At 60.0% G+C, this 57671-nt stretch carries 47 protein-coding genes and 1 tRNA gene; 10 read left to right on the top strand and 38 right to left on the bottom strand.

The features are described from left to right. Positions 1-96 precede the first annotated feature (96 nt). Both ABSE61_RS26170 and ABSE61_RS26165 read left to right on the top strand, forming a co-directional pair. Positions 97-963: a peptidyl-alpha-hydroxyglycine alpha-amidating lyase family protein gene (locus ABSE61_RS26170; RefSeq protein WP_423874044.1), complete on the top strand. Its 867-nt coding sequence runs from the start codon at positions 97-99 to the stop codon at positions 961-963. Between the two features lie 292 nt (positions 964-1255). Beyond that, a complete protein-coding gene (locus ABSE61_RS26165; RefSeq protein ID WP_423874043.1) occupies positions 1256-2260 on the top strand; it encodes a hypothetical protein in 1005 nt (334 codons plus the stop codon). 6 nt (positions 2261-2266) lie between these two features. Here the strand turns inward: ABSE61_RS26165 and ABSE61_RS26160 are convergent, their stop codons facing one another. Both ABSE61_RS26160 and ABSE61_RS26155 read right to left on the bottom strand, forming a co-directional pair. Further along, complete coding sequence (locus tag ABSE61_RS26160) at positions 2267-2863, bottom strand: hypothetical protein (protein WP_423874042.1); 597 nt, start codon at positions 2861-2863, stop codon at positions 2267-2269. A 239-nt stretch (positions 2864-3102) separates the two neighbouring features. Beyond that, positions 3103-3900, bottom strand: coding sequence for a transglycosylase SLT domain-containing protein (locus tag ABSE61_RS26155; RefSeq protein WP_423874041.1), 798 nt, complete (start codon positions 3898-3900; stop codon positions 3103-3105). Between the two features lie 252 nt (positions 3901-4152). Between ABSE61_RS26155 and ABSE61_RS26150 the strand changes: the two genes are divergently transcribed. Beyond that, a complete protein-coding gene (locus tag ABSE61_RS26150) occupies positions 4153-4449 on the top strand; it encodes a transposase (RefSeq protein ID WP_423874040.1) in 297 nt (98 codons plus the stop codon). 759 nt (positions 4450-5208) lie between these two features. Next, positions 5209-5284: transfer RNA gene (locus tag ABSE61_RS26145), tRNA-Ile, on the top strand. Between the two features lie 297 nt (positions 5285-5581). On the opposite strand, the gene ABSE61_RS26140 is transcribed toward ABSE61_RS26145, so the two are convergent. Continuing rightward, positions 5582-6823, bottom strand: a complete 1242-nt coding sequence (locus ABSE61_RS26140) for an MFS transporter (protein ID WP_423874100.1) — start codon at positions 6821-6823, stop codon at positions 5582-5584. A gap of 666 nt (positions 6824-7489) precedes the next feature. Here ABSE61_RS26140 and ABSE61_RS26135 point away from each other — a divergent pair. Further along, complete coding sequence (locus tag ABSE61_RS26135; RefSeq protein WP_423874039.1) at positions 7490-8191, top strand: class II aldolase/adducin family protein; 702 nt, start codon at positions 7490-7492, stop codon at positions 8189-8191. Positions 8192-8241: 50 nt separating this feature from the next. On the opposite strand, the gene ABSE61_RS26130 is transcribed toward ABSE61_RS26135, so the two are convergent. Further along, entirely contained in the window at positions 8242-9858 is a 1617-nt protein-coding gene (locus ABSE61_RS26130; RefSeq protein WP_423874038.1) for an FAD-dependent monooxygenase, read from the bottom strand. A gap of 339 nt (positions 9859-10197) precedes the next feature. Continuing rightward, positions 10198-11328, bottom strand: coding sequence for a transporter (locus tag ABSE61_RS26125; protein WP_423874037.1), 1131 nt, complete (start codon positions 11326-11328; stop codon positions 10198-10200). A gap of 405 nt (positions 11329-11733) precedes the next feature. Between ABSE61_RS26125 and ABSE61_RS26120 the strand changes: the two genes are divergently transcribed. Beyond that, positions 11734-12369, top strand: coding sequence for a helix-turn-helix domain-containing protein (locus ABSE61_RS26120; RefSeq protein ID WP_423874036.1), 636 nt, complete (start codon positions 11734-11736; stop codon positions 12367-12369). 25 nt (positions 12370-12394) lie between these two features. On the opposite strand, the gene ABSE61_RS26115 is transcribed toward ABSE61_RS26120, so the two are convergent. After that, positions 12395-12889: a helix-turn-helix domain-containing protein gene (locus ABSE61_RS26115; protein WP_423874035.1), complete on the bottom strand. Its 495-nt coding sequence runs from the start codon at positions 12887-12889 to the stop codon at positions 12395-12397. A gap of 741 nt (positions 12890-13630) precedes the next feature. Here ABSE61_RS26115 and ABSE61_RS26110 point away from each other — a divergent pair. Continuing rightward, positions 13631-14602 carry an amidohydrolase family protein gene (locus ABSE61_RS26110; protein WP_423874034.1) on the top strand — a complete coding sequence of 324 codons (972 nt, stop codon included), beginning with the start codon at positions 13631-13633 and terminating at the stop codon, positions 14600-14602. A 59-nt stretch (positions 14603-14661) separates the two neighbouring features. Here ABSE61_RS26110 and ABSE61_RS26105 read toward each other — a convergent pair whose 3' ends face one another. The 13 genes from ABSE61_RS26105 to ABSE61_RS26045 all read right to left on the bottom strand — a co-directional run bounded on the left by ABSE61_RS26105 (position 14662) and on the right by ABSE61_RS26045 (position 30930). After that, positions 14662-15342 (bottom strand): TetR/AcrR family transcriptional regulator, encoded by a 681-nt coding sequence (locus ABSE61_RS26105; protein WP_423874033.1) that lies wholly within the window; start codon positions 15340-15342, stop codon positions 14662-14664. 105 nt (positions 15343-15447) lie between these two features. Beyond that, on the bottom strand, positions 15448-16359 hold the full coding sequence (locus ABSE61_RS26100; RefSeq protein ID WP_423874032.1) for a dioxygenase family protein: 912 nt from the start codon (positions 16357-16359) through the stop codon (positions 15448-15450). A gap of 13 nt (positions 16360-16372) precedes the next feature. Then, a complete protein-coding gene (locus ABSE61_RS26095) occupies positions 16373-17455 on the bottom strand; it encodes a maleylacetate reductase (protein ID WP_423874031.1) in 1083 nt (360 codons plus the stop codon). Continuing rightward, entirely contained in the window at positions 17452-19134 is a 1683-nt protein-coding gene (locus ABSE61_RS26090) for an AMP-binding protein (protein ID WP_423874030.1), read from the bottom strand. Before ABSE61_RS26090 ends, ABSE61_RS26095 begins: the two co-directional genes overlap by 4 nt. Before the next feature lie 67 nt (positions 19135-19201). Then, on the bottom strand, positions 19202-19990 hold the full coding sequence (locus ABSE61_RS26085) for an enoyl-CoA hydratase/isomerase family protein (RefSeq protein WP_423874029.1): 789 nt from the start codon (positions 19988-19990) through the stop codon (positions 19202-19204). Between the two features lie 25 nt (positions 19991-20015). Further along, the gene (locus tag ABSE61_RS26080; RefSeq protein WP_423874028.1) at positions 20016-21761 is read right to left on the bottom strand and encodes a CocE/NonD family hydrolase; all 1746 of its coding nucleotides are present in this window, start codon (positions 21759-21761) and stop codon (positions 20016-20018) included. A 265-nt stretch (positions 21762-22026) separates the two neighbouring features. Beyond that, a complete protein-coding gene (locus ABSE61_RS26075; RefSeq protein WP_423874027.1) occupies positions 22027-24258 on the bottom strand; it encodes a xanthine dehydrogenase family protein molybdopterin-binding subunit in 2232 nt (743 codons plus the stop codon). Then, positions 24255-24719 carry a (2Fe-2S)-binding protein gene (locus tag ABSE61_RS26070; protein WP_423874026.1) on the bottom strand — a complete coding sequence of 155 codons (465 nt, stop codon included), beginning with the start codon at positions 24717-24719 and terminating at the stop codon, positions 24255-24257. The genes ABSE61_RS26075 and ABSE61_RS26070 overlap by 4 nt, the downstream gene beginning before the upstream one ends. A 187-nt stretch (positions 24720-24906) precedes the next feature. Continuing rightward, positions 24907-25815 carry a hydroxymethylglutaryl-CoA lyase gene (locus ABSE61_RS26065; RefSeq protein ID WP_423874025.1) on the bottom strand — a complete coding sequence of 303 codons (909 nt, stop codon included), beginning with the start codon at positions 25813-25815 and terminating at the stop codon, positions 24907-24909. A 6-nt stretch (positions 25816-25821) separates the two neighbouring features. After that, positions 25822-27828 (bottom strand): acetyl/propionyl/methylcrotonyl-CoA carboxylase subunit alpha, encoded by a 2007-nt coding sequence (locus tag ABSE61_RS26060; RefSeq protein WP_423874024.1) that lies wholly within the window; start codon positions 27826-27828, stop codon positions 25822-25824. 2 nt (positions 27829-27830) lie between these two features. Beyond that, positions 27831-29435: a carboxyl transferase domain-containing protein gene (locus ABSE61_RS26055; RefSeq protein WP_423874023.1), complete on the bottom strand. Its 1605-nt coding sequence runs from the start codon at positions 29433-29435 to the stop codon at positions 27831-27833. Positions 29436-29463: 28 nt separating this feature from the next. Beyond that, complete coding sequence (locus ABSE61_RS26050; RefSeq protein ID WP_423874022.1) at positions 29464-29883, bottom strand: DoxX family protein; 420 nt, start codon at positions 29881-29883, stop codon at positions 29464-29466. 84 nt (positions 29884-29967) lie between these two features. Continuing rightward, on the bottom strand, positions 29968-30930 hold the full coding sequence (locus ABSE61_RS26045; protein WP_423874021.1) for a LysR family transcriptional regulator: 963 nt from the start codon (positions 30928-30930) through the stop codon (positions 29968-29970). 954 nt (positions 30931-31884) lie between these two features. On the opposite strand from ABSE61_RS26045, the gene ABSE61_RS26040 reads away from it, so the two are divergent. Continuing rightward, the gene (locus ABSE61_RS26040; protein ID WP_423874099.1) at positions 31885-33144 is read left to right on the top strand and encodes an NAD(P)/FAD-dependent oxidoreductase; all 1260 of its coding nucleotides are present in this window, start codon (positions 31885-31887) and stop codon (positions 33142-33144) included. Positions 33145-33220: 76 nt separating this feature from the next. On the opposite strand, the gene ABSE61_RS26035 is transcribed toward ABSE61_RS26040, so the two are convergent. The 12 genes from ABSE61_RS26035 to ABSE61_RS25980 form a co-directional block, all read right to left on the bottom strand. Continuing rightward, complete coding sequence (locus ABSE61_RS26035; RefSeq protein ID WP_423874020.1) at positions 33221-34990, bottom strand: adenylate/guanylate cyclase domain-containing protein; 1770 nt, start codon at positions 34988-34990, stop codon at positions 33221-33223. Positions 34991-35199: 209 nt separating this feature from the next. Continuing rightward, positions 35200-36426, bottom strand: a complete 1227-nt coding sequence (locus tag ABSE61_RS26030; RefSeq protein ID WP_423874019.1) for a CaiB/BaiF CoA transferase family protein — start codon at positions 36424-36426, stop codon at positions 35200-35202. A 36-nt stretch (positions 36427-36462) separates the two neighbouring features. Then, positions 36463-37314, bottom strand: coding sequence for an enoyl-CoA hydratase-related protein (locus ABSE61_RS26025; protein WP_423874018.1), 852 nt, complete (start codon positions 37312-37314; stop codon positions 36463-36465). Positions 37315-37366: 52 nt separating this feature from the next. Next, on the bottom strand, positions 37367-38587 hold the full coding sequence (locus tag ABSE61_RS26020; protein ID WP_423874017.1) for an acyl-CoA dehydrogenase family protein: 1221 nt from the start codon (positions 38585-38587) through the stop codon (positions 37367-37369). 80 nt (positions 38588-38667) lie between these two features. After that, complete coding sequence (locus ABSE61_RS26015) at positions 38668-39606, bottom strand: 3-hydroxyacyl-CoA dehydrogenase NAD-binding domain-containing protein (RefSeq protein WP_423874016.1); 939 nt, start codon at positions 39604-39606, stop codon at positions 38668-38670. 34 nt (positions 39607-39640) lie between these two features. Continuing rightward, complete coding sequence (locus ABSE61_RS26010; protein WP_423874015.1) at positions 39641-40555, bottom strand: 3-hydroxyacyl-CoA dehydrogenase; 915 nt, start codon at positions 40553-40555, stop codon at positions 39641-39643. Between the two features lie 241 nt (positions 40556-40796). Continuing rightward, positions 40797-41441 (bottom strand): Rossmann-fold NAD(P)-binding domain-containing protein, encoded by a 645-nt coding sequence (locus ABSE61_RS26005; protein WP_423874014.1) that lies wholly within the window; start codon positions 41439-41441, stop codon positions 40797-40799. Positions 41442-41725: 284 nt separating this feature from the next. Beyond that, a complete protein-coding gene (locus ABSE61_RS26000) occupies positions 41726-42157 on the bottom strand; it encodes a hypothetical protein (RefSeq protein WP_423874013.1) in 432 nt (143 codons plus the stop codon). A 22-nt stretch (positions 42158-42179) separates the two neighbouring features. Further along, positions 42180-45362 (bottom strand): efflux RND transporter permease subunit, encoded by a 3183-nt coding sequence (locus ABSE61_RS25995; RefSeq protein ID WP_423874012.1) that lies wholly within the window; start codon positions 45360-45362, stop codon positions 42180-42182. Between the two features lie 4 nt (positions 45363-45366). Continuing rightward, positions 45367-46509 carry an efflux RND transporter periplasmic adaptor subunit gene (locus ABSE61_RS25990; RefSeq protein ID WP_423874011.1) on the bottom strand — a complete coding sequence of 381 codons (1143 nt, stop codon included), beginning with the start codon at positions 46507-46509 and terminating at the stop codon, positions 45367-45369. Between the two features lie 14 nt (positions 46510-46523). Further along, the gene (locus ABSE61_RS25985; protein WP_423874010.1) at positions 46524-47000 is read right to left on the bottom strand and encodes a nuclear transport factor 2 family protein; all 477 of its coding nucleotides are present in this window, start codon (positions 46998-47000) and stop codon (positions 46524-46526) included. Positions 47001-47010: 10 nt separating this feature from the next. Next, positions 47011-48435, bottom strand: a complete 1425-nt coding sequence (locus tag ABSE61_RS25980; protein ID WP_423874009.1) for an aldehyde dehydrogenase family protein — start codon at positions 48433-48435, stop codon at positions 47011-47013. Positions 48436-49266: 831 nt separating this feature from the next. On the opposite strand from ABSE61_RS25980, the gene ABSE61_RS25975 reads away from it, so the two are divergent. Further along, the gene (locus tag ABSE61_RS25975; RefSeq protein ID WP_423874008.1) at positions 49267-49884 is read left to right on the top strand and encodes a helix-turn-helix transcriptional regulator; all 618 of its coding nucleotides are present in this window, start codon (positions 49267-49269) and stop codon (positions 49882-49884) included. Positions 49885-50610: 726 nt separating this feature from the next. Here the strand turns inward: ABSE61_RS25975 and ABSE61_RS25970 are convergent. From ABSE61_RS25970 to ABSE61_RS25940, 7 genes are all read right to left on the bottom strand, one after another. Beyond that, on the bottom strand, positions 50611-51567 hold the full coding sequence (locus tag ABSE61_RS25970; RefSeq protein WP_423874007.1) for a substrate-binding domain-containing protein: 957 nt from the start codon (positions 51565-51567) through the stop codon (positions 50611-50613). 275 nt (positions 51568-51842) lie between these two features. Then, positions 51843-52787 carry a metallophosphoesterase family protein gene (locus ABSE61_RS25965; protein ID WP_423874006.1) on the bottom strand — a complete coding sequence of 315 codons (945 nt, stop codon included), beginning with the start codon at positions 52785-52787 and terminating at the stop codon, positions 51843-51845. Positions 52788-52906: 119 nt separating this feature from the next. Further along, positions 52907-53377: a hypothetical protein gene (locus ABSE61_RS25960; RefSeq protein ID WP_423874005.1), complete on the bottom strand. Its 471-nt coding sequence runs from the start codon at positions 53375-53377 to the stop codon at positions 52907-52909. A gap of 563 nt (positions 53378-53940) precedes the next feature. After that, positions 53941-54717, bottom strand: coding sequence for an anti-sigma factor family protein (locus tag ABSE61_RS25955; protein ID WP_423874004.1), 777 nt, complete (start codon positions 54715-54717; stop codon positions 53941-53943). Positions 54718-54719: 2 nt separating this feature from the next. Beyond that, the gene (locus ABSE61_RS25950; RefSeq protein WP_423874003.1) at positions 54720-55388 is read right to left on the bottom strand and encodes a sigma-70 family RNA polymerase sigma factor; all 669 of its coding nucleotides are present in this window, start codon (positions 55386-55388) and stop codon (positions 54720-54722) included. Positions 55389-55419: 31 nt separating this feature from the next. Further along, entirely contained in the window at positions 55420-55764 is a 345-nt protein-coding gene (locus tag ABSE61_RS25945; RefSeq protein ID WP_423874002.1) for a cupredoxin domain-containing protein, read from the bottom strand. Between the two features lie 29 nt (positions 55765-55793). Then, on the bottom strand, positions 55794-56741 hold the full coding sequence (locus ABSE61_RS25940; RefSeq protein ID WP_423874001.1) for a metallophosphoesterase family protein: 948 nt from the start codon (positions 56739-56741) through the stop codon (positions 55794-55796). A gap of 727 nt (positions 56742-57468) precedes the next feature. On the opposite strand from ABSE61_RS25940, the gene ABSE61_RS25935 reads away from it, so the two are divergent. Then, positions 57469-57671 (top strand): hypothetical protein (locus tag ABSE61_RS25935; RefSeq protein WP_423874000.1); only part of this gene is annotated, 203 nt, incomplete at its 3' end.

Raw genomic sequence — 57671 nt, 5'->3', positions numbered from 1 at the left:
AGCCCGGCCACGACGAGTCATTCAACGTCTGCTTTGTGCGACCAGCCGAATTCCGGTATGGAGGAGGGCGCACGAACAAGAAAAAGGCTTTAAGGAATGGAATTTCCGCCGCTGCCCTACGTCGCGGTTCCCGAATCCTTCAAGCTTCCGCCAGGTGCGAATTTCGGCGGCACCTCGGGCGTCGCGTTCAACTCCAAAGGCAACATCTTCGTTCTTCATCGCGGGCCGATGCCGCTGATGGAATTCGATGCCGACGGCAATTTCATCCGCGGCTTCGGCGACGGGCTGTTCGACCGCCCGCATGGGCTGCGGATCGACCAACACGACAACATCTGGACGACCGACGTCGCCATGAACCTGGTCTACAAGTTCAATCCCACGGGGCGGATGGAGGTGGTGCTGGGCGTCAAGGGCCGCACCGGCGAATGGCATCCGGGCGGACACCTGCGTCTGTTCGCCGAACCGAACGAGGCGGTGGTAGGTCCCAACGGCGATCTCTACGTGCTGGAAGGGCACGGCAAAGCCGAGTCGCGCGTGGTGAAGTTCGATGGCGACGGCAACTTCATCAAGACGCTCGGCGGCAAGGGCACAGGGGCCGGCGAGTTCGATCTGCCGCATTCGCTGGTGTTCGACCAACAAGGCCTGCTCTACATCGCCGACCGGAACAACGCCCGTATCCAGGTGTTCGACGCGGACTTCAACTATATCCGCGAGTCCAAGCATCCGGGCACGCCGTGCGGGCTGTTCATGGGCGCCGACCACATCTGGCTGGCGCACGGCCACACCGGCCAGATCATGAAGCTCGATCTCGACGGCAACGTGATCGGCGTGATGGCAGGCGCCGGGCCGGGCAAGACAACAGGTAAATACGGCGAGGCGCATTACATCGCGGTCAGCCCACGCGACGAGATTTTTGTTGCCGACACGCTGAACTGGCGCGTGCAGAAATATGTGAGGAAATAAGCTGCCGCGCGTCCGCTTTGCCACTTGGTGCGCGCACAATCGGTTGTGTGCGTGATCTCCGTCGGTATAAAATCCCCAACGGAATTGAGATCGCCAGCTCAAGCCGCGGCCACAGATGCACGAACTCAGTCGCCACGAGCTCCTCATCACGCTCGTCCATGGAACGTGGGGCCGTGGGTTCTTCCCCGGGCGACGGCGCGAAGGCCAGCCGCCATGGTGGTTCGAGGATGGAAGCCCTTTTCTCGCACGCCTCTCCGCCGGGATCGCTGACATTCCGCACCGGATCAAGCCAATGCTTTGGTCCGGCGCGAACTCGATCTTTGAGCGGGACAGGACGGCTCAGCTTCTCGCCGAATATCTTGCGGCCGAACACGCCGAACACCCGCTGGCCAGCCAACTCATCATCGCCCACAGCCACGGCGGCAACATCGCGCTCCGCGCGCTTCACCATCTGCAAATGCGCGATGGCTCCGGGTCAGAGGTGCCGGATGGCGCGCATCCGCTTGTTGCAACGCTGGCCACGCCGTTTGTCGAGATTCATCGGGCTGATTTCGGCAGCAGGCCGTTTTACATAAGGGTTGCGCTGACGATGGCCATGTTGTTCGTCTCGCTGATATTGGCGATGGGGTTGTTGTTTTTGGTGATGTGGTTGGTTCCCGCTCTTACCGCTCGGATGCCTTCGGATGGCGCGCTGGTGATCGGGGTGTATGAAATTATCGTCTGTCTTGCCGTGGGTGGCGTGGGTTGGCGGTGGATCGTCCGGGACCGGCAGAAACAGGTTGCCGCGTTGGAGAACGTCACGCGATTGGGCGAGCTGGCATCGGCCAAACGATTGCTGGTGATCAGGGCGATCGACGACGAAGCGTCCCTGGCATTGGCGCTCGGTACCATTCTGAATTACGCGACCGAAAGGCTGATATCGGGCTCAATTTCCCTGTTCGCCGTGCTGACGGTCATCGCACTTTTTGGCAATAAATGGTGGCCGGCTACGATTTCTCCTTGGGCCTATCCAGTCACGCTTGCCGGCTTCATAGTGCTTACGTTCATGTTGTTCGGTGCGCTCATGGTATCGCGAATGGTCCACGGCCGCGAGCTCGCCAGAAGCCCGATGGAGTGTCAGGTCAACACGCAGTCCGCGCCCGACGCCGCCGATTTGTCGCAGATCGTCACACTGGTCTCCCGGAAATACGTCAAATCACTCCGGCACGGAATTTACGAACACGAGAACTGCGCGAGCGCGATCTCGGATTGGGTGCGCGCGCAGCTTGGCGCCGCGCCATCGGTTCAGAGCCATTAACGGCAGTCAGTTCGTGGGATGGGTGGCGGTGACGCCACGCCCGCGCGGCCAATAGAGCACCAGCACCAGCGCGCTGCTCATCGCCACCAGATAGGCATTGAAGGCATACGCAGCGAACGTCGGCTCCTTGATCGAGAGGATGCCCAGGATCATGCCGGCGAACGAGATCAGATAGGTCGAGCGGTTCTCGGTCGCGGGCGCGAGCCACGCCTTGCGCAGGGTGGGAAGCGCGGCGGCGAAATCGCCCAAAATCGAAAGCACGATGGCGATGACGGGATCGCCGGTGACGGCCCATAGCGCAAGTGCTGCGAGCGCGCAGGCGCCGCAGACATAATCGAACGGGCCGAGGCTCCATGAGCCTCTGTGCCGGACGAACGAGGCCAGCACCACGAGGGCCGGACCGGCCCCGACCGACAGCACCACCAGCGTCGAAATCCCGACGCCGGCACGCAACTGCGCCGCACCCGCAATCAGCGGCACCAGCGCCCAGAGGAACCAGGTGACGCGGTTCGGCGATGCCTCGCCCTTGAGGATGGCGCGGACGTAACCGAGGCAGGCGACGAAATTGACGACGGAGCCGGCGATGGCGAACAGGGTGTGCATGTGCGCTCATTGCCACCGATCGCGGCGGACGACAACCCGCGATGGCTTATCTCGCGCGAGACGGTATTCAGCCTCTTTCGTCATTCCGGGATGGTCCGAAGGACCAGACCCGGAATCCATCGAGCCGCTTGAATATCTGGAGGAATGGATTCCGGGCTCGCATCTTGATGCGCCCCGGAATGACGAAAGTTGATATCTTGCTTCGCAAGCGCAATTCGACTCGTCCGAAGCTGCGCTTTCTAGTTCCCGCCATCGGCCGCAAGGCTTAAAAACTGCCGCTTCAGCGCATTGACGCGGGCGACATAGGCCGCGACGAGATGATCGCCGCAGCGCTCCCCGGCCATCATCTGAAAATGACGGCGTGCGAAAGCCGCCGCAGGCCCCGCGCCGCAGAGATGGATGAAGGCCGCGAGATCCTGCTTTTGGCTGGCCGTGGCCTTCGCCTCGCCGGTGCGGGCGAGAACCTCAGTGACATGGCGGTCCAGATAGATGGACGCGAGCTCGATCGAATGGCTCGGGATCGCGCGGATGTAGAGGCTCGTCAAACTGCAGCCGTCATCCACCACCGCATGATCCCGGATGCAGGACCGCGCGGCCTCGGCGAAAGCGCCATCGGTCATCTGAAACAGGCCGACCGCGCTCGACGCAGGCTGGTAGATCGCAAGCGGGTTGAAACTCCATCGCCAGCGCCAATAGGTGCGGTCCACCGGATTGCCCGAACTCTCGACCTGCGCCAGCGCGGCCAGCAATTCCGGCGGGATCGTGCTGGTGGACAGTTTACGAAACAGCGGCCCGTATTGCCGCCACGTCTCAGGCGGCTCCTTGTCGAGCCGGTGACCGATGAAGGCGAACAGCTCGGTTGGCTTGTGCATCACGTGATAGGAGAGGTTCACGATCGCTAACACCGCAAGCAGCATCGCCACGCTGCCGGCGATGTGAACGATCAGCGGCACCCTTGCGAGCTTTTCCCGCGCCCAACGTGCGTGCCGCCGCCAGCGGCGAAGGCGAGTGCGGAGGCGGTTGGTTTTTGCTGGCATGTGGCTGGCGAGGGGGCAATGCGCGGAGGCACGTTGGATGGGTCGAATCCATCGAGGTTCGTTATAGCCGGGGTTCACTTGTCAAACAGCAACGCAGGCATGAAGGCGCGTTCTCGCGGCTGATGTGCCCGAGTTTTGGAAGGAGCACTCGCCCAGGATAGAGGGAGCAGGGAACGTCGGGTGCGTCAGCGCACCCGCAGATGGGGTAACGGGCCTCTTGGCCCAGCGGGCGGTCGTCCCTCACATGATGGTGTGACGGAGTCGAGGATTGACCTCGCTCCAAGCATCAAGGAGACGACGACCGACCGCTCCGGGCGGATCAGCAAAATCGGCGATGCCTCGGTTCGGGCTGCGCTCTATGAGGCGGCCCACATCATGCTAACCAAATCAATCAAGGGATGCTCGCGGCTCAAGAGCTGGGCGATGCGGATCGCCAGGCGCGCCGGCATGAAGAAGGCGAAGGTTGCACTGGCGCGCAAACTCGCGGTCATCCTACATCGCATGCTCGTCACCGCAACACCATTCAACGACGCTGCCGCGGCAGCCTGACCAGGAGGCGCAACACAGTTTCAGCCTGACCAGGAGGCGCAACACAGTTTTCGAGCGGGCCACCACACCAGGCCTTCCCGAAGCGAAGTCCCCTTGCCGGGACGATGGATCAGGTCAGGCCGCCACGCGAGTCGTCGACGCCATCTCAAGATGCGATCACGCCCACCGCAGATTGGCCGGCCTATCCTCCACGAACCCCATCAGGCGACGGCCCTTGTGCCGATCCCGGACAGAAGCAAGTCCCCGGCAAGTGGATCAGCAAATAGGGATTGAATCTTCGAGGCCCGTTACAGAAGCCTTGCGTGCAAAGTAGAAAGCACACGAGTAAGTCACCACAGGTTCGCCGATCACGCCGGCATTCCCTGCGCAATGGTTTGAACGACTTATTCCACGCTCTTCCCGGCGATCGGCTTTTTGTCACCGTACCCGGCGTGACGCGCTAGCTTCATCGCCAGGTGAACGTCAGCATCGAGACGTCAGAACCACATGGCTTCGTCGTACGCCTCGCTTGCGCTCGTCCGTCGCATGTGAGGCGTCCACCGCATCCCGCGCCCAACGTCCGTGACGATCGCGAAACGCCCCTCAAGAGAAGCACGGGATGCGAATCGGGATATTCCTGTTTCTACCGGGACGTCAAGTAGGTTTCGGAAAATCCGAAGTTGGTGGCGAGGGGCAAACCCGGCATTGCCGGATCGGCTGGCGCATTGTAAGGGGTCAGTCGCACCGTGGCCCGCCCGCGCTTTGCGGCGGTTTCCGGCGGGGCCTGTAGCTCAATGGTTAGAGCCGGCCGCTCATAACGGTCTGGTTGCAGGTTCGAGTCCTGCCGGGCCCACCAATCAAATCAGTCGTGTGCGGACACTTTGAAAACGACTCGATTTGACCTTTAAGAACGACTCGATTTCGTTTTAAGAACGACTCGATTCCAGATCCCGCTGACACAACTGACGAATTTCGCCCGGATTTTTTTTGCCCATTTTTGAGCGCGAAAAACCGAGGGGGGTCTTTTCCGTGTCGGGAGGACCGTGTTGAGCAGCGATCGAGGTTCTCAGGCCGCTTTAGAATCGGATATTCGCGCTGCAGGTGCCGGTGCCAACCGCGAGGTGCCAGTCGCTCGGATGAAACCCTTGTTCATTCAACCTTCAGGGTTCGCAAGCGTCCTGTTTCGGACGACGCGCGCCAGCGCCAGGATTGTAAAGCAGGACAGCAAGGCAGGGACGCCGGCTGCCAAAAATAAGGCCTGGCTCGACCAGTTCAAACCAATAAGCTGGGCGGCAACGACTGGCCCAACGATGGCGCCGGCCCGTCCAATGCCGAGACTCCAACCAACCCCTGTCGCGCGTATCTCCGTCGGATAGAGCGTCGAAGCAAGGGCATTCAGCGCCGGTTGAGCGCCGACGACGCAAATCCCTGCAGTAAAGATGACGAGGTACAACACATAAATCGGCAAAGCCGACTGTCCGATGGCGGCAACCACGAAGCCCGCAATGAAAAACAGAGGGATAAGCACCCGGTAGAACCCAAAGCGGTCAAGCAGCGGCCCCATTACGAGCGCACCGATTAGGCCGCCGGCCTGGAGCGTCGAGCCCATCAGAACCGCCGTTGAGGAACCGAACCCCATACGAGTCGCCAGTAACGGTAGCCAGTTGGCGAGGAAGAACAGGTTCAGAAGGTTCGCGAAACTGACGACCCAAAGCAACAACGTCATCGGGCTTCGGCCGTCACGGAAGAGCATCGCGGGCGAGCCCCGTTTACGGACCTGATCAGCTTGAGCCAGATGTTGGCCGCGAATGAGATCGACGTCCGGCGCAATTTTGCGGAGCAGTTGAACGAGCTTCTCCGGATCCCGGCGCTGCAATGCCAGGAACTGAAGCGACTCTGGCAGGCGCCAGTACATCACCAAGGCAATGAAGAGCGGTATGATGCCGCCGACGACGAAGACGGACTGCCAGCCGCCCCAAGGGATCATCACGGCCGAGATCAAGCCGCCTGCGATGGCGCCGCCGGTGAACCCGCACGAGACGCACATCAATAGCGACGCTCGTTGCCGCTGCGGGCTGTACTCGCTCGCGAGCGCAACGGCGTTCCCCATGACGCCCCCAATGCCAAACCCGGTCGCAAACCGAAGAAGGGCCAATTGAGAGAGGGAGTGAGCTTCCGCGGTAGCCAGCATGCAGATGCTAAAGAGCCCCGTCGCCGCGATCAAGACTGGCCGTCGACCGAGGCGATCCGCGAGCATGGTCAGCAGCATCGAGCCGACAAGCATGCCAAACAGTCCCGCGCCGAAGACAGGGCCGAGCGCCGAGGCCTCGATCTTCCAGTCAACTATCAAGGCCGGCGCGACAAACCCTATTGCCTGGACGTCGAATCCGTCCATCACGACAACGCAGCCGATCAGGACCAGGATCCACTTCTGGAACGAGCTGAGCGGATGCGCGTCGATCAACGCGGCGATGTCTCCGGTCGACGAGTGATCGACCTCAATCGAACGAGAGACAGCGACGATCATATGATCCTCTAATCATGAAGCCCGGCGAGCCTTCGCTGATAGCCTTCACGGATCAGGGAAGTTGCAGCCACAGGCGCATCGTTCCACAGACTCTTGCCCGAGACCGTAACATACGCTTGCCAAGCAAGGCGATCTTGACGCGAATACGCGCGTTTGGGATCGAAAAATCACGCTTAGTTAGTCCGCCAGAGCCGCCGTCGGCAAATCGCAAGCAGAACTTGTATTTCTGCCCCATATCTTCGACAGGAACCGCAGCTCGTTCAAATCGCGCCGATCGCCGTCAATCCAGCGCGATGGTTTTTGTCGAAACTGCGCCTGCCACAATCGGTGGCGACATTGCACCAGTCGAGAACACGCTCAATGGGCAACAGTGGAGTTGGCAAAATCACAGGGACGAACAGCCGGGCATATTCGCTCGATGATCCAGACTGTCAGGATTTTCCCTCTGCCATGCCGAATCGCCGCCAATTCCTCTGGGGCGCGTCAGCATTTGGCGTTCTCAGCTTCTCTACAAGGTCGCTTGCGAATGACGTAATGGCGACAACGATCTCGGATCTAGTCGCTTCAAACCACATCCTGTCATCGCAAGGCGTCCTCGATAACTATGGCCACGTTAGCGCGCGCTCTCCGGCTCGTTCAGATCGCTTTCTACTGTCCCGATCGCTTGCGCCCGGATCCGTCACGTCCGAGGATATCCTTGAGTTCGACCTAGACGGAACGGTTGTCGGCGGTGCCGCGAAACGAGTCTACCTGGAGCGCTTCATTCATTCGGCAATCTATCGGGCTCGCCCGGACGTGATGGCTATCGTGCACAGCCATTCTCCTACTTCGATTACGTTCAGCATCTCAAAAGTTCCGTTGCGAGCGGTCACCCACTTCGGTGCTTTCATTGGCGACCGCGCGGCCGTCTTCGAGGGGGACCCCGAGGGAAAGAACCCGACGCTTCTGATCGCAAATAATGAACTTGGGACGCGGCTCGCTGCTGCGCTCGGCGATAACCAGATGATACTGATTCGAGGTCACGGTGACGTCATCGTTGGACCAAGCGTCAGCATTGCGACCACCCGCGCGTTGAACGCCGCGAAGAATGCCAAGGTTCTACTCGACGGCTATCGGTTGGGTGGAGAAATCACTTCGCTGACCAAAGATGAGGACAACGCACTCACTAAGTTGGAAGCTTCTGACCAGGAACAGCGTGAGTGGACGACGCTCAAGAAATCGGTCGGTGGCCGGTAATCTTGAGAACCGTGGCGACAAGATTCCGGACGTTGTAGGGATAAGGTGGTTCAGGGAGCATGGCCGGTCGCCAAGGCGGCCAGTTCAGCCGCGTTCTCGGGAGCCTGGTTTCCACGCCAAACGACATGCATGTCCGGCCGCAGCAACAGCAAATCCCGATCGTAAACTGCCCGAACGGACTCGTCAGCGATATCCAATACTGTCAAACTCACGCCCCGATCAAAAAATGCCTTCTTCAAGTTATCGGTCTTGTGCGAATTCCTGAGACGCAACAGAGTGTAGCCCACCGTCGGGATGTGATCCTGGACCGGTGTGCCATCAGCCAGCCACGTATGGGGCAGCCGCGCGCCAGGCCAGGTCGTCGGTCGGTAATCGCGGAAGAGGTGTTCTGGACCGCCTGGCATGTTGTCGATAACGGGCGAGTCGACGTAGCGATAACCAAGCTCAGCGCCGATCATCTCATTGACCTTGCGCTGTTCGACATCCGCGACTTTGCCGAGATCGTCGCGAATCGCCTGGCCTACCGCGGTCGCATCGGTGATTTCCGGGCGCCATTGGGAACGCCATTTGCGGTAGCCGAGCGTCGCGTAGCGCGAAGCGCCGATGTTGCGTTCACCGATCTGGCGTCGTTCGATTTCATACGATTCGAGTAGTCCGGGACCACCCCAGCCTTCGAGCGTCGCGGCCAGCTTCCATGAGAGGTCGATGGCGTCGCCGACGCCGGTGTTCATGCCAAGGCCCCCTGCGGGAATGACCAGGTGGACAGCATCGCCGGCAAGGAATACCCGCCCGTCGCGGTAGCGATCGGCAAGCAGCAGGTTCTGACGCCACTCGCCGCAATAGACCATCTCATACCGCACCGGCACACCGACGACCTGTTCGAACCGATGCTTCATCTCTTCGTCCGACTCGACGGCGGCATGCATCGTCCAGTAGCGCTTCGAATCCTGCATGATCAGAAAGGACGACCACTGGTCTGCAACAAGGTAGTGCCGACCGCGACCAGGCCCTTGACCCAGTGGGAGACGATCGAAGAGCTCGTCGCAACGATAAAGTCCCTGACGAAATTTAGCCAAGTTGGCTTCGCCTCTGAGTCGTATGCCAAGTTGTTTCCTCACCAAGCTTGAGCCGCCGTCGCAGCCGACCAGGTAGGCCGCGTTGATCTTCTCGGACCTTCCGCCCGCCGCCCGGACGGTCGCCACCACCCCGGCTTCCTGTTGTTCGAATTCCACGAGCTCGACGGCGTAGCGGACGGTAACGCACGGTATCTTCTCTGCGACGCTTTTGAGCAAAGGCTCCAGCGTGTATTGCGAAATCAGTTGGTAGGGCTCAAGCGGGGCTGAGCCATCATCGATCTCGCGGGCTTGCTCACGCGCCGCATCGACGGAAGGGTATTTCAGATGCAGCAACGGCGCCTGCGTCATGGACAGGATGATGTACACATCCATGGCGGAATCGGTGGTCAATCCGGCTGCACGAATCTGATCCGCAAGACCTATACGCCGAAAGATCTCCATGGTACGCGCGTTGCAGCGTTCCATCTTCGGCAGGAATTGAGGCTCGGCCTTTTGCTCGACGAGCGTGCAGCGCACGCCGCGACGCCCGAGATCGATGGCTAGAGTCAGGCCGACAGGGCCGGCGCCGACAATAACAACCTGTGTATCCATACAAACCTGTCCACGCCTGGGGGACCGCCAGCCAGAATTACAGCGGCCGACCGAACTTCGAAGAACTATGCTTCGACGAGGGCTATCAGCACCCCAAGGCTGAAGTCTTGATGCCAATGCGCATCTTTGGGACGGCGACCGAGCCCACCAGAATATGAAATGTCCCGACAATTCCTCGGAGACCGCGTCAATTCGGCCTACCCGCCTCAGTTTCGTTGGCACGGATACCGGGAGTCGGTCTGATCTTAAAAAAACGCCGGCGCATTCGCCGGCGGGGGACAGTAGGGGGAGAAGCCAGGCTCGCCTCGATCGGCCACGGGTTCTATGCCGCCAGACCGACTAGTTCTTGGTGTATAGTGGTTTCTTCGCCGGCGGATCGTCGGGTGACCACAATTTGAATGACGTCTTGATCCAGAAGCTGGAGCCGGTGTTCGAGCCGACCGTGTCCTTTGAATAGAACGCGTTTGTGTAAATGAATTTCATGTCGACCGGTCCGAAGTTATAGCCTACCAGCAACCCAGCTCCCACGTTGACGTCTTTGCCGCAGGTCGGAAGCTTAGCAGCGGTCAGCTGATTGCAGGTCCAAGCCGCACCCGTCGCGGGGTTGATGCCACCTGGCGTATCGTCCGTCGTTTGAAACTTGAAGAACCCGACAGGTCCAAGTTCCCATTTGTCGAACTTTTTGGTCGCGGTCCAATCGATATAGAGGTAGTTGCCCGTCGTATAACCGTTGCCGGGATTGGCGGGACCTGTGAGCAGCGTCGACACCGGGACTGGTGTTGCGGGATTCAGCGCAATGATTTGATATAGACCCGTCTTACCTTGCGAGGCTGTGTTGATGTCGTAGGTGAAATTCGCCGTCAGGTTCCAACCTTGGCCAAGATAGCTTACGGCCCAATGGGGCCGGACCGTCCAGTAGTCGGGAACCGTTGATCCCGGATAATTCGTGCCCACAGGAGCAACGAAGCCCAATCCTGCGTTGACGAACAGGGGAATGCCACCAATCCTCCACGAGAAGTTAATCGGGTTCACGTACAGATTACGAATTTCCTCTACGAGCACGTTGCCGTAAACCGGAGAGGCGCCGATTCCCCCAGCGGGCGGATACGGCGTATTTGTTTCAGTAAGTTCATCGCCAACAATATTGATGGTCGGAAACCACACGCCCCCCAGGAACGTCATACCGGTGCCCCACGACACTGTGGCCGAATCGACGCCACCCGTGTACCGCGATTTACATCCGACGCCGCAACCAGCGTTGCCGTCTCCCGCCAACACCGGGGCATAGTAAAAGGTGTTGTTGAAGAACACGCCTTCGGGCGGCGCGGCCGCAATAGGCGCTCCCATCGTTGCGCCGGCCAGCAGGTTGCCAATATTCCCCGGTTCAGTCGCGAAGCTGCTTCCCGCCGTTGCCGTCAGCAATACGGCACCAAATAGACCACGTAATGTCGTTTGCCTAAGCCCACTCATTCATTCCCCCGTTGCGTCGTCTGAACCCCAGGTTTTCGAAAATGGACCAAAGCGGGCAACAAAGATTGATTAGAAACCGCGCGATTTGGATGCGGTTCGGCGCCGACGACAGGGGATTTACGGAACCGCGACGACCGGACTAAGCTTTCGATGTGCATCGGATCCGGGTCGCGGGTTATGATTCTAAAGGAACACGGTGTCCGGATATCCGGTCAGAACCATCAGGAATGGCCCGGCGTCGCGTGCACAATTCTGGATCTGCGATGGGAGACAGAGCCCGGATGGATCTCGTTGACTTTCGACAGGCCGTTATTGTGCATCGTTCTTAGCGAGACCGGGGGACACTGTCAGACGCGGGTCCAGCCAGATCAGCCCGCACAAGGCGACTACTTCGGAATGGGGCACTTGAGCTTCGTCGCTGCGGCGCAATCGTTCGTAATTCATGCCTCCGAGATGAGGCAAGCGTGCATCGCGTGCTACCAATTCGATCTGGGCAATGCCGACCGTCTTACATCGCGCGAGACGATGAAGATCGGCAGCCTCGAGACCCGCCACATGTTCAAGGATGACCGTCTATACGAATGCGCCCGCCTTCTCAGCGAGCACGACGTCACGAGCGGCCAGGAAATGTACGCCATCTCGTTGGCCCGCGCTCTACAGGCTGCATTTCTTGACTTGGCGAACCGTCCAGTCGACTCGAAGCCATCCGTCAAGCTGACAGGCGAGCCTCTGATCCGCGTGCTCGACTATATCAACGATCACCTCGATCAAAGCGTTACGGCGGAAGAGCTCTCGCAGGCGGCCAACTTGTCTTCCGCGCAATTCAATCGAAGTTTTCGCGAGGCGACCGGTCTGTCGCTTCAGCGTTGGCAAATGGACGCTCGCATCAGGAGCGCCCAGCGACTTATGCTGGACGACCCCGGCGAAACACTGACCGCAATCGCATCGCTCGTCGGCTTTTCGGACTCAAGCCACTTCTCAAGGGCGTTTCTCGAGATCGTCGGAACGACACCGAGTGCGTGGCTGCGCCAACACACTTGAGGTCCTAGACATCGACAGGACGTGGTCAGTCCAATCTGCTCCGCCGCCATGCGTTCGGCGAAATACCGTTCGCCGAGGTAAAGGCGCGCGTAAAGTGACTCTGCTCGGAAAAGCCTGCCTCCAGCGCGATCTCCACCAGACTCTTTTCCCGATCCTCGAGCATGCGCTTGGCATACTCGATGCGGGCAGCAAGGTGCCAGTGATGTGGAGTTATTCCGGTAGAAACCTTGAAGGCTCTACCGAATTGAGACGCGGAAAGTCCCGCCAACGACGCCAATTCCGACAAGCGAACGCATCTGGAAAGATTGTCCTGCATGAACTCGCTCACCTGCGTCAGTTGCCGCTTGGTCAGACCCAGACGCCGCGAGAGCATCGGCTGGTTTGCTGCACTGAGGTATGAAAGCCGAGCAATGATGGCCGCGACTACGCTGTCCCCAAACAAATGGAAACTCGACATTTCGTCCTGGCCGGAAGCGAGAAGACGCCCCAACACCTGAAGCTTCTCGTCAAAAAACGTCAAACGCGGTTCGGCGAGCCTCGCAGCCGGGAATTCGCCATCCATGACCTCGAAAACCCGCTCGACATCGAGCATCAGGCGAACCGCATCGACCCTGGCGATCTGATCGGAGTAACACCAAATCGGCAACCCAGCGGGAATAAGGCTTGTATGGCCGTTATGCCGGTGCCGTCGAACGTTCGACCTATCGGAGGCGCTATGTAAGGAAGGACGAGCCTCGCATCGGCCGCCCGTTTCGTTCACAACGACCGCGAGCATCGGGTGCTGATTGCTAAGCTGATGCCAAGCACACCCCGGCAAAGCGTCCTGTTGGACGCAGTGCACTTCGATGCCGCATAGGGTATGGCTCCGTACCCGAACGGCTCCCAAATTATGCGGACGGCTGCTGCCGTGATCCACGGATACGATCCTCCTCCCCGGAGAGGCGCCTACAAAAGCAGCGGCTTGACACCAATCTCTGCCGTCTAAATCCGTTGATCGGACATATTATTTCTGCCTTTCATGATACTGACATCAACAGGTCTGGTCAATCTTTTGGCACTGCGATGAGTGGTTTGAACCAGAGCTTTCCTGTTCCCGGGACCGAGTCCAAACGCGCCGATTGCGATCAAGCCGGATCTCTCCGCTCACGACTATCCTGACCTCGCTCACCCCTGCGGGAGCCGTTCACGCGCGCCAAACCCGGCGACCGCGAACGAATTTGTATTGCCGCGTCCCGGGTCCCCTTCGCTGCGGAGTAGCAAGTTGAAGAACAAGATTGCACTGGAAGAGCATTTCGCCATCGATCTGACCATCGATCAGTCGAAAATCTATTCGCTGCCCGAGGTTTGGGCGCGGCTGAAGGCCAACCTCCTCGATATCGAACAGCAGCGGCTAGAACGAATGGACGCCGGCGGCACCGCCTTCTCGATCCTCTCGCTCAATTCCCCGGGCACCCAAGGCATTCCAAACGTCAAGGAAGCCGTAGATGTTGCGCGGCGGGCGAACGACGTCCTTGCCGAACATGTCACGCGCCACCCGACGAAATTGGGCGGCTTTGCCGCGTTGCCGATGCAGGATCCGGAGGCGGCAGCGCGCGAGCTTGAACGCTGCATCAAGAAGCTCGGCTTTCACGGCTTTATGGTGAACGGCTTCTCGCAGGTCGGCAATGCGGAGACGGTCGTCTACTACGATGCGCCGCAGTTCAACGACTTCTGGAGCACGGCGAATGCGCTCGGTAAGCCGTTCTACATGCATCCGCGCGACCCGCTGCCGTCCCGAGAACCGATCTACGACGGTTTTCCATGGCTAACGGCGGCCACCTGGGCCTTCACGATGGAAACTAGCATCCACGCGCTGCGTCTGATGTCCACAGGGTTGTTCGATCGCAATCCCAAACTTCAGATGATCCTTGGTCACCTCGGCGAATGCATTCCATTCAACATCTGGCGGATCGACAACATCATGCAGAAAGCGCCGCGCGGTTACCCCGGCAAACGTACCATGGGGGAGTATTTCCGCGAGAACGTCTACGTCACGACCAGCGGAAATTTCCGCACGCCTTCCCTGCTTTCGACCATGCTTGAATTAAGCAGCGATCGCATTCTGTATGCGGTGGACTATCCGTTCGAAAGCTTCGAGGAGGCGGCGCAATGGTTCGACCATTGCGAGATCAGTGAGAATGATCGCAAGAAGATCGGCCGCGAGAACGCTCAGCAGCTGTTCAGTCTGTCGTAAATGGCACATCGCACACAGGTGGCAGCGCAACTCAAAGCGCATGCCGCCAAGCGTGACATTCAGCGCTTGGCGACCTTTTGGGCGCTATCGGCGTCCGCTTCGCGTGCTGAGAAGACGGTTTCATCGACTAGCCGCCAGTAAGCCGCCGCCACCTTCGGATCCTCCGAAGATAGGCCGCCGGTGATCTGCATCTCAGGCCCGAACTCCGACAACGTGGCGGTCAGACTGACCATCATATAGTGGAACAGGATCGGGTCGACCGCGGGAAGCAGTGCGCGCTTTTGTGCCTCGATGATCTGAGGAAGCAACCGTCCCAGCAGTGGCGCCAGAACCTCTTTCGCCACCCACTTCAAACGTGGATTGTTCGTCAATGTTTCCTGGCGCATGAAGCGATGGAATTCTGGAAAGGCGACCGTGTAGCGAAACAGGGTCGTGTACTCCTCGCGCAACCGCTCCAGCGGCGACAAATCCCCACCTTCGGCAGAATTATCCCATTCGCTGCGAATTTGTGCGAAGGCGTGTTCGGCCGCGGCACGCCAGAGGATGTCCTTGCTGCGATAATGGTAGGTGATCAGCGGATGTTGCAATCCGACCCGATCGGCAATCGCACGAATACTTGCCCCCTCGAAACCCGACGCGGCAAATTCAGCGATCGCGGCGTTGAGGATCGACACCCGCGTCTCGATGGAGCGTTGCTGTTCGGCTCGCTTGCGCGGACGACCGGACCGAACGGCTATCATCTTGGTTTTCTTTACCATTTGGTTGTCGATTAGCATAGGTTCCAACCGATCGCCAAGAAATGCTTCGGATAGCCTCCGTCGCCGGGAGCCGTTTGAGGTCGCGAGTTAAACACTTTCACGTCCGCCGCGAAGCGCCTCGACCTGAAGGCGCACCGCACCCTCCTCCCCGGCAAGCCCGAAGTCATATTCGACGATGCTGAGCCCATCGATCTCCTTGGGGCGAAGGATGAGCGATGGCTTGACTCCGAAAACCGCATCGCTGTCGAGATAGTCGTCGCCATCCATGAAGAGATGCGTCACTAGCGTGCGGTATCCGGGCGCACTGATCATGAAATGAATATGGGCCGGCCGAAACGGATGGCGCCCCATCGCGGCCAGCAACTGGCCGGCCGGACCGTCGTTCGGGATCGGATAGCTTACGGGCTGGATGGTGCGAAATCGATAAGCACCCGCTGCGTCCGTACGGAAGCTGGCGCGAAGATGACCGCTGGGCTGGTCCTCGTCCTGAACGTCATACATTTGATTGGGCGCGGTCTGCCAGACCTCGACGAGCGCGCCGACAATCGGACGCCCACGCGCGTCGGAGACATGGCCGCGCATCTCGAGCGCGTCACCTTCTTCTTCGCGCAGCAGAATGCTCTCCCCGGCTGCGAGTTCGCGCTGTCTTCCCGCATAGAACGGTCCCAGAACCGTTGATTCACTGAGCCCTGGTCCGCTGGCGTTATCGATGGCGTCGACCAGCATCGAGACCCCCAGAATATCCGACAAAAGAATGAACTCCTGACGGCTGTCCGAGCACATCTTGCCGGCTCGCGTCAGGAAGTCGATCGCCTGCCACCACTCGTCATGCGTAATACCCGCTTCCCGTACGACCGTATGAAGGTGACTGACGATAAGTGACAAGATCGCCCGCAGCCTTGGGTTCGCGGCACCCTTCATGCGGTCGATGACATCGCGTGTCAGTTCGGGAAAAATCTCACCGTCGTGACGTTCATCAGCCGTGATGATCGATGTCATTGGCATCCTCCTTTCAGACGGGCCGGCGTCCGTTAAAGGCATCGTCCAGGAGCTTGCGGATCGCGTGCCGTTCGACGGCGCGCGGATTCCAATAAGGCGATTGGACCGCGGCGTCCGCCGCCGCATCGAGATCGCCGGACGACATGCCGAGTTCTCGGAGAGATGTGGGAGCCCCGTTGGCCGCAGCGAGATCGAACAAGGCTTGCGCGGCAGCGTCGGCGCCAAGCGCACGGGCCGCACGGTAGATGGCGACCGGCGCAGCGGCCGCGTTGTACGCGACCGCGTGCGGCAGGATCACCGTATGGGTCTCGGCATGAGGAAGACCAAAGGTTCCGCCCAAAACGTGGCATAGCTTGTGATGCAGCGACATCCCGACCGTGCCGAGGCACGCTCCGCAAAGCCAGGCGCCGAACAAAGCATTGGCGCGCGCATTGCGGTCGGCCGGATTCGAAACGATCAGCGGCAGCGCAAGCCCCAGCGCCGCAATGCCTTGTTCGGCAAGGCTGGAGGTGACGGGGTTCGCATCTTTGGCGTAAAGCGCTTCCACGGCGTGCGCGATGGCATTTATTCCAGATACCAAGGAGATCGCCGGCGGAAGACCACACGTAAGCTCCACATCATAGATGATGACTTCCGGCAGCACCTTCATCGAGCGAACCGTGGACTTTTGCCCATCGCGGGTCTCGCCGAGCACCGGCGTTGCCTCCGAACCCGCATAAGTGGTCGGCAACACAATCTGCGGGAGGTCCGTCCTCAGCGCCAGAGCTTTCGCAAGGCCCGTTGTCGAGCCGCCGCCTAGTCCCACGATACAATCGGCATCGCACGCCTTCAACTTCGCCAGCACGCGCTCGGTCACGTCCGCCGGCGTATGCATTACGGCATCGGTCGAGAGATGGACCCCGGCTTCGCCCAGGACTTCCATAACGCGCGCCGCGGCGCCTGTAGCATGGTGCGGATCGGATACGACGAACGCCCGCTTACGCCCGATCGAGGCGAGTTCGTCGCCGACTTTCGCAAGCGTGCCAAATCCGAACACGACGCGCCCCGGCAACGCCGTGTACTGAAAGGCTCCCAAGTCGTTTTGGGCGAAGCTCACGCGCCGACTTTCGGCGCACGCGCCAATTCGTCGATCATCGATTCGCGCATCGCGAATTTCTGAATCTTGCCGGTCACCGTCGTTGGAAAGCTTTCCACAAAGCGGATGTAACGCGGAACCTTGTAATGCGCGATCCGATTCTGACAGAAGGTGCGGACATTTTCCTCGTCGATCCCAGCGCCACCCTTGGCGATAATCCAGGCGCAGAGCTCTTCGCCGTACTTCGTGTCAGGCACGCCGAAGACCTGGACATCCTGGATTTCCGGGTGCTGGTACAGATACTCTTCGACCTCACGGGGGTAGATGTTCTCGCCACCCCGGATCACCATGTCCTTGATTCTGCCGACAATCCGGCAATAGCCGTCTTCATCGATGGTCGCTAGGTCGCCGGTGTGCATCCAACCCGCAAAGTCGATCGCCTCCTTGGTCCGCGCGTCGTCGTTCCAATAGCCGAGCATCACGGAATATCCACGCGTGCATAGCTCCCCCGCCTCTCCCCGCGGCACCATCCGACCCTCTCGGTCGACGATCTTGACCTCGAGATGCGGTTGGATCCGCCCCACCGTGGAGACGCGGAGTTCCAGTGGATCGTCGCGGCTGCTCTGAAAGCTGACGGGGCTGGTCTCGGTCATGCCGTAGGCGATGGTGATCTCGCCCATATGCATGGTCGACGCCACCTCTTTCATCACTTCGATCGGACACGGCGCACCGGCCATGATTCCTCGGCGAAGCGACCGCAAGTCGAACTGTGAAAAATCCGGATGGTTCAACTGGGCAATGAACATTGTCGGCACGCCGTAGAGCACATCGCAACGCTCGGCTTCGATCGTCTGCAGGGTCTTGAGAGGATCGAAGGACTCGGACGGATAGACCATGGTCGCAGCATGGGTGACGCAACCGAGATTACCCATCACCATTCCGAAGCAGTGGTAGAGCGGCACGGGAATACAGACGCGCGAGCCTGCTTCGATCCCGGTCGCTTCACCGACGAAGAACGCATTGTTGATCAAGTTGTGGTGCGACAGGGTCGCGCCTTTAGGCAAGCCCGTGGTGCCGCTGGTGAATTGGATGTTGACGGCATCATCCATCTGTACGGCTGCCGCCACCGATTCCAGGCGTTTGCCATCCGCCTGCCTGCCACTCTGCAATATCGCGTCGAAGGCCAAACAGCCGTCATGATTTCCTGAAATCGAGATGACGTGTCGCAGCTGCGGCAGGCGCTTGCTGTGCAGTTCGTCGCTTGCGCCTGCCAGTTCGGGGACCAACTCGCGGATCATCGCGATATAGTCGCTGGACTTGAAGCGGGTAGCGGTGATCAACGCGCGACACCCCACTGCCCGCAAGACGTGTTCCAGTTCGCTCAAGCGATAGGCTGGATTGATGTTGACCAGTATCAGCCCGGCCTTCGCCGTCGCAAACTGCGCAATCGTCCACTCGGCGCAGTTCGGCGACCAAATCCCGACGCGATCGCCAGGCTGGAGGCCGAGCGCCAGAAGGCCCGACGCGAATGTATCGGAGCGTGATTTGAGCTCGGCGTAGGTCCAACGGACGTTCTGATGCGCGACCACCAGCGCCTCACGAGAGCCATCGGTTACGCTCACCTCGTCGAGAAGAGCGCCGATGGTCTTTCCGATCAAAGGCCGCCCACTATTGCCATGCACGTAGCTCTCGCGCGGCACGAGACCCTCCCGTCGAAACAGCAAATCCTGAACACTTGACGTCGCTTGGCGACGCCGGGCTATCTGCTCATTTTCCTTCGAAGACCATCGTCGGCGGCTCGATGTCCTTGTTGAAGGCATCTGCTGTGCTGACAAAGCCGCGCTGGGCATCTGCGCCGTTGTAGAGCTCCATCGCGACATCGAGCATCACAAGGTCAGCGGCAGCGACGCCTCCGCTCGACCATGCCTTAAGCAACGTGCGGGTTGCGGCGTACGACCGGGTGGGCCCGGCGGCGAGCTGCTTGACCAACGCGGTGGCGGTCGCCGACAGTTCCTTCTCGGGCACAGCATGGGTCGCGATGCCAAGAACGCCGGCCTCGTGCCCGGAGATCGGCTCACCCAGCATGGCAAATCGTGACGCCCGCGCACGGCCCGCACGTTCGGCGATCCGTTGCAGGGCGCCGGCGATCGGAAGCATCGCCGTGGTCACTTCGACGCAGCGAAGGATTGAATTATCCGCCGTAACCAGGAAATCGCACGCCAAGGCGAGTTCGAAGCCGCCGCCGAAGGCAATGCCCTGCACCACCGCCACCGTCGGAATCTTCAGCATCTCTATGGCGCGATAGGATACGTTCACCTCGGCGACGAAGGTACGGAACCAGTTGACGTCCTTGCCAGGCCATTCGCGGACCTCGCCGCCGAAACTGAAGTGCGGCCCTTCCGCACGGATGACCAGGACGCGAATGTCGCTTTCGCTGGCCTGGTGCACCGCGACCCGCAAAGCTTCGGTGAACTTCAGGTCCAGACGGTTGAAGGGCGGATTGGCAAGTACGATATTTCCAACGGCGCCATCGCGTTCGAATCGGATCGTCGACATTGTCACTTTCCTTTCGTTGATCGAATCAGGCTGCGCGCCGATCGTTGCGTTCAGGGATGATCGGCAACAGAAGATGAGAGGGCCGCTCCGCGTCCCGGTAGATCTTGTGGGTCACGGTCTTGCTGCTACAAATGTGATACGGAATGTATTCAACGTTCGTCATGGCGCCGGTGCCGGTCGGAACGTCCATCGAGGTGATGTCGAGGCAGATACGGTGCCCTGCCTTGAACTGGTTGGCGGTCGCAAGAATCTGGATCTGGTACTCGACGACCTCTCCCGGCTTCACCGGAGCGATCGCGTCGCGTGTCAGCTTGTGGAATGGAGCCCACGGTTTCGAGCGCTTTTCATCGAGCGACCGATACGACGCCTTGAGCCAACCACGCGTCAATTCGCGCTCCGGTAACGAGGCCGGAACATCGCGCTCTCCTTCGCGCGCAGTACGGACCGAGACGTCAGGCCCAACGTCCTTGAGCACGATGATCCAGTTGGTGTCGTCCTGGTCGATCGAGGCGTAAAGCGTCAAGGTGATCGGGCCAGCGACGGTTACGTCATGCGGCAAAGGATCGGTCATATAGCGCAGGCGCTCGACCTTGGTCGTGCGCGTCAACGGCATCTGCGTGAACGCGTCCGGCTCGCGCACGGCAGCGCCAAGCTCGCCCGCAGGCCGCGGGGGTTCCGTCGATAAGCCGTCCCAATGGGAGAGATAATATTTCGTCCACTGGGTCTCAGGGAGCGGCCAATCGGCCCCGGTCCGCCATTCGTTGGCGCCCATCAGCCAGTAACGTACCGGCGGCTCTTTCATCATGCCGGTGTCTTTGCCCTTCAGCCAGTGGTCGTACCAGCGGATGATCTCGTCGTGGTACTGATGGAACGGACGCTCGAGGTGAGCCGGGCCGGTGAAGAGCAACTTCTTCGGAGCGTCGACGTTTTGGAAATAATTCTGCGCACCAAGCCAATGGAGCTTGTAGGTGTAAGCGTAAGCTCCTGAACCTGTATAGAATGGGATTTTTATCTTCTTGAAGACCTGCTCCGAGCGCTCGACGGTGCCGTCAAACTCCCAGGGGTGCGTCATCATCAAATACATGATGAAGGTACGCTGCCCCTTCTGGGTCAGGATGTTGTAGAGGTTGATGTACTGCTTGTAGTCCGGGTTCTGCATCGCCCGGCGCCAAAGCTCTTCCTCGGCAGCGGGAAGCTCCGCAGGCCGGTCTCGTGATTCGTGCACCGTGCTGAAGACGTCGAGCAAATAAGGAAAGGCGTGGACGACGCCGCCGGGATTGAAGTCGCGGAAGCCGAACATTCCGCCATATGCGCTGCACGCATCATAAGGAAAGATCGCCTTCAGCGCCGGGTGCCCCTGAGCGGCGGCACGCCACTGCTCGCCCGCATAGCCGGAGATGCCGACCATCCCGACCTTGCCGTTGGACCATGGCTGCTGAGTGATCCATTCGATCGTGTCGTAGTGGTCGGTATCCTCGTGGCCGTAATGCCCTTCCGATTTGGCGGAGCCACGCGGCTGCGTGATCACGTGGACATAGCCGTTGGCTGTGAAACGGCGCGTATCGCCCGCTTCGATGGGCCCGAACCAGAGCGGAGCGTGGGCGGGTTGCGGCGGCAAGATGTCCGCGATGTCGGGTCCCTGGATATCCTTGTTGTGCAGGGCCGATGCATACAGCACAGGATATTTGCCTGGCGCATCCGGACGGTAGACATCGACGGCAAGCCGTGTCCCATCCCTCATGACGACGCTGATGTCCCGTTCCTCGATCATGGTTCCACCCGGTCGGTTCGCGACGCTTTCGGTCGGCGTTGTGTCGAGAGGGGATCAAGCATCCCGTCCCACAGACACGACGATGCCATTTAACTTTACGTTCGTAAAGTATAATAAGCGATTTTTTCGGGCTGCCTGCGGAACGGCCCGTTCCACAAACAGGACAATCGGCTACCGGCCGCGGCGATATGCGGTGTCCCCGCCTGGCAAACGCACAACTCCCCCGCCGGCCGGCGTTGAGCCCCTAGAAAGCAGTCACAGCGATTTAGGAGAGCGAGGCTTTCACGCGTTCTGCGGTCATCGGCAGCGCGCGCAATCGGCGCCCCGTTGCATTCGCGAATGCATTGGCGAGCGCTGCCGATGCCGGAGGAAGAGAACCTTCGCCGGCCCCGAGTGGGGGATCGCTACGATCCATCAGGCTAATTTCGATTCGCGGGATATCAGGAAAGGTCAGGATTGGATAAGCGGACCAATCCCGGCTCGTGATCTCGCTTCGGTCGAACGCTACCTGCTCGTTCAAGGTCAGGCTGACGGCCTGAACGATACCGCCCTCGAGCTGGTTTCTGGCGCCATCCGGATTGACGACGAGCCCGAGATCTGCCGCCATCACGACGCGGGGCACCCTGATAAGGCCGGTCTTGCGATCCACGTCGACATCAACAACCGCAGCGGCGTACATGCCGATGCTCTTGTAGCGGCAAAAAGCCAGCCCGCGCCCTGACCGCCCATCACCATGCTTTCCTGGAATCCAACCCGCCTTATCTGCGACCGCTTCAAGAACGGCGCGGGCGCGGGGATCCTTCAGGTGAGCGAGGCGGAACGCCAAGGGATCGGTATCAGCGGCAGCGGCGAGCTCGTCCATAAAGCATTCGATCGCGAATATGTTGCCGTGCGAACCGAGCGTGCGGAACGAGCCATTTCGTAGCGGCGCATCGAGCAGCAAATGATTGCGGATCTGCTTGCGTGGCAATTCATAGTACGGAACCGCATTGCGATCGCCGTCGCCAAACGGTTGCGGAATATGCGGTGGCGGAGATTTACTAAACGGGACGCTCAACCCCCAGCTGGCGAGAAGGTTGACGCCACCTGGTTGTCCGGGCCGCATCGCGTGGCTATTGCTCCAAAGATCGTAAGACCAATCGACAATCTTGCCATCGGAAGCGAGCGCCGCCTCGAGTTTCATCGCCATTCCCGGACCAAACGGCGACCACGCGAATTCATCATCCCGCATCCATTGAAGCTTGACCGGCACGCCGGGGACGGCCCGGGCCACCAAAGCCGCATCCAGGGCAGCGTCGTCGGCGCCGTTATGGCCATAACATCCGGCGCCGGCGACATGGATGACCTCAACCTGATCGTTATTCAGGGCCAAAACCGTGGCGAGATTACCCCGCAATGGGAACGCGCCTTGCGTGTGAGACCAAACCGTCATGCGGCCATCTTTGAGCCAGGCCGCTGCGCAAGAAGGACCGATCGATGCGTGCGACAAATAAGAGCGCGTATATTCACTGCTTACGCGTTTAACCTGGTCCGGCACGGGCTCAGACTGACCGGCTGTGCTCACAATGATGGTCTCGGCACGCAGCTTCTTCAGCTCGGTGTGCAGATCGGCTATATCGGGCAGCAGCACCGTATCGTCGCTCCATCGCGCGGTCGATAAGAGGGCAGTGCGCGCGGCGATCGCTTGCTCTTCGCGCTTGGCCGCAACCGCAAGGAAATTGCCGTCGCGAACGACTGCGATCACGCCCGGCAGCGAGCGAACCCCAGCCTCGTCATACGCGACGAGATTGGCGCCATAGCGTGGCGGACGCACGACGCGCGCAAAGACCATGCCGGGCAGCCTCATATCCTGCAGGTAGGAAGGCGCTCCGGTCAACTTTCCCGGCAAATCGATCCGGTTGATCGATTTGCCGACGATCGAATAGTTGCCCGGCTTCTTGGGCGCAGCTGTCGCTATGACTTCACCCTTCAGCAGTTCCGGATCAGCGTTGGCAATTTCCCAGAGGGTCGCGCGCTTGCCTGCTTGCGGCGAAGCAATGACGCCAAGCTCGATCTGAAGATCTTCCACCCGTGTGCCAAACTGTCGCGCCGCCGCCGCAAGCAGACCAGCGCGCGCCTGCGCACCCGCCGCGCGTATCGCGCTTCCGCTCTGCTCGATCGACTGACTGCCAAAGGTATACTGCTCGTCAGGTCCGCGGGATGTATCGGCGGAAACCATTCGGACCTTGTCGAGGCCGACGTCGAGTTCTTCCGCTGCGATCTGCGCCAAAGCCGTGAGAACGCCTTGGCCAAGTTCGGCCTTGCCCGTGAAAACGGTTACCGTTTCATCCGCTTCCAAGCGAATCCAGCCCTCCAGCCGTCGGTTATTTCGCAGACTAAACGGAAGATTCGGCGGCGGAGCCTGACCCAGCACGGCAGGCGGGAAACTGAAAGACGCCACGACGATCGCCAATGAGTGCGTGAATTTCCTGCGCGAGAGGTTGGTGGCGTTCGTCATCGAGTGCGTTCCCCGGCGACACGACGAACGGCACGCACCACCCGATTGTGGACGCCACAGCGGCAAAGCTGGTCAGCCAAGGCGCTTTTGATTTCGTCTTCACTCGGCTGGGGGTTACGGTCCAGCAAAGCTTTTGCGGCCATAATCATGCCGTTCGAGCAGTACCCGCATTGTGCGGCTTGCTCATCCATGAACGCCTTCTGCAAAGGATGCGGTTTCTCGACACTGCCTAATCCCTCGAGTGTTGTAACCTTGTCGCGACCGACATCGCCCAGGGCGATCGAGCAAGTTCTCGTCAATCGGCCGCCGACGATGGCGGCGCAGGCACCGCATTGGCCGAGACCACAACCGAACTTGGGTCCATTTAACCCAAGATCATTACGCAGAACGTAGAGCAAAGGCGTTTCAGGTGCAGCGTCCACCAAGTGCAGTTCGCCATTCACCGCAATTCGATGTGACATGCCTGATCCATAAGGCGAAAAAAACGATCGCGCGGGCCCTGGCGCCAGTCCGCAGAGTAAGCCTTATTCGCAAGGCGGCTAGAGCATGAAATTAGGACAATGTGTTTCACTGTCAGAACGCGTGAAGATATCGTCCGCCATTCGATAGCACTTGAACCGGCCGCAATCGTCGCACTGAGCGAACCACTCAAATTGCTTTCTTCTTCTTCGCATTCAGCGCAGCCGCAACCCGGCTCGCCGGCAGCCGCCCGATCAGCTTGCTGATCTCGTTGGTGGCGTCGACGAGCTTGGCCATATCGACGCCGGTCGTGATGCCCATGCCTTCCAGCATGTAGACGACGTCCTCGGTCGCGACGTTGCCGGTGGCGCCCGGCGCATAGGGACAGCCGCCGAGACCGCCGGCAGCTGAATCGATCACGCGCGCGCCCTCCTCCATCCCGGTATAGAGATTGGCAAGCGCCTGGCCGTAGGTGTCGTGAAAGTGCATCGCGAGATTTGCCATCGGCACGTGGCCGGCCACGGCGCGCAGCAGTTCACGCGCCTTCTTCGGCGTCCCGACGCCAATGGTGTCGCCGAGCGAGACCTCATAGCAGCCGAGATCCCAGAGCACTTTTGCGACGTCGATCACCGCCTGCGGCTTGATCTCCCCGTCATAGGGACAGCCAAGAACGCAGGAAATATAGCCGCGCACCTTGATGCCATCGGACTTCGCGCGTGCAACGACGGGCTTGAAGCGCTCGATCGATTCGGCAACCGAACAGGTGATATTGGCGCGCGAAAAGCCCTCCGAGGCCGAAGCGAACACCGCGATGACCTTGGCGCCGGCGAGGCGTGCCGCCTCATAGCCCTTCTCGTTGGGCACCAGCACATGGAATTCGCCATCGGTGCGCGAACTGAAGCGGCGCAGCACCTCGTCCGAGCCGACCATCTGCGGAATCGCCTTCGGCGAGACGAAGGCGCCGATCTCGACTGTGTGAAGTCCCGCCGCAAGCAGCGCCTCAATGAACGTGCCCCGCTCTTCCACGCTGACCGGCGTCTTCTCGTTCTGAAGCCCGTCGCGCGGGCCGACTTCGACAATGCGCACTCGATCGCTCATGGCCGCTCACCCGTCCGCCGGTTCGATCTCGGCGAGTTCGACGCCCTCGCCGACGATATCGCCGACCTTGCATTTGATCGCCTTCAGGACGCCGGCAAACGGCGCGCGCAGCGTCTGCTCCATCTTCATGACTTCCAACGTCAGGATCGGTGCGCCCTTCTCCAGCTTGGTGCCGACTTCCGCCAGCAGTGCCACAACCGTTCCCGGCAACGGCGCGACGATCCGGTCCTCGCCGACCTGCTCCTCGTCGTCGCCGCCAAACGGGTCGACCCAATGCAGGTCAAACCGGCCGTTGCGCGTTCGAACATAGAGTTCGTGGCCTTCCATGATCGCCACCACATGGGATTTGATCCCATCGAGCGTGAGATCGATCCCCTGGGCAACGCCGGGCACCGCAGCAAAGCCGATCTCGCGACCGCCCAGCACGAGCGTCGCGGGCCCCTTGCCGTAGTGCAAACCGATCCTTTGCTCGCTTCCCTGACCTTGCCGGAACGTAAACACCCGCTGACGCCGGCCAACCGGCATCCAGCCCGCTGTTCCCCAGGGAGATTTTGCAACGTCGGTGTCCGCCTCGGCTTCGCTTTGAAGAATAGCGGCAACGGCGGCCGCAAATTCGAGAGCGCCCGGCGGTTTCGGGGCGGCGGTGAGATGATCGAGTTCACGTTCGATAAAGCCGGTATCGATCGCGTTGGCGCGCACCGCCGGATGGCCGACCAACGCCGCCAGGAAAGGGATATTGGTCACTACGCCGCGCACGTCGGATTCCGAAAGCGCATGTGTCAGCCGGTCGATCGCATTATCGCGTGTCGGCGCCCAGGCGATCACCTTCGCCAGCATCGCGTCATAATGCGGCGAGACCGTATCGCCTGCGCGATAGCCGGCGTCGATCCGCAAGCCGGCCGCCTGTTCGGGAACGTTCCAGCTCCGTATCTTGCCGACCGACGGCATGAAATTCTTGCCTGGATTTTCCGCATAAACCCGGGCTTCGATGGCGTGGCCCCGAAGCGTGATCTGGTCCTGCGTCATCGGCAGCTTTTCACCCGCGGCGATCAGCAACTGCCATTCGACCAGGTCCACGCCCGTAATCAGTTCGGTGACGGGATGTTCGACTTGCAGCCGGGTGTTCATTTCGATGAAGAACACGTCCTTGCCGTCAGAGACGAACTCGATCGTACCGGCACCGACATAACCGACAGCGCCAGCCGCCTTGCGCGCTGCCGCGCAGACCGCATCGCGTTGGGCGGCATTCAAGGTCGGCGACGGCGCTTCCTCGATCACCTTCTGGTGCCGGCGTTGTAGCGTACATTCACGCTCGAACAGCGACAGCAGATGGCCGTGGCTGTCGCCAATCACCTGCACCTCGATATGGCGCGGGTTCTGGACCAGTTTTTCGATCAGGACGCGGTCGTCGCCGAAGGCCGCCTTGGCCTCCCGCTTGGCGCTTTCGATCGAAGCCAGGAGCTCATCGGCCTTGCGCACGATGCGCATGCCGCGCCCGCCACCGCCGGCGGACGCCTTTACCAGAACCGGGAAGCCGATTTTCGCCGACGCCTTGGCGAGCGTCGCATCGTCCTGCGCCTCGCCGTGATAGCCGGGCACCAGCGGCACGCCTGCCTTTTCCATCAGAAGCTTCGAGCCAGACTTGGAGCCCATCGCCCTCATCATCGCGCCCGTCGGGCCGACAAAGACAATGCCGGCTTTCGCGCAGGCGTCCGCGAACTCAGCGTTCTCCGACAGGAAGCCGTAGCCGGGATGGATGGCTTCCGCTCCGCTTCGGCGGGCCGCCTCGATCACCCGTTCGATGTTGAGATAGCTGTCGCGCGCCCGCGACGGCCCCAGCAGCACCGCTTCGTCCGCCACCGCAATATGGAGCGCATCACGGTCGGCTTCCGAATAGACGGCGACAGTGCGCAGGCCCATCGCGCGTGCCGTGCGGATCACGCGCACTGCGATCTCGCCGCGATTGGCGATCAGAAGCGTATGAAATCGCCGGTAGAGCTTCGACCGATCCATCGTCACATCCTGAACAGGCCGAACTTTGTCGGCTCGATGGGCGCGTTGGTAGCGGCCGAAAGACCGAGCCCCAGCACGAGCCTCGTATCGGCGGGATCGATCACGCCGTCGTCCCAGAGCCGCGCGGTCGCGTAGTAGGGACTGCCCTGCTTCTCATACTGCGCGCGGATCGGCGCCTGGAATTTCGCTTCTTCTTCCGCCGACCAGCTCTCGCCCTTGGCTTCGATATTGTCGCGCCGGACCTGGCTCAACACCATGGACGCCTGCTCCCCGCCCATCACCGAGATGCGCGCATTGGGCCACATCCAGAGGAAGCGCGGACTATAGGCGCGACCGCACATGCCGTAATTGCCCGCGCCATAGGAGCCGCCAATGACAATGGTAAATTTCGGAACGCTGGCGGTGGCAACCGCCGTCACCAGCTTGGCGCCGTCGCGCGCGATGCCGCCAGCCTCGTATTTCTTGCCGACCATGAATCCTGTGATGTTCTGCAGGAACACCAGCGGAATGTTTCGCTGGCAACACAGTTCGATGAAGTGCGCGCCCTTCAGCGAACTCTCACTGAACAGGATGCCGTTGTTGGCGATGATGCCGACCGGATAACCCCAGATATGCGCAAAGCCGCAGACCAGCGTCTGGCCATAGAGCTTCTTGAACTCGTCGAATTCCGAACCATCGACCAGCCTGGCAATGATATCTCGCACATCGAATGGCTTGCGACCATCGGCGGAGACGACGCCGTAAATTTCCTCCGCCGCAAATAGCGGCTCGCGGGCCTCACGCATGTTGAGTTGTGCTCTGACAGGCGGCTTCAACGTGGCCACGATCCGCCGCGCAATCCCGATCGCATGTGAATCGTTTTGCGCGTAGTGATCGGTCACACCCGATTGGCGCGAGTGCACGTCCGCGCCGCCGAGTTCTTCCGCTGTGACCACCTCTCCGGTGGCGGCCTTTACGAGCGGCGGGCCGCCCAGGAAAATCGTGCCTTGGTTGCGCACGATGATGCTCTCGTCCGACATCGCCGGAACATAGGCGCCACCGGCCGTGCACGAACCCATCACGATCGCGATCTGGGGAATGCCGAGCGACGACATCTGCGCCTGATTATAGAAGATGCGGCCGAAATGCCGCTCATCGGGAAAGATCTCGTCCTGCTGGGGCAGAAACGCGCCGCCGGAATCGACCATATAGACGCAGGGAAGATTGTTCTGCCGGGCGACATCCTGCGCCCGCAGATGCTTCTTCACGGTCATCGGGTAGTAGGTGCCGCCTTTGATGGTGGCATCGTTGGCGACGACAACACATTCCCGTCCCGAAATCCGCCCGACGCCCGTGACGATGCTCGCCGAATGCACGTCACCGCCGTAGAGATCATTGGCCGCGAGCGGCGATAGCTCGAGAAAGGCAGTACCGGGATCAATCAGCAGATCAACGCGGTCGCGCGCCAGCATCTTGCCCCGAGCCGTGTGACGCTTCCGTGAAGTTTCACCGCCGCCACCGGCCACCTGGGTGAGCTTGCTTCGGAGTTCGGCGACCAGCGTTCGCATCGCTTCCGCATTGCGAGCAAAGTCGGATGAAGAAACATCGAGGCGCGATTGAACGTTCATTTTACCAAATACCTAGGCAACAACTCTGTCAGCGAGCGGGGTCCGCCAAAAGTCCCCGATCCCCGCGAAGCCAGCGATCGAGACTCAACGCTCCGCCACCGAACGCCGCGATCTGAAGTAAGCCGCCCGCGATCATCACATTCTTGAGAAAATGGATCATCTGATTCTGGTCGGCGAAATTATGGTGAAACGATATCGCTGCGACAATGGAGAACACGGCGAGCGCGAGCGCCATAACGCGCGCTTGATAACCCACGACCAGCAGGAGGCCGCCTCCCAATTCAATCGCAACGGCCACTACATAGGCGAGCGGCGGCAGCGGTAAACCAACTGCGGCAATCGCCTCCGTGGTTTTTCCGTAAGTGACAAGTTTAGCGAAGCCGCTCACGGCGAACGGAAGGCCGATCATCAGACGGCCCAGGATGGGAAGATAACGGGTAGCATCCATAATGGTTGATCCTTTGTTCACAATCGATCAGTGCCGGACAGCCGACGCCGTGAGGTTCGTTATGTCATCATTCCATCGGCCTGATTAGCTGGCAGATTGAAGACGCATCGATCTATCCCGTGAACGATCATCCGGCACTACGCACTGCGGCACCGCTGACGCCCTTAAGGCCGCGGCCGCGAAATCGATGACCGCGCGAACGCCCGGCAACATGCCCGGTCGCGGTGCGAAGATGAGATGGAGAATTCCATCGGCGGCACTCCACTCGGGCAGCACACGGACGAGTGCACCGCTTGCGAGCGCGTCCTGGCAATATCGAACTGGAAGGAGAGCGATCCCCGTACCTTGACGCGCGGCTGCCATCAAGATTTCAAAACTCCCGCTGGCAAGACGAGGTTCAATCGACACGCTGCTCGTTTCACCGGTTTCTGTCGTTAGCTGCCAAGTGCTGTCGTTTTGCTCTTCCTGTTGCAGGAGAGGGAAATTAGCCAGATCCGCCGGCACTCTTGGGCTGCCAATCGTCGCCAAGAGCTTCGGACTGGCAACGAGAACGCGCTGGCTGAAACCAATGCGTTTCATTTGCAAATCCGCATCAGTATCAAGGCGTTCCCGAACACGGATAGCAACATCTATTCTCTCGTGAATAAGATCGACCCGGCGATTGGTTGCGATGCATTGAACCCGCAATTGGGGATGTGCGGCAAGGAAGCCTGGCAAATGCTCAGCGATCGAAGTCACCAATCCCAGCGGGCAACTCAACCGAACCAGTCCGCGAGGCTCAGTTTGCATCCGCAATGCGATTTCCTCCGCGGCCTCTGCTTCAACGACGGCAGCGCGGGCACGCTCAAAGACCTGCCGCCCGACCTGCGTCAGCCCCAAACCCCGCGTCGTGCGATCAAGCAGCCGAACGCCGAGTCGCTTTTCAAGCAGGGCGACACGCCGGCTAACGCGCGATTTGGGAATGCCGAGCGCCCGCGCCGCGGCCGAAAACCCACTGTGGGCCACCACTGCAGCAAAGAAATGAAGGTCGTTGAAATCGTGCAGCATCTAGGTCGTCTCCTCACACGCCCTGGACAAACATCTTTTAATTTTTACGATTGTATAGTATAAGGAGGTAGCTTATGGCAATCCCCATCAGTCCATCAGAAGGCTGTTTCTGCTTCCGCCGCCTGGACCGCTTGGGTGTTTCGGAGCGGACGCGAATGCAAACGCCAGTCAGCTGGAGACGGCCTCGTTTGCATCGCAGGGCGCGGACCCGCCAACACGCAAATAAATGCGAAACGGTGCAAGCTTGACGACTGCTAGACGGTTGGTCGCAAGTTCGCCTGCGCCCAAAAGAGACATCGCAGAAAGACAGGCGCCGCGTAGACGAATGCACACTATCAGAGATTACGGAAGCTCGGAGGGCGAGCGAATTTGGACGGCTCGGAGCGAGGCCAAGTCCGACGAGCGCGGTAGAGATCGCAAGCATCATCACACGTGGCTTTGTCAGGGCGACAAAGTCCGACAAGCCCCAATGAGAGGCCGGCAAGCGAACGGATCGAGGACGTAATGCCAGCCGTGCTCGTCCTCCACCAAGCCCGCCAGCAATGGATTTGACGTTCATCCCGCTGCTCCGCGTTCTGGACAGACCCGGCTGCCGTATTCAGTTCGCACAGCCCTTCGCCTCAGGATGCGTCTCGATTTTTTCCCTCTATTAAACGCCGCCGCTGAATTAGGACCAATCTTGCTCTTTTCGGAAGGGTTCGTCGGCTTTGACGAAAAACCTGGCAGCGAGGATACCTTTCGGGGGCGACGCCGCCGCTGTCGTGCACTCGATGCACTTCCTCACTTGAAGGTGCGATCGTTCAACGGACGGCAGCGCTGTTCAAGAATCGGCCTAAGGCCTCGCTGTAACCGATATGATCGGCCGGTTCTTGAGACTGCCGGGCCGCAATCACCGAAGCGCTCACAGAAAGAAAGCTGCCAGCGACGATGATCCAGATACCAGACAAAAAGCGCGTGTTGATCGTCGGCGGCGGCTTTGCCGGCATTGCCGTGGCGCAGGCGCTAAGGCGAAGCGACGTCGAAATCACGCTCATCGATCGGCGCAATCACCATATTTTTCAGCCGCTTCTGTACCAGGTCGCCACCGCTGTCTTGTCGCCGGCCGAGATAGCGGCGCCAATCCGTCAACTGGAGGCGAAACAGAAGAACCTCCGAGTGCTGCTGGCTGAGGTCAACGCTATCGATACGGGGAAACGCGCTGTCGAGCTGATTTGTCCTGGACTGCGTTGTCAGACATTCGAATATGATTTCCTCGTTGTCGCCGCCGGAATGATCCCGAGCTATTTCGGTCATGATGAGTATGCGTCCTTTGCGCCCGGCCTCAAAAGTCTTACCGACGCCGAAGCGATTCGGACCAAGATCCTGAGTGCATTCGAACTGGCGGAATCAACCGACAACGAGCAGGAGCGTGCCCGCCAGCTGACCTTCATTTTGGTCGGCGCCGGTCCGAGCGGTGTCGAGCTCGCCGCTTCAATCGCCCATCTGACTTCGGTCACCCTTCGCAAGAACTTCCACAGAATCGATCCCGCCAAAAGCCGGATCGTGCTGCTGGACGGAGGAACTCGCATTCTTCCGACCTTTGCGGAATCATTATCGCGAAAGGCGACCAAACGGCTGACCAAGTTGGGGATTGAAGTCTTGACCGGCGTGAAGGTCGAGAGGGTCGACGACCAGGGCGTCATTGCAGGCGGAGAACGAATTCCGAGCGCCACCGTGCTGTGGACGGCGGGCGTCGCCGCTTCGCCCGTCGTAAAGATGCTTGGCACGAAAATGGACCGGGCGGGACGAGCGCTTGTTGGCCCCTTCATGGATATTCCGGATGCAGCCAATGCCTTCGTCGTGGGGGATGCCAGCGCCACAACGCAGGAAGGACGGCCTGTGCCGGGCGTTGCGCAAGCAGCGATCCAGCAGGGACGCTTTGTAGGCCGTTTGATCGCAAATCGCATTCGTGGTCGCGAAGACGCCCGTCCGTTCCGATACCGCAGCAGAGGCAATATGGCCGTTGTGGGCAAAAACTTTGCCATCATCGAGGCTGGCTCCATCCGCATGAGCGGCTTCTTAACCTGGCTCGTCTGGGCGATTCTGCACGTCATGGCACTGCCGCAGCTTCAAAACCGGTTCCGAGTTCAGACTCAATGGTTCTGGTCATATCTGAGCGGGCAACGCAGCTCGCGATTGATCACCGAGCCGCCTCGGTCAATGGAGCCCCGGTAAACATTCCTTGGTGCAGAACGACGGCGTCGCGACCTTCATCAGCCCCGCCGAACAAGCCGATTGTGTCTGGGAACGCTCATTCGGGAATTCCGGCCAGACGTAATCCGTGGGCGGCCTTCTCCAACATCCAATCATGTTTAGACGACGAAATGCCGCGGTACTGTTTCAAAGAGAATGACGGCGACAGTACCCGTATATGACCGGCCGCCGCCCTCGCCTCCTCGATATGACCGATATAAGCCGAAGAAACCGTCAAATGAATCCAACCGAATATCCAATTTGGCATATTGTTGGTCGTAAGCCGGGCATACTCGACGGCCTGCTCGTACTCTTCCTTGTGATTATGGACAAACGCCAGTCCGCAATACGCATATCCCAGAAGAGGATCGATCGGGTTCAATCGTACGGAACGCTTGAAATGCTCGACGGCAAGGTCGAAGTCGGCCGTCCATGCGTACACCCAGCCACTTCGTATCAGAACGTCGAACGAATTGGGGTTGGAATGTCGCGCCTTTCCTATCGCAGCCAACGCAATGTCGTGTTCTCCGGCGAGCCAGGCAATGGCATGCGCGGCAAACGCGATTGTCTTGGGCTCGTCACTGCCGGATACGAGGGCCTCGCGAGCAAGACGCGTCGCTTCTTCCCGGTCCCCTGGAGCATCCCAGCCCTGACCTATCCTTAAACAATGGATGTAGGCAGCGAATGCCTTGACCCACGCGTAGGAGGCGTCAAGTCGAGCCGCATCGTCCAACAATGAGAGCGCCTTGTCGATATCGGCGCGTGTATGCGAATAATGAGCCGCGAGTGCTCTGAGGCAAAGATCATAGGCGTCGAGGTTGGAAGTCGATTTCACTTGCGCGCGGCTGATTTCGGCCCGCGTAATGGAGGGCTCAATCGCACCCACTACTCTGGTTGTCACTTCGTCCTGCAGATCGAACACATCTGCCAAGGCGCCATCGATTTTATCGGCCCAGAGATGCGCACCTGTGGTCGCGTCGATGAGCTGGCCCGTGATGCGCATCCGACCGCCGGCCTTGCGCACACTCCCCTCGAGCACATAACGAACACCTAGTTCGCGGCCGACTTGCTTGATGTCAACCGCCCTGCCTTTGTAAGTGAAGCTCGAATTGCGCGCGATTACAAATAGTGACTTGAAGCACGACAGCGCAGTGATGATGTCTTCGACCATGCCGTCGGCAAAATATTCCTGTTCCGGATCACCGCTCATGTTGGAAAACGGCAGCACGGCGACGGAGGGCCTGTCGGGAAGCGAAAGGAGTTTCTTTGGTTCAATTGACGTCCGGACGCCAGCGGCTGTCGAAATCATGGCGGCACTTACGGAATAGATCCTCACAGGCCGATCGATATTTTTCAGCGAGCGCTCACCACGATCGTCAAACGCAAAGGTTGTTTTACCGCGCACCTGGCGATAAGCGTCGTCGGATATCCATACACCTCCCGGCTCGCATTCATTTTCGACCCGCGCTGCGATATTGACGCCGTCGCCGAAGATATCACCATTTTCGACTATGATATCGCCGACGTTGATTCCGATACGAAATGAGATTTGCTGCGCCCCATCCTTGCGATCCGCCATCAGACCTTGCACAACCATTGCGCAGGTAACCGCATCGACTGCGCTGGCGAATTCGACCAATATTCCGTCTCCAGTTGTCTTAACGATCCGACCGTTATGGGCGGCGATGGCTGGATCCACCAGGTCGCGCAAAACGTTTTTCAGGGCGGCAAGCGTTCCAACTTCATCGGATCCCATCAGGCGCGAATAGCCCGCGACATCGGCGGCCACTACCGCCGCCAATCGACGTTCCACACGCTCAGTGCTCATTTGACGCCCTGGTTTGCTCCAGATTCGATTTCGCGACAGTCACCCGCCGAGCGGCGAACGAACTTCGAACCATCGCCTGAAGTCCCGCAGAAAAGCATTCGGCGACACAGCGTGTCGCGCCGCCTTCTCAAAGCAGATTTTCCTGAATTATCTCCACGCTTGCCGCCCGGCCAAAGCCGCAGTCTGAAGTGACTTTGCCGTCCCGGCCGCTACGCGGCGTGCTCCTTTATCTTCGGGATAGTCCCGCTCGCACGCAAACCATCGATTTCGGTCGCGCTAAACCCAAGCTGGCGGAGAACCTCTTCGTTGTGTTCTCCGATATTCGGCGCCCGCTTCGCGGGCACCTTCGCGACGCCATAGACCTGAAGCGGGCTGGAGATGGTGGACGTCAGTTTGCCGCCGGCACCAGCGAGCGGAACGATGATGTCGTTCGCCCGGAGCTGAGGATCGTTGATAACCTCTTCTGGTCCACGCACAGCTCCGAACGTCACGTGAACTCCGTTGAATATCTTGTACCAATGGTCCATCGATTCGGCCGAGAAGATCTCGTCGAGGATCGTCGAGAGCTCAGCCATATTGGCCGTCAGTTTGGCAGGATCGGAGAATCGTGGATCGGTCAACAGATCGGTACGGCCGATCGCCTTGGCGACGGCTGCAACCTTGTCGGGCGTGATGAGAAGAACGAACCAAGTGTCGTCCTTGGTGCGATAGACGTTCATGGCCGCGTTCGCAGGGTGCTTGCGATCGTGCAGCCCGAAGAATTTCGCCTCGCACAGCGCCGCCTGGATCGAAACGCTGGCAGACCACACGCCTTCGGCGAGAAGCGAGGTCGTGACATGGGCCCCCTCCCCCGTGCGCTCGCGGCGATAGAGCGCCGTGACGATCGCCGAATAGAGCCCGACAGCGGTGGCATTGTCACCGCTGCCGGCCACCGGCCAGGTCGGCGGCGCACCGGCGTCACGTGTCATCGACAGCAACCCGCTGCGTGCCCAATACGAGGTGATGTCGAAGCCGGGTAAATCCGCATCGGGTCCCTTTTCGCCGAAACCCGTGATGTCGGCGTAGATCAACCGCGGATTCCACTGCACCACATCTTCATATTCGAGCTTCAGTCGCGCACGCGCCGGATGCGGCGTGTTGACGATCAGAACATCGGCCCATTTGACGAGCTTTTCGAGAACCTGATGGGCGCCCGGCGACTTCAGATCAAGCGCGATACCCCGCTTGTTGCGATTGGCGAGGTGCCAGGGATAAGGATCCTCCGCGACCGGCTGCGGCGGAAGATTGTGCGCGTGCCGCCACAGTTCGCCGCTCGGCGGCTCGACCTTGATGACGTCAGCTCCGAAGTCCGACATGATCACCGCGGCACTGGGGCCGGCGATGAAGCTCGCCAGATCGACCACTTTCAATCCGGAGAAAATATTATCGCTTGCCATGACTGTCCTTTCCAAATTGCTGTGCGTGGCGGCGGCTCACCGGCCGCGGAACTGCGGCGCACGCTTCTCGAGGAAAGCGGAGGTGCCTTCCCTCTTATCTTCGGTGGCGGCGCAAATGCCGAAATAGGAGGCCTCCATGACGAGGCCTTCGCTTTGGCTGGAGTCCAGCCCCCTGTTGGCGGCCTCCAGCGAGAACTTGACGGCGATCGGCGCGTTGGCCGCGATCTGGTTCAGGATCGTCTCGGCACGCTCAATCAGGTTGGCCGCCGGAACGACCTCGTTGACGAGACCGATGCGATAGGCCTCCTGCGCGGAGATCGTTTCACCCGTGAGAATCAGCTGTAACGCACGACCCTTTCCCACCAGACGCGGTAAACGTTGTGTTCCGCCGCCACCCGGCAACAGACCCAGCTTGACTTCGGGTTGCCCAAATCTGGCGTGCTCCGCGGCGATCCTCATGGTGCAAGCCATGGCCGTCTCGCAGCCGCCGCCGAGCGCAAAGCCGTTGACCGCCGCGATCACCGGCTTGCCGAGATTTTCGATGTGGTCCAGCACCTTCTGTCCGAACCGACTGGATTCCTCCGCGCCGTAGGCATCGACACGCGCAAGTTCACTGATATCCGCGCCGGCGATGAAGGCCTTATCGCCCGCGCCGGTCAGGATCACGCCGCGCACGGACGCGTCGGCCTTCGCCTGCTCGAACGCGGCCTTCAGATCGGTCCAGGTCGGCGTGTTGAGTGCGTTGAGCACCTTGGGCCGATTGACCGTCACGTAGGCGATCGGCCCCTTTGTCTCGTATTGGACGTTCGCGAGCGACAATGGCACCCTGGATGAGGAGTCGGGGACCGGCGCCGGCGAAAGTGTGAACGGTGCAGCTTGCGAAACCATGATCATGTCTCCTGGAGAAGGACCGGAGCCGGCGCCTGAGCGCCGGTAGATGTCACAAGAAGGCGCCGTGACCGGTGATGGCCTTGCCCACGATCAGATTCTGCATCTGATAGGTGCCCTCGTAGGAGTACAGCGCCTCGGCATCGGCGAAGAACCGCGCGACGTTGTAGTCGGCGACGATGCCGTTGCCGCCCAGGATCTCGCGTCCCCATGAGACCGTCTCGCGCGATTTCGCCGTGCAGAACGCCTTCGCCAGCGCCGCCTGATGGTCGCCAAGCTTGCCTTCGTCATCGAGCTGCGCCAGACGCAGCATCAGGCACTGGCACGCGGTCAGATTGCCGAGCATCTTGGCAAGCAGATCCTGAATCATCTGGAACGAAGCGATCGGTTTGCCGAATTGCAGCCGTTCCTGGGCATATTTGACGGTTGCTTCGAATGCGCCCATCTGGATGCCGGTCGACGCCCAACCCACCATGTATCGCGTCATCCGCAAGACGCGCGCGGTGTCGCGGAACGAATTGCCGCCCTGCAGGCGGTTAGCTTCGGACACCCGCACGTCCTTCATCGTGATCTGGCCGTTCTGGACCACCTTGAGCGCGATCTTGTGCTCGATCTTCTCGACGCTGAATCCAGACGTCGACTTGTTCTCGACGATGAAGCCCTTGACCTGGTTGTCCCCGAGATCGCGCGCCCAGATGATGGACAGGTCACACCACGTCGCGTTACCGATCCAGCGCTTCTGGCCGTTGAGAATCCAGGTATCGCCTTCACGCTTGGCGGTCGTGGTCAGACCGCCGCTCGTTCCCGAGCCGACCAGCGGCTCAGTCAGGCCGAAACAACCGATCTTCTCGAAACGCGCCATTTGCGGCAGCCATTTCTGTTTCTGCTCCTCGGAGCCATCGAGATAGATCGAGCCCATCGCCAGGCCGCTGTGTACGCCGAAGAACGTACAGAACGACGCGTCGGTACGCGCCAACTCCATTGCGACGAAGCCGAACAGCTTCTGCGTACCACCCGCGCAGCCATAGCCCTCATAACCGAGCCCGCCGATGCCGAGCTCCTTGAAGGAAGGCAGCAGCTCAAACGGAAATGCGTCATCGGACCAGTATTTGTTAATGATCGGCTGGACTCTGGTCTCCATGTAGGTCCGCACCTTCTTGACGACCGCCTTTTCGTCGGACGTGAGAAGCTCGACTAGCTGATAGAAGTCGCCGTCCGGTAACGGTACGGGCTTCGGCGCGGTGACCTTGGTTGCTGCTGATGCGGTGGACATTGCGGACTCCCAATGCTGCGACCCGTAAGCCGGAGTAAATTGCACGACGCATGATTGATCTTGCCGGCGGCGGCTCGCTCCTAGGCTGCCGTCGATTTCTGTTCGCTCGCCTTCGTAGCCTTGTGGCGCAGCTCAATCAGGCCGAGCAGAACTTCGTCGCGTTCCGCGGCGAGGTCCTCGATCGAGCGGGATCCGGCCTCGGCATGAACGCCGTCGATGAGCAACTTTTGCACTTCCGGAGTGAGCACCGGCGAACCCAGGGTCTTCCACCAGGCCGTCATCGGGCCGCTGAATTGCTGAAAGAAGTGCTCGATGCCGCCCGGACCGCCGCCGAGATGGTTGAGCATCAGGTTGCCCATGATGCCCCAGCGCAGTCCCGGGCCCCAGCACAGGGCGGTGTCGACATCGGCAACGCTCGCCACGCCCTCGGAGACAAGATAGTAGACTTCGCGCGCCAATGCGGCCTGCAGCCGGTTGGCAACATGCCCCGGCATTTCCTTGTTGAGGCGCACCGTCCGTTGTCCGATCGACGTGTAGAATTCCGCCGCGCGCTCGATCGTCGCTTCGGAGGTCGTTGCTCCGCCCACGATCTCGACCAGCGGGATCAGGTGGGGCGGATTGAACGGGTGGGCGATGACGCAGCGCTCCGGATGGGCCTTAGCGCCCTTCTGGATTTCGCTCATGGTGAGCCCTGACGAACTCGACGCGATGATCACGTCCGGCGCCAACAGTTCGTCCAGCTGTCCATAGAGCTTCTGCTTGAACTCGATCCGCTCGGGCCCGTTCTCCTGGACGAGATCGACGCCGTCGACCGCTTGCACGAGGGCGGCCGTGAACTTCAGGTTCGACTGCGACGCGCCGGGCGAGAGGCCCAATCGCTTGAGCGCCGGCCAGGCCGCCTCGACGAAACTCCTCAGTGCGGCTTCGGCATTCGGCGCGACGTCGGTTGCTACGACCTGTAACCCCTTGGCGAGAAACAGCGAGGTCCAGCTTGCGCCGATGACGCCTGTGCCAATCATGGCTATTCGGCGAATACGCCTGTTTTGCAACATATCACTTCTCCTGCGGGATTTCGGCGTATGCGATGCCGGTCAAGTTGCCCTGTGCGTAGAGGAAATTCCGCTCCTCCGATCCGTCGAGCCGCGCCGTATAGATCGAGCCGGCGAAGTCGGTCACGAACATGCGGTCATTGGAAACATCGAGAGCGATACCGATCCCCTCCATGAGATGGCTCACCAGGATTTCCGGCTCATGGGAGCCATTATCGATCGAGGTGCGGTTCACCGTGTTACCGCGCGGCGGGTCGCCACGGTCGGTCCAGTAGAGGATGCGCTTATTCAGGTCGAGTTCGAGGTCAATCGGCTCGGGCAAGCCGTCGACGAATACCTCGATATCGGACCTGTTCGCAGCGGTCTGGCCGGCGGGAATTTCAACGTTGGCGCGGAAGATGCGGCCGAGGCCTCCGTTGTCCGGGCCCTTTTGGCTCCAGTAGATCTTCTGGAATTTTGGGTCGATCGCGAGCCCCACGCACCATCGCCTCTGATCCCGGCTATCGGCATCGCCCTTCCCCGACTCGACTAGCGTCTCTATCTGGGAGCCGTCGAGATTGGAGCGCATCACGCGCATGCCCTCGCGATCGCACCAATAGAGCTTGCCAGCTCTCTTTTCGAGGATGATCTGCTTCGGCGTGTGGGTTTTTCCCTGTGCGACGATTGCCTTGCGGTTCTTTCCGTCGAAGTCGGCACGTTCAATTGAACCGTCGTTCAGGTTGGGAATGCCCATATTGCTCCAGTAGATATGACCGGCATCGACATCGACGACGATGCCGTCCGGAAGATGGCAGCCAGTGACGATCGTTCTGCGATCGGAGCCATCCGTATTCATGACGTGAATATTTCCGGCATTCAGTTCGAGGACGAAAAGCCGGGAAATTGCTGTTGTCGCGACAGCTTTATGGGACGATTTCATGGCGCCACACCTAGTTTGAATAGTCGCTCGATCGAAGCTCGGTGTCCGACAATGACTGCGGATACTCGTTGTTTTCTTGAACGAGATCGTCACCCATAGAAGGCTTCTGCTGTTTTTCGGCTCGCACGCCAGCCAATGGCGATGGCATTGCGCATGCGGCCGATCACTGCGTCCGACACTTATGGAACGCAGTTGCAGGCAGATGGTACGGCAGCATGATCGTTTTGCAGGGGCTAAGCGGCTATCCGTGAGACTTCGTGTGAGCGGCACCCGCGGCGACCATGACTCGGATGTCAGGATTCTCGAAAATCGGTCCGCTGCGTTCCCCGGTCCCATGCAGGGCGGCATCCACCATGGCACGCGCCAAATCGTCGGCCGGGATCACCAGGTTGGGGAACAGGACGCGAAACGCGGGATAGATCGCCCGCAATAAACGGTAGCTGAAATTCGGTTCCTTCCGCGGCTGCACCGGATAGATGTAGCCGGGCCGGAAGATGTATACGTGCGCGAATCCCGTCGCGAGCAACGCGTTCTCGGCCTCTCCCTTGTATCGCGCAAAGGCCAGCCTGCTTCGCTGTGTTGGGTCTGCGCCGTTACCGCTCAAGAAGGAAAACACGGCGGCCGGGCTCGCGGTGTGGAGAACCCGGGAAAAATCAACTGTGTAGTCCACGGTCACCTTGTAGAACTCGGCGTCCGGCACCGCTCCCGTGTAGGTCCCGAGACAAAAGATTGCTCCATCCTGTCCGGAAAGCACCTCCTCGAGCGTTTCGCAGTCCGAGAAGTCCTGATGCAGGACTTCCCTGAGTTTGGGATGGATGGTTCCCAGTCTCCTGCGCCCGATCGACGTCACGGCTGCGACATCCGGATTGTCCAGCGCGTAGCGCAAGGCGTATCCACCGACCATCCCCGTCGCTCCGACGATGACGAGACGTTTCTGGTCCTGCCGCGGAGCGTTCATGACAGTGGGCTCGACGGAAGGGCGCCTTCAACAGAAGCTCCCCAGATGTCGTTTCTCGCGTTCATGACCATTCTGCCTCTCCCCGATAACGGGCTCGCTCGACGCCTTCGTCGAAGTCCAACCCACATCCACGTGGCGAACTGAGAACCCGCACGTCGACGCATGGCCGACTTCGAACCTGTCTTTCCCAAATTCGCATTCGCGAACTGACTTCAAAATCGCGTAATCTCTTCCTTGCAGGCTCGTGTGAATCCCCGAAGCAGGTCGAGCTCCTTCACCGCGCTTGCGCCGATGTCCGTAAATTTGATCTCGTCTACGAAATAGCGATCGATGATGGCCTGGAGAACCTTGTCTGCCTCCCTCAGCACATCTTCACCCGAGAACAGCGACATCCTGCTCTTGAGGGAATACAGGTTCACCAGACCAGACGGATCATTCAGCTTGTTCACCATCGAGTCGCTGTGAGCCGAAGCGGCCTCATGCATGAAATCCCCGAAGAGCTTTTCCCGGCGCGCGCGTTCGTTCGAATGACGCTGAATCTTGTGCTGATAGCTTTGATTGAGCCACGTCGTCGCAAACGTCGCGAGCCCGCCGATACTTGATCCGGCGAGCGCAGCTAAAGCGGAGATGTACGCTCCATCCATGTCCTTCGATCCTCGCTTTCATCTAATCGGCGGCGGCCGGCACGGTCGGTTCGGGCAGCGCTCCAGCGGATTTCATCTGGTTGCCATCGGGACGCGTCGCAGGTCTCAACCGCTCGCGAATGGCCTGGAACGTTACGTATAACGGCGGAATCGCGAAGATCCCGAGGAAGGCGGCGAGGATCATTCCGCCAAACACGGGGGTGCCGACATCCCGTCGGGCCAGTTGTGCGGCTCCGGTCGCAACCACCAGCGGCAGCAGTCCGAGGATAAAAGCGAACGAGGTCATCATCACAGGGCGGAAACGCTGCCGGGCGCCTTCAGTCGCGGCTTCAAGGAGCGGCGTGCCGCGTTCCCGCTTTTCCTTGGCGAACGCGACGATGAGGATGCCGTTCTTTGCAGCGAGCCCGATCAATACGACCATGCCGATCTGCGCGTAGAGATCGAGAGTGAGCCCGCCGATCGCCATCGCGATGAACGAACCAAGCACGCCCACCGACACCGACAGCAGCACGGGCACCGGAATGGTCCAGCTTTCGTAGAGCCCAACCAGGAACAGGTACGCAAACAACAACGCGAAGCCGAGGATCATCGTGGTCTTGCCCTCGGCCCGCTTTTCCTGGAACGACGTGTCGGTCCACTCGCCTGCAAATCCTGCTGGAAGCGTCCTCGCCGCAACCTGCTCCATCGCCTTGAGTGCTTGTCCGGACGACACGCCCGGCGCCGGGCTTCCGAGCACACTCACCGCACGGACGTTGTTGTAACGAATCAGCGCCGGTGGGCCGACGACGACGCGAACCTCGACGAGGCTGCGCAATGGAATCATCTTGCCTTCGCTGCTGCGCACATTGATCCGGGAGATGTCATCGACACTCTTGCGATCGTCCGCTTCGGCCTGAACCTGCACTTGCCATCGTCGTCCGTACAGATTCATGTCGTTGACGTAGACCCCTCCAAGCGACGCCTGAAGCGCCTGGAACACCGCGCTTAACGGCACTCCCAGGACCTGCGCCTTGTCCCGGTCGATATCGAGATAGATCGAGGGGTTGGTCGCCGAGAAAGTCGTGAAGACACGGCTGAGATCGTGTTCCTGGTTTGCGGCAACGATCAATCCGCGCAATGTCTGTGCGAGCACTTTCGGATCGCCGCCGCGCAAGTCTTCGAGCACATAGGAGAATCCGCCACCGGTCCCCAATCCTATGATCGGCGGCGGCGCCAACGGGATCACGACGCCTCCCTGGACCTGTCGGAATTTCTCGCCAAGCCGGCCGATCAATGCGTGCACGTCCTCCGAGGCGTCCCTGCGTTCCTCAAATGGCTTGAGGGTGACCACCATGAAGGCCGCATTGGACTGCGAGAAATTGTCGATGAAATTCAGGCCGACAACCGAGATGAAGTCCGCGACCGACTTTTCCTTCTTCAGGATTTCTTCGGCCTGTTGAACCACGTCCGACGTGCGTGCGACAGATGCCCCTCCGGGCAATTGGACGACGACGAACAGGGTCCCCTGGTCGTCCTCAGGCAGGAATCCGGTCGGAATGAACCTGTTGAAGAAGACAATACCGGCCATTGCAGCCACCACCATCACCAGGCCGATGACAGAAAAGCGCACGATACGTGCGATGGCCGCCCCGTAAGCATCGCGCACCTTGTCGATCGATCGCATGACCCATCCGATCGGGCCGCGCCGCGGGCCGTGATGCGGGCGAAGAAGAACCCCGCACAAGGCCGGGGAAAGCGTGAGTGCATTGATAGCAGAGAGGAACATGGACACGGACACCGTCACGGCAAACTGCCGGAACAGCTCGCCGGAAATGCCCGGGATGAAGGCGATGGGAACGAAGACCGAGAGCAGGACAAGCGTGATGGCGATGATCGGCGCCGTGATCTCGGCCATGGCACGCTTCGTCGCCTCCCCGGCCGACAGCTCCGGATGTTCCTCCATCACGCGTTCGACGTTCTCGACCACGACGATGGCGTCGTCGACGACAATGCCGATGGCAAGCACGACCGCGAGCAGGGAAACGGTGTTGGCGGAATAACCGATCGCCTTCAGGACGACGAAGGTGCCGATCAGGCTTACCGGAACGGCGATGGTCGGAATGAGGGTGGCTCGGATGCTCCCGAGGAACAGGTAGACCACGATGACAACGAGAATGAAGGCCTCGATGAGGGTCTTCTGGACTTCATCGATGGTTGCCGTGACGGATGCCGTAGGGTCATAGGTGACCTTCCAGGCCATATCATCCGGAAAGCTTCCGCCGAGTTCGGCGATGCGGGCACGTACATCGTTGAGCGTCTTGATCGCATTTGCGCCGGGCGTTTGGAAAATGGCCACGATGGCTGCCGGCCCAGAGTTGAAGCGGGTGTCGCGATCGAGACTCGAGGCACCGAGTTCGAGCCGCGCCACGTCACCGAGACGAAGGACCGATCCGTCCGGATTGGTGCGTATGGCGATTTTCTCGAATTCGGCGACGGAGGCGAGCCGACCCTTCGTCTGGATGTTGAGCTGCAGCTGCTGGTCATCGGAGACAGGACGCGCGCCAATGCGGCCGACCGCGGCTTGCGTATTCTGCGATTGGATCGCCCCGATGATGTCGCCGACCGTCAGCCCCAGCCCGGTCAGGCGATCGGTCCGGATCCAGGCGCGCATCGCATAGTCCTGCGGGCCCCAGAGCATGGCGTCGCCCACACCCGGCATGCTCTTGATCCGGTCGAGGACATTTATGGTGACGTAGTTGGACAGGAAAAGCGGGTCGTGGCTGTGCTTCGGCGAGTAGAAGGCGATGGCGCCGAGGAGCGCCGAGGACCGCTTCTTGACGATGACGCCCTGCCGTTGAACGTCCTCCGGCAGGCTGGACAGGGCAATCTGCACCCGGTTGTTGACGTTGACGGTGTTGATGTCGGGATCGGTGCCGAGTTCAAACGATGCGGTAAGCGTATAGCTTCCATCGTCACCACTCACGCTCTTCATGTACATCATCTTGTCGACGCCGACGAGTTGCGCTTCGATCGGTTGCGCAACGGTGCCGTCCACGACCACCGAGCTGGCACCTGGATAGACCGTGGTCACGGATACCTGCGGCGGGACGATATCGGGATACTGGGCAAATGGGATTGCCAGCAGTGCGAGAGCGCCTGCAATGGTCGTCACGATCGCGATGACGATCGCGAGCCGCGGCCGATCGACGAAAATTGCCGACAACACGACGTCAGCTCCCGTTCAGTGCGCGGGCGGGCGTCGCATGCACCGCGCTTCCCGGGCGCACAAGCAGCAGGCCATCCACGATGACCAGATCGCCCCCCGTCAAACCTTGTTCGATCACCACACCAGTGTCGATCCCGTCGCCCGGCTTCACCCGCCTGACTACGGCCTTGCTGTCCTCCACCACGAACACGTAGACGCCTTCTTGATCGGCGATCAGCGCAGCCTGGGGTATGACGACTTTTTCCTGCGGCTTCCCGGTTTCGAGCTCGATACGGACAAATTGTCCGTCCACCAGCGCGCCAGCAGGATTTGGAAACGTCGCGCGCGCAAGAATCGTGTCGGTGGCGCGATCGACCTGAACATCGACGAAGTTGATGCTTCCTTCCTCTTGGTAGGTCGTGCCATCGGCGAAACGAAGCCGTGCCTTGATGTCGCTAATATCGACTTTCCGACCCGCCGCTTGTGCGCGCAGGAATTCCCGCTGGCTCACCGGAAAGGTCACATACATCGGATCCTGGCTGACAATGACTGTCAGAGACCCGTTGCCCGGGCTGACGACGTTGCCTTTCGTAATGTTGGTACGGCCGATCTTGCCTGTGATTGGGGACATAATGTCAGTGTATGAGAGGTTGATCCGGGCAGTGGTGAGGTTGGCTTCGTCGGTCATCACTGCGCCCTCGGCCTGTTGGTCCGTCGCTTGCGCCTGATCGCGAGCGACCACGGTCCCGACCTGCTTCTCCACCAGATCCTCGGCGCGGGCGAGTTGCAGGGCGCTTAGTGTTTTCGCGGCTTTGCTGCGCTCCAGCGCGCCCTCGGCTTGTTGGACCTGGGCCTCGAACAGTCCCTTTTCGATCCGGTACAACAACGCTCCTTCCTTGATCAGGTCACCTTCCTTAAACAGCACGCCGTCCAGGTAGCCGGTGACCCGCGCGCGAATCTCGACCCGACTGATCGCCTCGACCCTGCCGACGAAATCTCCAGCTTTCGCTATGGGTTTGCGCTCCGCCTTTGCGACGCCCACCGGAACGGCCGCCGGCTGTTGGGCAAGGGCTGGATAGTTGAGAGCCAAGATAACGAATGTCGCGCAGAGGGTTTGGCGCATGTCGGACCAAAAGCACGCCGCGCCGCTAATGATTTTCAGGGCCATTCGATTGGACGCCGTCATGAGAGTGCGCGCTCATCGATCCAGTCGACAAAGAGCCGGCGCTCTGCAAAAAGCCACGCTCCGTCGATCTTCGCGAAGGTGTCGATGTAGCGGAGCGAAGCGACCATCAAGCGCCGCTTCGCTTCACTGACCGTAACGTGATGCGCGAGGCAGTACGTCTCGCCCGTGCCGCGATCGTCACTCAGCACAAGGATTGTGCTCTGACCGACGAAGTGCGTGGTGGCGTCGTATTTGTTCAGCTCGGCGAACACCGGCGCGAGCGCCTCGCGCGAATGCAGTTCCTGCGTCGGCGCTGGATCCTTGGCGTTCATATACACCACGAAGTTGGTGTCCGGAGTGAAGAGAGACATCTGGCCTTTCGCATCGCGACGATCCGCGCAGTGCGCATAGGCCTCGATGAGCTCGCGGATCGCCAGGCGATCGGCGGCCTCTTCGGGGAATATGGCGGTGTGTTGGCTCATGTTGATCTCCAAAGCGTGATCGTCACGCGGTCGCATCGAGGATAGCCCGCGTCTCCACGAACGCCTCGATCCCGAAGGCCCCGTATTCGCGGCCGACCCCGGAATGTTTGAAGCCGCCCCAAGGCGCCTGGGGATCGTCCATCATGCCGTTGATCACGACTCGGCCGGCGCGTATCTGAGAGGCCACGCGGCGCGCGCGCGAAAGGTCGGATCCAAGAACCACGGCGTGAAGACCATATTTGGAATCGTTGGCGATCCGGATCGCGTCCTCCTCGGAGTCGTAGGCGATGACGGAAAGCACGGGACCGAAAATCTCCTCCCTCGCGATCACCATGTCGTTCGTCACGTTCACGAACACCGTCGGCTTCACGAAATACCCCGCTTCCAATCCCTGCGGACGGCCTTCACCGCCGACGAGTATCTGAGCCCCTTCGTCGGTGCCCTTGCGGATGTAGGATTGGACGCGCTCATACTGCTTCTGCGACACCATCGGCCCGACGGCGATCTTGGGATCGGCCGGGTTGCCCACAACGAAAGCGGACATGGCGCCTACGATCGCGCGCTTGACATCCTCAAGTAGTTTGTTCGGCACAAGCAGCCGCGTCCCTGCGGCGCAGGCTTGACCGCTGTTTAGAAATGCCATGACGAGTGCCACTGGAATCGCCTTGTCGAGGTTGGCATCGTCGAGCAGGATCGTGGGCGATTTGCCTCCTAGTTCGAGCGTGACGCGCTTCATCGTCGCGGCGCCATCGCGCATGATGGATTCTCCAACCGCCACCGAACCCGTGAAGGATATCTTGGCGACGTCCGGATTGCGCACCAATTCAGCGCCGACCACCTGGCCGAGGCCGGTCACGACATTCAAAAGACCGTTCGGAAGCCCCGCTTCGTGCAGGGCCTCCACCAGAACCCGCGTTTGCAGCGAGCTCATCTCGCTCGGCTTGATCACGACCGTGCAGCCGGCGGCGGCGGCGGAAGCCAACTTGAGGCAGATGAACAGCGAGTTGGCATTCCAGGCGGTAATCAGACCCGCCACCCCAACCGGCTCCAGGGTCACCGTCGTCTTGTCCCAACTGCGTGTCCAAGGCATCTCCCTGAGCGCCTGTTCGGCGGCCAGAAATGCATTGATGCCGGACAACACGATCGGTCCGGCGAACTGCACGACACCGCCGTATTCCTCCACCATCGCGACAATCAAATCGTCGAGCCGCGCCAAGGCGGCCTTATGCAGCCGCCGCAGGATTTCCGAGCGTTCCTCGAATGTAGATCGTCCGTAGGTCGCGAACGCTCGATTGGCCGCGGCAATCGCGCGCCGCGTATCCACCTCGTCCGCCAGCATCGCCCGGCCAATCACGTTGCCGGTGGTCGGATTGATGCTGTCCATGGTTTCGCGACCATGCGATTCAACAAACGCCCCATCGATGTAGTGAGTGGTGATCGTTTTCATCGTGTTTCCTCCCGAGCGCGCGAGCGAGCCACCCAAAGGTCCGCTGCTGACCGACCCCATTTACCGCCGGCACCGAGGCGGTGAGCTTGTCGAGGACATCACCAACGCCCAAAAGCAATCGGCCATGTCGCCTCCTAGTCATCGAGAAGAGCGGCGCGACGGCACAGACTCGGTGTCAATGGAACGCATCGATTCTTGAGCGACTTAAATTGTCGGCAATGTGCCGCTTTATCTTTCACGAAAGCGCCGCCCGTTTCACGATCCGACCCCAATTCGGATTGCCTCGGCGCGTTTCCTTTCGCCGCTTGATGAACCGCTCTGATGTCGGTGCCGGATGCGGGCTGCAGTTGACGGCAAATAAGCCGCAACGTTGTACAAAACTGCCGTCCTTTGCTAAATTCGCTCGTAAATGATCCAATCCCGGACCGGCCCGGGCACCTTCGCAATGGCTGGTGGCAAGTGTGACGTTAGTATGCGCGCGACCGGCGGGTCTCAGGTTCACCCCCTCCGCCGATCGGGCGAACCTAAATGGAGGCACGCATGACGTCGAGCGAAGGTTACGGGCGGCGTCTCGGAGAGCGGCTGCGAGCCGAACAGGCGCATACGGTCGTGACGCGCGCACTGAGCACGGCTGACATGGCTGTCACGGAGACGCGATGCGATGAGCCGGTGGTGGAAATGAGCCACTCGATCCAGCGAGAGAACGCCTATCTAGTCGCTTTGTCGCTTCGCGATTTTCCCGATCGCCAATATTGGGAAGACGGGCGCCACATGCCGGTACATAGCTTGCGGACTGGGCAAGTCGATTTCCATGACTTGAGACGGGATCCTGTGGCTCTTCTCGACAAGCCGTATCACGATCTCTTTTTTTATTTGCCGGACAATGCGCTGCACGCGATTGCCGACGACGTCAACGCGCATCGGATCAGTGATCTGGACCACGGTTCCGCGCCGATCGACGATGTAACGATTTCCAGTCTCGGGCGGGCGCTGCTTCCGGCCCTTAGCCGCCCTGACCAAGTGAACCAGTTGTTCGTCGACCACATTCTATTCGCGCTCGGGGTACATGTTGCGCGGAAGTATGGCGGCATGCGGCCGATTACACGGGAGGCCCGAGGCGGGCTTGCACCGTGGCAGGAGAGACGTGCCAAAGAGATTCTCAGTACCCATATCGATGGTCGCTTGATGTTAAAAGAAGTGGCGCGAGAGTGCGGCTTATCGGCGAGCCATTTCTCGCGTGCTTTTCACCGCACCCTCGGGGCGGCGCCCCATCAGTGGCTTTTGAAACATCGCATCACGGTAGCAAAGGAGAAACTCCGCGATCGCCGAATATCATTATCGGAGGTGGCTTTGGCATGCGGCTTCACCGATCAAAGTCACATGACGCGGGTGTTCACCCGCTTCGTCGGTGTAAGTCCGGGTGCCTGGCGGCGATCTCGGCTCGACTAGAGGGTTGTTGAGCCGGAAATCGAGAATTCGTTTGTGTCCAGATGAACGGCGCACGGCCCCAGAGTTATGATGCCCCTCGATAATCAGGGAAGCGGGATCGAGCAATAGCAGGCCGGCACGAGCTGCATACCGCGACCTTGGCCTGATGCGATTAAGGCATTTTTGAACAAGCGGAGGCGTTATCCTTCAGTCCTTCTTCGTGTCAGTATCGTATGCATGGAGTGGACGACTAGGAACGCTTGAGCTACGCAACGATCGCGGGCGCCCGCCTCATAAGATAGCTGCCGATGGAACGGAATAACCTACGTAACCCTCAACGTCACGCAATCAGCGGATTTTCTTGCTCCACGCCCAACGTAAATTCACCTCCTCCCAGATCGAACAATGACGAAGCGCTTGAGCTTTCCGAAGGCGACCGAATCCATTTGAGTGAACTCGGCCGTTCCCGGCATCCTCGAGATATTAAGAAGAAGGGCACAATTGTCGGGTCTACGCGGTATCCGAGCAGCCTGCGCATCCTTTGGGATGGCTCGCGCTGGCCAATCGCAGTTCACAGAGATTATCTTCAACTCCTCAACGAGGAGGCCTCAAAATGCCGGTGAACGATCAACGCACGTTTGCCGCAACGGTACCGCCGGTCGGGAGATCCAATTTCCTGCGGTAGCGTTTTGTCGGTGGAGGTATACCAGCAACCTTCGCTGTCAGCTTCCCTTGCGCGCACCCCAATCACTCGACCTTCGGCTTGAGGAGTTCCTGCGAACGCGCGGAGCCCATGTTGGCCTTGGTGACAAGGGTTACCCCCGTATCGACGTTGGCCGACACCTGTTCGCCCTTCGAGGCGGCGAGCGCGATCTTGACGCCCTCATAACCCATGCGAAAGGGATCCTCCACCACGAGTCCGGTGATTACGTCGTCTTGCAGGAATTTAACGAGCATTTCGTCCGAGCCAACGCCCACCACATTGATCTTGTCATCCGATTTCTTCTCGGAAATGGCTTGGCCCACCGCCACCGTCATGACCGGATCAGCGACGAACACGCCGCGCAAGTCGGCGACGTTGGCGATGAGATCCTTCATGATATTGATACCGGTCGCCGCATTGCCGTCGGCAGTTTTTTCGGCAACGATATCCAGCGCTCCATACTTTGCGGCGACCACCTCCTTGAAGCCCTTGGCACGCTGATCTAGCGCCGCAATTCCAGGCATCGCCGTGATGATCGCGACATCACCTTCGGTGTCAGCATATGACCTCGTGATTGCCACAGCGAGAGCATCTGCGGCGATGCGACCTGCATTAAGATTATCGGTCGTCAAAAGCGACGTCATCGCCTTGGAGTCAGCGGCAGACTCGATGCCGATTATCTTGACCTTCTTGGCGGCCTCATCGATAGGCTTTCCAAGTGCCGCAAAATCCGCGGGCGCGATGACAATTGCCACCGGATTTGAGGCGACCGCCGTTGAGAGGATGTTGATTTGACCGTTCGCGTCGGAATTGCCGAATCCAACAACGTTGACACCAAGATCCTGACCGGCCTTACGCGCGCCTGCCAGCACGGCCCGCCAATAGGGCGATGTCGTGTCTTTCACGATGACCGGTATCGTCGGTTTTGTCTGCGCGACGACTACGGCCGCACCCAGCGCAATGCCAGCGATGATGCTGACCATTATTATAGACTTCTTCATGATCGTACTCCGATATTGAGACCCGGCTGCCCCTCAATGGGGCCTGCAATCGCCTGATCGATTTTGTGTTGGTGCGCTTGAAAATTCGATCCGAACCGTCAGTGCGGAGCGAGCGTTTTTTTGGGGTACGGTGCCGTGTCATCAACACCCGGAACCTTTAGCTAGGGAGCCGCAAAGGACCCAAGCAGCGGTGACACGGCTGCCGTACCACTGGCACACAGAGAAAACTTCAGTAGGGACCTGAAGAACCAATGTGCTAGTGATCCGACATTGGTTTAGCTCGCCGCGAGCGGTTGATCGGTAACCGCGAGCAGCTTTTGGCCCTGGGTGTAGACGACAGTCCTGATGCCAAGGACGGAACGAAGCTTTTCGGCCGGAACGACCAAAGGCAGCGGCGCTGGAGCCGCGCCCGGCTCCGGCTGGGGAAAGGCCGTCGACCGCGCGGTGTGGAAGGTGACGTTGCCTTCGGTTTTCTGCATCAATTGATGAATATGACCATTGAGCACCGTAACTGATCCGAACCGCTTCAGCATCGATAGCGCTTGCTCGGAATCTTCGGTACCCCAGCCCCAATCCCTGGAGATCGTCCACAATGGGATGTGCGCGAAGACGACGATCGGCGTGGAATCGGAAAGGCCCTTCAGATCATCGACAAGCCAAGCCAGTTGCTCGGCCCCCAGCATGCCCATGCCACCAGCCTTGAGGTTCATCACATTGTTGAGGCCGATGAAATGGATGCCGTTCTGATCGAAGGAATACCAGCCGGTGCCCTTGGTATTCTTTCCGTACCGCTCGAGATAGGACTTGAGCGGCACCTCGTCGAGATTGTCGTGCTCGCCCGGCACGTAATGCACGTCGAGACCCACGCTGCCGATAACCTGAGCGGCGTCGTCGAATTCCTTGGGCTTCGACAAGTGAGTGATGTCGCCGGTATGGAGCATGAATGCCGGCTTGTTGGGAAGCGCCTTAACCTTCGCGATCGCCTCTTGCAGCGTGCCGAGTGCGTTGGGATTGGCTTTCTTGTCGAAGCCGACATGGCTGTCGGAAATCTGCAAGAACGTGAATGAATTCGTAGCGGTTGCCGCCGCGGCCTCACTCAGCAGACCGAAAGACTTCGGGACGCCACCTGAAACCGTCCATAGAACGCCGGTGCCGGCCCAGAGCATGCACTCGAGAGCATGACGGCGATCGATACCGTCATCGTGATTATCATGCGCCATTTGCGTTTCCTCTTTTTTTGCGACCAGCGACGAAGCCGGACACGCACTTGACCGAGGACTCGAGAAAGTTATTCCCGCTCGCGATGTCGTGAGCACGAGATCTGATGAAACTCCAATCGTCATGGAGTCGCGTGCTGCGTCGCAATCATCAGCAACGACTGCAACCTATTCGAGCGATGCAAAGCAGATGATGACCTTCCCTGCATCACTGATTTTGCTGAAGTTGCGCCGACGCCGAAGATGAAACGCAGCGCAACACGCTGCCGCCGTGACCGGTCATCGCAAGCTTCCGCGTAGATCGTCGAAATTAGCCGCCCTATCGGCGGATGACGAAGAGTCACAAGATCATCAACACAACGTGCGCGACGGACACCCTCCTCGCCGCCGTGCTTGTCTTTCGGCTCAGCAACTTTGGTCGTGATACCGAGCGCGGTATTGAGCTCGCGGATATCGTCTCTCTTTGCACAATCGCGAGTGAGGTTGATCGGTTCACGGGTTTCGATCGCAAGTTCACCCTTCTTGTTTGTTTGATGAGGCGGGCGGCGCGTCGAACCTGACAAAGCACGTAAAGCGATCGATTGCGTTCTCATAACTATGTCAAGGAACATTGACCGGCCGTCGCCAAAGACAAAATGCGCTGGGGGAATTTCAGTGTGCTTGGCCGGGTCAAGCGAGCGCGAACCTAATCAGCTTCGTGCGCATCGAAGCGCTCACGCCACACGGAGAACGCGAAATGACCAAAATGAAAATACTGAGTGCCTTCATAGTTCTTTCCGCCACCGTCGCCACGCCAGTGTTAGCTCAGGAAGCCGGGAAGTGGGGGCCAGGAAGCCTTTACGGTTTGGATTCACGGTCCAGCCCGCGTGGAGCGTATAATCAGTTGAACGGGCCGTCCTATACCGCCACCCGAGCGCGGGACCACTGGGATCCGGCGGACTCCGGCAACAATGAAAGAGACCCGTCGATAACGGGCGGCGAGGACACGACGCGCCGCCCTCCCAGCAGCTAATTCCGTCGGGGCGTCGGGACGCATGTAAGGATGTGTCCCGCACCCTACAGATGTTGACGTATACTTTGATATTACCGCAGGGCGCTGCCGTCTTCCGACAAACTCACGCCGTCGTCCCATCCGAAAATAAGCAACCTGCTGGGACTATTTGATCTCTGGAGCTGCGGCCTCGGCGGCCGAAAATGCGCTTTCAAATACTGCCAGATCTGCGCTAGGCAGGTCACATACTGCAACGTAGGTGAAATTCGCGTCGCTCCAGCTTCGAACATTATACCCGGCGATTGTCTGCCCAGGAACTGCTTGGCCGGGCCGCAGCGTCGTAAGGCTAACGGTATGCGCCGCGTGCTTGTAGACGATCGTTGCCACCGGACTGTTGCCGATCACATCGACGCGGCCACCGAGCAAGGAGAAGCCCTGCGCGGCGAGGTCAGGCACCTGGGGCGATTCCGGCAGCCGCGAGGTGAACCACGGTTTGACGGAGTGACGGTCGGAGGATGCTATATCAAATGGCTGGGGCGCCAACAGCCCGCGGATATGGCCGGCGACCACTTCGCTCGCGACCGTATCGTCCTGGCCGAACCGATCGATCGTCTTCAACACGGAGCCGGAAATGACGGCGCCGAACACGGCGGATGCCGCCAGCGCTTGGAACGACCAACTACGTCGGCGCAGAACCGTGACGTTACTCGGGCGCTCCGCGTTCACTCTGGCCTGAATCCGTGCCTGCAGGTCAGACGGCACGTCGGCCAGCGGAAGCGAGCGAACGGCCAGCTGCAGCGCACTAAGGCGCGAATAGCGGGCCCGCAGGGATCCGTCGGCCGCCAGGCGTCGCTCGAACTCGGTCGCGGAAGCGGGGTCGAGTTCGCCGTCGCAATAGGCGGTCAACCGCAATTCGTCGTTGTCTCTCAGCACTGCGACCATGATTACTTCCGATCTCCGAGCAGCGCCGTCAGGAGTTGTCTTCCTCGCGACAGGCGGGACATGACGGTGCCGAGGGGGACGTTGGTGATCTCGGCGATGTCGCGATAGTTCATCTGGTTGATTTCCCGTAGCACGATCACTTCGCGGAACTGCGCCGGCAACCGCTCGAGGGCCGCCTGGACCTCCTCGGCGTCGGCCCTGAAGAGGGCGATGTCCTCGGGCGTCTGCACCTTTGTCCCGTGCGGACCCTCATGCTCGATCTCCTGTTGCTGCGTGGCGCTCAGGTCGTCGATGAACACCGTCTTCGATTTGTGTTTCGCGAGCCAGCTGAAGGCGGTGTTGCGCACGATGGTCAGGGACCATGCGCGGGCGTTGACGGCACCGAAGCTCTTGATGCCGCGGAACGCCCGTATCGCGGCATCCTGCACGATGTCTTCCGCATCCGAGGCGTTGCCGGCCAGCCACTGCGCGAGGCGGTAGGCCTCGGCCATGTGCGGGAGGAAGATTTCGTCGAACGCGGCGCGGTCGTCCTGGTCGTTCGCGGCGGCTACCGGCATCCTCTCTTGGCCAGACGCGTGGTCCGGGCCTTCCGCCCGGTCTTTCAGCATGTCGGGTTTGGGAGGAGCGGCGCTCCGGAAACCCGTCCGATGCGCCGCCAGTATCGTGGTCATGCTTGATTCACCAAGACCGCTCAAGATGCGCCTACTTGACGATGATCTTCCCCTGCATGTGCGGATGCAGGCCGCAGAAGTAGTCGTAGGTGCCGGCGTTGGCGAACGTGAACGAATACGAATCGTCGGTGTCCAGCGCCTTCGACCGGAAGAGCTTGTCCTTGTTGACGACGTTGTGCGGGATGTCGTCGTGGTTGACCCACTTCACGGTCGTGCCCACCGCGACCGTCAGTTCCGGAGCGGTGAAGGTGAAGTTGTCGATGGTGACGACGTTTTCCTCCTGCGCTGCGACGGCGCCGAACGCCAGCAGAGCGCCGGTGATCGGACCCAGGAGCATCGCGGCGATCACGGCGCGACCCGGGCGGAGATGTTTCATGGGATTTTGCATGGGATATGTCCTCTCGATCAGGCGAGCGTCTTGTCGATGATGGCGAGCGGCTTGTTGCCCTGCATGACCGTGACGGTCGACAGGCCAAGCTTGCTGCGGAGCTGATCGGCAGGAACGACCATCGGTCCTGGCGAAGGCGCCGAGCCGGGGGCCGGCTGCGGGAACGCCGTCGACAGCGCCGTGTGGAAGGTCATGTTGCCTTCGATCTTCTGGGCGAGCTGGTGGATGTGGCCGTTCAGCACGGTGACCGAGCCGAAGCGCTTCAGGAGATCAAGCGCGCGCTGGCCATCTTCCGTACCCCAGCCCCATTCCTTGTAGAGAACGTAGAGCGGGATATGAGAGAAGACCACGATCGGCGTGGACTTCGAGCGATCCTTCAGATCCGCTTCGAGCCATGCGAGCTGTTCGGCGCCGAGATTGCCGAGACCGCCGCCCTTCAGGTCGACGACGTTGACGAGGCCGATGAAGTGGACACCGTGATCATCGTAGGAGTACCAGCCGGCGCCCTTCGAACCCTTGCCGTAGCGCTCGAGATAGGCCTTGCCGCGCTCTTCGTCGATGATGTCGTGCTCGCCGGGGACCCAGTGCGTCTGCAGGCCGGTCTCGGCGAAGACCTTGTCGGCGTTGTCGAACTCGGCGGGCTTGGACAGATGCGTGATGTCGCCGGTGTGGATGATGAAGGACGGCTTGGTCGCCATCGCCTTCACCTGGGCGACGGCCTCGCGCAGCGTGCCCAGCGCGTCCGGATTGGCGGCCTTGTCGAAGCCGATGTGGCTGTCGCTCATCTGAAGGAAGGTGAAGCCCTTGGCGGGCGCGGCGGCAGCCGCTTCACCGATCAGCCCGACGGAATGAGGGACACCGCCGGTGATGGTCCAAAGGACGCCGGTCCCCGCCCAAACCATGCATTCCAGAACTTCGCGACGACCCAATCCCTTCTTCCGATCGTCAGGGCCTTCGTTAGACATACGTATTCTCCCTATGGAGCCGGGCTCCAGATGGCGCAGGATTGCGCGTACAGGGAAGGACTCGGATGCTGAAGGCTTTATTCCCAGGCCGAAAGCAACTCGGTTCCGGCGCTTATCGACCGCGGCGTAACCGGCCTTCTACAACTTGGCGGCGACTGATCGGAGCCGCTGCACGGAGCGCTCCAAGTTGAAAAGACGGCAGCAAGACCGACGCTTGCGCGCCCGACCTCTCCAAGCTGCCGCCCGCTATTGAGCGGTCGCAGAAATCATCGGATAGCTTTGCCCACTCTTCCAGCCGTTGAAGATACCAATCTAGCTTCGCTAATCTGAATTCAAGCTCACTCTTGGAAGCAACTTCCCTGCGGCGCCGATTCATTCTTACTCCGTCAGCATTACATTGGTATCGCGGCGGCGTTCGGAACTTGGTTAAATCCGTCGTCACTGCCGAATATTTCTCAATAGAAATAATAGTAAGATATCCAACTGAGGATCTGGAATGAGCCAACTTCAGTTCAACCAAGTCAACGAATTATCTTGATCATGTTGATCAATCACGTCGTCTTGTTTTTAAGCGCCCCTCTAAGATTGCGTGGTCACTTGAAGAAAGTCCACACACAGTTTCCATGTTGTCGGGCATTGGATCTCGGCATCGCTGATAAGGCTGTGTGACATTGCGGGACTTTCTTGGGAGGCATCGGGGTTTGGTTCAATATAAGAGCTATTGCAAGTGGACCATTTCAAACCGCCAAAGATTCAACAACAGGCCATCCAAGCTCGATTGAACTACTTCCTAGGCGCTGCGGAGTACGACCGCCTCTTCGTCGCCTTCGAAATCGTTCGCATCGAAAATGAGGTGCTTACCGTGGGCGTTCTACCCGCTTGCACAAGCGAGGTTCAGGACGAATATTCCTGGCACATCGCTATCGTTGC

This window comes from Bradyrhizobium sp., assembly GCF_049519115.1.
Taxonomy (GTDB): Bacteria; Pseudomonadota; Alphaproteobacteria; order Rhizobiales; family Xanthobacteraceae; genus Bradyrhizobium.
This window is presented reverse-complemented; position numbering and strand designations above follow the sequence as displayed.

Coding starts and splice junctions, on each gene's coding strand:
- ABSE61_RS25945 (WP_423874002.1), bottom strand. CDS start 55,764: ATGAAACATCTCCGCCCGGGTCGCGCCGTGATCGCCGCGATGCTCCTG.
- ABSE61_RS25970 (WP_423874007.1), bottom strand. CDS start 51,567: ATGAAGAAGTCTATAATAATGGTCAGCATCATCGCTGGCATTGCGCTG.
- ABSE61_RS26080 (WP_423874028.1), bottom strand. CDS start 21,761: ATGATCGAGGAACGGGACATCAGCGTCGTCATGAGGGATGGGACACGG.
- ABSE61_RS26135 (WP_423874039.1), top strand. CDS start 7,490: ATGGCGACAACGATCTCGGATCTAGTCGCTTCAAACCACATCCTGTCA.
- ABSE61_RS26055 (WP_423874023.1), bottom strand. CDS start 29,435: ATGAACGTTCAATCGCGCCTCGATGTTTCTTCATCCGACTTTGCTCGC.
- ABSE61_RS25940 (WP_423874001.1), bottom strand. CDS start 56,741: ATGTCTAACGAAGGCCCTGACGATCGGAAGAAGGGATTGGGTCGTCGC.
- ABSE61_RS26065 (WP_423874025.1), bottom strand. CDS start 25,815: ATGAGCGATCGAGTGCGCATTGTCGAAGTCGGCCCGCGCGACGGGCTT.
- ABSE61_RS26030 (WP_423874019.1), bottom strand. CDS start 36,426: ATGGCAAGCGATAATATTTTCTCCGGATTGAAAGTGGTCGATCTGGCG.
- ABSE61_RS26085 (WP_423874029.1), bottom strand. CDS start 19,990: ATGTCGACGATCCGATTCGAACGCGATGGCGCCGTTGGAAATATCGTA.
- ABSE61_RS26155 (WP_423874041.1), bottom strand. CDS start 3,900: ATGCCAGCAAAAACCAACCGCCTCCGCACTCGCCTTCGCCGCTGGCGG.
- ABSE61_RS26015 (WP_423874016.1), bottom strand. CDS start 39,606: ATGATTGGCACAGGCGTCATCGGCGCAAGCTGGACCTCGCTGTTTCTC.
- ABSE61_RS26045 (WP_423874021.1), bottom strand. CDS start 30,930: ATGCTGCACGATTTCAACGACCTTCATTTCTTTGCTGCAGTGGTGGCC.
- ABSE61_RS26160 (WP_423874042.1), bottom strand. CDS start 2,863: ATGCACACCCTGTTCGCCATCGCCGGCTCCGTCGTCAATTTCGTCGCC.
- ABSE61_RS26070 (WP_423874026.1), bottom strand. CDS start 24,719: ATGTCACATCGAATTGCGGTGAATGGCGAACTGCACTTGGTGGACGCT.
- ABSE61_RS26125 (WP_423874037.1), bottom strand. CDS start 11,328: ATGAGTGGGCTTAGGCAAACGACATTACGTGGTCTATTTGGTGCCGTA.
- ABSE61_RS25950 (WP_423874003.1), bottom strand. CDS start 55,388: ATGACCACGATACTGGCGGCGCATCGGACGGGTTTCCGGAGCGCCGCT.
- ABSE61_RS26105 (WP_423874033.1), bottom strand. CDS start 15,342: ATGATAGCCGTTCGGTCCGGTCGTCCGCGCAAGCGAGCCGAACAGCAA.
- ABSE61_RS26020 (WP_423874017.1), bottom strand. CDS start 38,587: ATGTCCACCGCATCAGCAGCAACCAAGGTCACCGCGCCGAAGCCCGTA.
- ABSE61_RS26035 (WP_423874020.1), bottom strand. CDS start 34,990: ATGAGCACTGAGCGTGTGGAACGTCGATTGGCGGCGGTAGTGGCCGCC.
- ABSE61_RS26010 (WP_423874015.1), bottom strand. CDS start 40,555: ATGAAATCGTCCCATAAAGCTGTCGCGACAACAGCAATTTCCCGGCTT.
- ABSE61_RS25960 (WP_423874005.1), bottom strand. CDS start 53,377: ATGAGAACGCAATCGATCGCTTTACGTGCTTTGTCAGGTTCGACGCGC.
- ABSE61_RS26140 (WP_423874100.1), bottom strand. CDS start 6,823: ATGGACGGATTCGACGTCCAGGCAATAGGGTTTGTCGCGCCGGCCTTG.
- ABSE61_RS26060 (WP_423874024.1), bottom strand. CDS start 27,828: ATGGATCGGTCGAAGCTCTACCGGCGATTTCATACGCTTCTGATCGCC.
- ABSE61_RS26075 (WP_423874027.1), bottom strand. CDS start 24,258: ATGACGAACGCCACCAACCTCTCGCGCAGGAAATTCACGCACTCATTG.
- ABSE61_RS26130 (WP_423874038.1), bottom strand. CDS start 9,858: ATGGATACACAGGTTGTTATTGTCGGCGCCGGCCCTGTCGGCCTGACT.
- ABSE61_RS26100 (WP_423874032.1), bottom strand. CDS start 16,359: ATGACATCGATCATCACGGCTGATGAACGTCACGACGGTGAGATTTTT.
- ABSE61_RS25965 (WP_423874006.1), bottom strand. CDS start 52,787: ATGGCGCATGATAATCACGATGACGGTATCGATCGCCGTCATGCTCTC.
- ABSE61_RS25980 (WP_423874009.1), bottom strand. CDS start 48,435: ATGAAAACGATCACCACTCACTACATCGATGGGGCGTTTGTTGAATCG.
- ABSE61_RS26000 (WP_423874013.1), bottom strand. CDS start 42,157: ATGGATGGAGCGTACATCTCCGCTTTAGCTGCGCTCGCCGGATCAAGT.
- ABSE61_RS26025 (WP_423874018.1), bottom strand. CDS start 37,314: ATGGTTTCGCAAGCTGCACCGTTCACACTTTCGCCGGCGCCGGTCCCC.
- ABSE61_RS25990 (WP_423874011.1), bottom strand. CDS start 46,509: ATGGCCCTGAAAATCATTAGCGGCGCGGCGTGCTTTTGGTCCGACATG.
- ABSE61_RS26050 (WP_423874022.1), bottom strand. CDS start 29,883: ATGGATGCTACCCGTTATCTTCCCATCCTGGGCCGTCTGATGATCGGC.
- ABSE61_RS25955 (WP_423874004.1), bottom strand. CDS start 54,717: ATGGTCGCAGTGCTGAGAGACAACGACGAATTGCGGTTGACCGCCTAT.
- ABSE61_RS26165 (WP_423874043.1), top strand. CDS start 1,256: ATGCTTTGGTCCGGCGCGAACTCGATCTTTGAGCGGGACAGGACGGCT.
- ABSE61_RS26170 (WP_423874044.1), top strand. CDS start 97: ATGGAATTTCCGCCGCTGCCCTACGTCGCGGTTCCCGAATCCTTCAAG.